Source organism: Nocardioides panacisoli (genome assembly GCF_039537325.1).
GTDB classification, from domain to species: domain Bacteria; phylum Actinomycetota; class Actinomycetes; order Propionibacteriales; family Nocardioidaceae; genus Nocardioides; species Nocardioides panacisoli.
Window position 1 is genome coordinate 114,085 of record NZ_BAABAH010000008.1, and the last position, 54,249, is coordinate 168,333.

Below are 54,249 nucleotides of genomic sequence, written 5' to 3' on the forward strand. Positions count from 1 at the left end.
CGGAAGAACGAGACGGCCGAGACCGACGCGGGGTCGAGCTCCATCCGGAACAGGGCGCCGAGCGGAGCACCGACGGCCTCGGCGACGAGCATCTTGATCGGCGTCACGTGGCTCACGACGATCACCGTGGCGCCGGCGTGCCTGCGCTCGATCTCGTCGAGCGCGGTGAGCACCCGACGCTGCACCGTGCGGAACGACTCGCCGCCGGGTGGAGGGGTGTCGAGGTCGGAGACCCAGGCGTCGAAGGCGGCCTTGTCCTTGGCCATCACCTCCGGGAAGGTCATGCCGTCCCAGGCGCCGAACTCCATCTCGGCGAGCCCGGCGCTCTCCTCGATCGGAAGGTCGAGCAGCTTGCCGAGGATCGCCGCGGACTCCCTGGTACGGCGGACCGGCGAGCACACGATCGTGGTCACCTCGTCGACGTGCGAGCCCAGCCAGGCGCCGGCCGCCTCGACCTGGGCGCGGCCCTCGTCGCTCAGGCCCGGGTTGTCGCCGCCGAGGCCACCGGAGAACCGCCGCGACGCGGTGTGCACGGTCGCGCCGTGACGGACCAGGAGGAGGGTGACCGGGGCGGCAGCCTCGGGACGGGGCTCCTCCACGGCCTCGATCGCCGAGTCGGGCTCGGCGGCGGCATCCGGGGCGGCGGCGACGGTGACGCCGGACCGCTTGCCGTCGAGGGCCTCGTTGGCGAGCCGGTCGGCATGCTTGTTCTGCTCGCGGGGGATCCAGGTGAAGCTGACGTCGCGCATCGGCGGCAGCAGCCGCTTGGCCTCCAGCGCGAGCGGCCGCATGTCGGGGTGCTTGATCTTCCAGCGGCCGCTCATCTGCTCGACCACCAGCTTGGAGTCCATCCGGACCGCGATGTCCGCGTTCGGAGCGTGCTCCGCGGCGAGCTTGAGCCCCGCGATCAGGCCGGAGTACTCGGCGACGTTGTTGGTGGCGACGCCGATCGACGTGCCGTCCTCGGCGATGACCGCGCCGGTCTCGGCGTCCTTGAGCACGGCCCCGTAGGCGGCCGGACCGGGGTTCCCGCGGGAGCCGCCGTCGGCCTCGATGACGACCGAGCGGGGACCGTCAGCGGTGCTCACAGTCCGCTTTCGGCCGTCCGGACCAGGATCCGCTGGCACTCCTGGCACCGCACGACCTCGTCCTCCGGCAGCGCCTTGACCCGCGCGAGCTCGGCAGGGTCGAGGGACAGCATGCAGCCGCCGCACTGGCGGGCGCGGAGCGCGGCGGCACCCACGCCGCCCTTCTGGGCGCGGAGCCGCTCGTAGAGCGCGAGCAGGTCCTCGGGCACCTCGGCTACGAGCGGGTCGCGACGGGTGCCGATCGCGGTCAGCTCGGCGTTGATCTCGCCGGCCTGCTTGTCCCTCGCCGCCGTCACGACCTCGAGCTTGTCGTCGATCTCGACGATCTGCTGCTGGAGGGCGGTCAGCGCCGTCTGGGCCTCCTCGAGCTGCTCCATGACCTCGAGCTCCTCGTCCTCGAGGACCGAGATCCGGCGCTGCAGCGTCTCGAGCTCGTGCTGCATCCGCTCGAGGTCCTTGGGGTTCGCGATCAGCCCGGCGTCCATCCGGTCGCGGTCCCGCTTGTGCCGGGTCTTGACCTGCTCGACGTCGGCGTCGGCCTTCAGCTGGGCGGCCGTGAGGTCGTCGACGACGATCTGCCGGTCGCGAAGCTGCCCGAGCACCCGACCCCGCTCGGCCGTGAGCTCCTTGATCACCGACTCCTCGGCGAGGTGCCCGAGCCGGTGGCGCAGCTGGTCGACCTCCGCATCGACCGCCTGCAGGTCGAGCAGCTTCAGCTGTGCGTTCGGGTCTGCCTTCACCGGGTGCCTCTCATAGGTGCATTGTCCAGGGATCGGTGACGATCGTGCTCACCCGGGTGTCCACGTCTCCGCCGAGCTCCTTCTCGAGCCGTTCGCTGACGACCGGCAGCCAGGTCCACTCGGCCGCCCAGTGCGCGACGTCGACGAGGGCCGGGCCGCCCTTCTCGACGAATTCGGCGGCGGGGTGGTGGCGGAGGTCGCTCGTGACGTAGACGTCCACCTCGCTGCGCGCGACCCGGTCGAGCAGGAAGTCTCCCGCTCCCCCGCACACCGCGACCTTCCGGACGAGCCGGTCCGGGTCGCCCGCGACGCGGACGCCGTGGTGCGTGCCCGGGAGCACGGCGGCGACGTGCTCGGCGAACTCGGCGAGCGTCACCGGCGGCAGGCTGCCGACGCGGCCGGTGCCGCTGCTGGTGATGCCGGGGTCCGCGAGCTCCGCGACGTCGTACGCCGGCTCCTCGTAGGGGTGCGTCGCCAGCAGCGCCTCGACGACCGCGCCGCGCAGGTGCCGGGCGAGCACGACCTCGACCCGCACCTCGCTGACGGTCTCCAGCTCACCGACACTGCCGATCATCGGGTTCGCGCCGTCGAGCGGCCGGAACCGGCCCTCGCCCGGTGCGCTGGTGAAGGACGCGAAGTCGTAGTCGCCGATGCGGCCGGCCCCGGCCTCGGCGAGCGCGGCGCGCACGGGCGGCGCGGCGTCGACGGGGACGAAGGTCGTCAGCTTGTCGACCGGCTCGCCCACCGCGGGCACGATCGGCCGGAGGTCGGTGAGCCCCAGCGTGATGGCCAGTGCCTCGGACACGCCTCCGACGGCCTGGTCGGCGTTGGTGTGCGCGGTCAGCAGTGCGCAGCCGGACCTGGCGAGGGTGCTGAGCGTCCGGCCCTTCGGCGTCGTGGCGGCGAACCCGTTGACCGGCTTGAGGAAGAGCGGGTGGTGCACGACCAGCAGGTCGGCCTTCCAGTCGGCTGCCTCCTCGGCGACCTCCGGCGACGGGTCGACGGCGAAGAGGACCTTGCGGACGTTCTGCTCCGGGTCGCCCCACACCAGCCCGACGGCGTCCCAGTCCTCTGCGGTCGCGGGTGGATACCACCCGTGGACCAGGTCGACGAGCTCCTTCAGCGCAGGCATGCCGAGAGGCTAGCGGGCGCCGGTCAGCCCCCTCGCCAGGCGCCGGACGATCTCCTCCAGCCGCTCCGGGCTGGTCGCGATGTTGAGCCGGACGTGCCCCGCGAGGCCCGGCTGGTAGTCGTGGCCCGGCGACACCTGCACGCGCCCGCGCTCGAGCGCGACGGCGGCGGGGTCGTCGTGGCCGTAGGCGCGCAGGTCGATCCAGGCGAGGTACGTCGCCTCGAGCGGCCGCATCCGCGCGTCCGGGAGGTGCTCCGCCAGCAGCCGGACCAGCAGGTCGCGCTGGCTCGAGAGCCGCGACCGCAGCGCGGTCAACCACTCGTCGCCGTGGGTGTAGGCGGCGATCGCCGCGACCTCGCCGAGCGGCGACCACGAGTCGTTGCGCGCCATCGGTGCGTCGAGGAGTCGCTGCCGGGTGGCGGGGTCGGGCGCGATGACCTGCGCGCACCGCAGTCCCTGGACGTTGAAGGCCTTGGACGCCGCGACCACGGCGACGGCGTGGTCGTGGGTGTCCTCCAGGGACAGGTAGGACAGGTGCGGCGGCGAGCCGTCGAGGACGAGCGGCGCGTGGATCTCGTCGGCGACCACCCGGGCACCGCGTCGCCGTACGACGTCGCGGATGCCTTCCAGCTCGGCGCGGGTGAAGACCCGGCCCCACGGGTTGTGCGGCTGGGTGAGCAGCAGCGTCCGGGCGCCCGCGGCGAGCAGCCGGTCCAGCCCGTCGAGGTCGATCTCGGCGTGCTCGGCGTCGGCGTCGAGCACCAGGTCGACCCGCTCGCGACCGGTGACCTCGGCGATGCCCAGCTGCGGCGGGTAGCCCGGCAGCGGCATCACCATCGGACCCGGCTCGGAGAGCACGTCCAGCGCGAACCGGACGCCCGCGGTCACGTCGACCGACGGGATGACCCACGCGGGATCGATCTCCTGGCCGAACTGCCGCTGCGCGAAGCCGGCGTAGGCCTTGCCGAGCTCGCCGCCCGACTCGAAGGTCGGGTAGCCGGTCAGGCCGGCCCCGACCGCTGCGGTGATCGCCTCGCGGACGGGCGGCGCCCACGCGTAGTCGGTCTCGGCGACCCACGCCGGCAGCACGTCCGGCGGCATGGTCCCCCACTTGAGCGGCAACGCCCTGCGCGCCTCGTCGTCGGTCAGGTCACGGATCACCTTTCCATCCTGCCTTGCTATGGTCGCTGCGCCAGTCGACCTCCCAACGTGGTGGTCAGGGAACCCGGTGAGAGTCCGGGACTGACGCGCAGCGGTGTGGGTGACGGGCGGGGCATTACGTCACTGGGTCTGTGCTTGTCAGGGCCTGGGAAGGCGCCTCGTTCCGGATGATCCCGAGTCCGAAGACCTGCTGGCCCTTGCGGTAGCCGCCGCGAGGTCAACCGCGGGCGACGCGCAGAGCCCGAGACCTTGCGAGGAGCGCGATGAGCGCGACGCTCTCGGGCACGGCCCGTACCCGTCCCGACCGCTGCCCCGGCGTGCTGCGCCCGTGGCCGGCCGACGACGGCGCCCTGGTGCGGGTACGCGTCCCGGGCGGGCGGGTGCCGACGCCCGCACTGGTGGCGCTGACCCGCGTCGCCGAGGCGTACGGCGACCGGCGGGTCCGGGTGACCGCCCGGGCGAACCTGCAGCTCCGCGGCCTGCCGCTCTCGTCCGGGTCCCTGCCGGCCGAGGTGGTCGCGGCGATCGAGGCGACCGGGCTGCTGCCGTCGCGGTCGCACGACCTCGCGCGGAACATCCTGTGCTCGCCTCAGACCGGCCGCGCCGGCGGCCTCGCGGACCTGCGCCCGGTTCTCGCCGCGCTGGACGCGGCGATCTGCGCCTCGCCGCTGCTCGCCGGGCTGCCCGGGCGGTTCCTGTTCACCCTCGACGACGGGCGCGGCGACGTGCTCGGCCGGCACCGCGACCTCGGCCTGGTCGCCCGCGGCGCCGGCACCGCGCGGCTCGTGGTCGGCCGCGGCTGGGGACCCGAGGTGCGGCTCGAGGCGGCGGTCGGCGTACTGGTGGGGCTGGCGGAGGAGTTCCTCGCCGCGCGCGGCACCGGCCCCAACGCCGCCTGGCACGTCGACGAGCTCCCCACCCCGTTGATTCGAGGGTCTGTAGAGGTTGATTCGAAGGTCTCTCGCCGTCCATTCGAGCTTCCGTACGGCGAGGTGCCCGGCGGTGAGCACGTCGCCGTCGGCGAGGACGGCATCTCCCTCGGCCTCGCTCGCGGGTGGGCCGAGCGGACCGCAGAGGTGGTGGTCACGCCGTGGCACGGCGTCCTCCTGTGAGTACGGCGATCGCGCCCCCGCCCCGCCGCTACGACTACCTGGCCGACGGGCCGGCGATCTACGTCGACTCGTTCGCGACGATCCGGCGGGAGACGGACCTGTCCCGCATCCCGGCCGATGCGGAGAAGGTCGCCGTACGGATGATCCACGGCAGCGGCCAGACCGACCTCGTCGACGATCTGGTGATCCATCCCGAGCTCGCGTCGGCCGGCCGCGCGGCTCTCGCCGCGGGCGCACCCGTGCTGTGCGACGCGCGGATGGTCGCGATGGGCATCACCGCAGGTCGGCTGCCCGCCGGCAACGAGGTTCTCTGCTTCCTCACCGATCCGTTGGTGCCCGGCCTCGCGCGGGAGTGGCGGACGACGCGCACGGCGGCGGCGGTGTCGCTGTGGGAGCCGTACCTCGAGGGCGCGGTCGTCGCGATCGGGAACGCTCCCACCGCGTTGTTCCACCTGCTCGAGATGCTGCTCGCGGGCGCGCCGAGGCCGGCCGCGATCGTCGGGTGCCCGGTGGGGTTCATCGGTGCGGCGGAGTCGAAGGAGGCGCTCGTCGGGCTCGCGGGCGAGCACGGGATCGACGTCCCCTACGTGACGGTCCGCGGCCGACGCGGCGGCTCGGCGATGGCGTCGTCGGCCGTCAACGCCCTCGCCCAGGAGGCGGAGTGAACGCGCGACCGGGCGGTCGTCGCGGATCCTTCCGCGTCGTCGGCATCGGGCCCGGCGACCCCGAGCTGATCACCCTCAAGGCGGCACGATTGATCGGCGAGGCCGACGTCGTCGCCTTCCACGCCGGCGTGCGCAAGCAGTCGCACGCTCGCCGGATCGCCGGCGACCTGGTGCCGGCGGGTGTCGTCGAGGAGGAGCTGCGCTACCCCGTGACCACGGGGTCGACCGACCACCCCGGCGGCTACGTGGGCGCGCTCGCCGACTTCTACGACGAGTGCGAGGACCGGGTCGGCGCGCACCTGGCGGCCGGGCGGGACGTCGTACTCCTCGCCGAGGGGGACCCGCTCTTCTACGGCTCGTCGATGTACCTCGTCGACCGGCTCCGCGACCGCTTCGACACCGAGGTGGTGCCCGGGGTCCCGGCGTTCACGGCCGCAACCGCCTTCCTCAGCCAGCCGCTCGTCCGGCAGTCCGACGTCCTCACCGTGCTCGCCGGCACGCTGCCCGGGCCCGAGCTCGCCCGCCGCCTCGCCGACACCGACGGCGCGATCATCATGAAGCTCGGGCGGACCTTCCCCGCCGTGCGCTCCGCCCTCGAGCAGGCCGGCCGCCTGGACGGCGCGCGGTACGTCGAGCGCGCCTCCATGCCCGAGGAGCGCTGGCTCCCGGTCGCCGACGTCGATCCCGCCACCGTCCCCTACTTCTCCCTCGTCGTCGTCCCCGGCGACACCGCCCCCGCCGGCCGCCACGCCACCCGCATGCGCGAATCGTCAGTCGTGCGGGGCCGAATCCTTCCTGATGCCGTTTCCGCGGCGTCATCGCAAAAGATTCGGACCGGAACCACAAAAGATTCGGCGGAGCTGGCGGTCGTGGGGCTGGGGCCGGGGCCCGAGGGGTGGCTGACGGCCGAGGCGCGGGAGGTGCTGGCGGAGGTCGACCACGTGGTGGGGTACGCGCCGTACGTGGCGCGGGTGCCGCAGCGCGCGGGGCTGCAGCGGCACGCGTCCGGCAACACCGTCGAGCTGGACCGGGCGCGGCTCGCCCTGGACCTGGCTCTGCGCGGCGAGCGGGTGGCGGTGGTCTCCGGCGGCGACGCGGGGGTGTTCGGGATGGCGACGGCGGTCTTCGAGGCCCGGGCCGGCGACGAGCGGTACGGCGCCGTGCCGGTGCGGGTGGTGCCGGGCGTGAGCGCGATCCAGGCGGTCGCGGCCCGCGCGGGCGCGCCGATCGGTGGCGACTTCGCCGTGCTCAGCCTGTCCGACCGCCTCAAGCCCTGGCCGGTCGTCGAGCGCCGGCTGCGGGCGATCGCGGAGGCGGACCTGGTGCTGGGGATCTACAACCCGGCATCGCGGTCCAGGCGCGACCAGGTCGTCGCGGCGCAGAAGGTGCTGCTCGAGCACCGCTCCCCCGACACGGTGGTCGTCGTGGGCCGGGACGTCGGCCGCGCGGAGGAGTCGCTCACGGTCACGACGCTCGGCGGCCTCGACGCGGACAGCATCGACATGAAGTGCCTCCTCCTCGTCGGCGCGTCGGCGACGCGGGCCGAGCCCGACGGCGTGGTCTGGACACCGCGGTGGGTCCGATGACCGGCCACGTGACCGTGGTCGGGATCGGCGCCGACGGCTGGGCCGGCCTCGCGGAGCCCGCCCGCGCCCAGGTGCTCGCGGCCGGCGTGCTCCTGGGCGGCGAGCGGCACCTCGTGCTGGTCCCTCCGGTCGACGGCCAGGTACGACGACCCTGGCCGCGGCCGCTGACCGGCGTCGGGGAGCTGGTCGCCGGGCTCGACGGCCGGAAGGTCGTCGCCCTCGCCTCGGGCGACCCGATGGTGTCGGGCATCGGCACGACGCTGGCCGGCCTCGGCGTCGACGTCACCGTCCTGCCCACGATCTCGTCCGTGGCGCTCGCCCGCGCGCGGATGCGCTGGTCGGCGGAATCGAGCGAGGTCCTCACGCTCGTCGGCCGCGACCCCGACGTGCTGCGGCGCGAGCTCACGCCCGGCCGGCGCCTGCTCGTGCTCTCCGCGGACGAGTCGACGCCGGCGACCGTCGCCGCCCTGCTGCGGAACCACGGCTTCGGTGCCACCCGGATGACGGTGCTCGGCGATCTGGGGTCGGACCGCGAGACCCGCCACGACGGGCACGCGGAGGAGGCGTGGGCGCGCGAGGACGTGCCGCGGCTGCACGTGCTCGCGCTCGAGGTCGCGGGTCCGCCGGCGAACAGCTGGGCGGCGGGGCTCCCGGACGAGGCCTACGAGCACGACGGCCAGCTGACCAAGCGCGACGTGCGCGCCTCGGCCCTCGCCCGCCTGCGGCCGCAGCCCGGCGCGCTGCTCTGGGACGTCGGGGCCGGCGCGGGATCGGTCGGCATCGAGTGGCTGCGCTCGCACCGGCTGTGCCGGGCGGTGGCGGTCGAGGGCCGCCCCGAGCGGGCCGCCCGCATCGCGCGCAACGCCGGCGCACTCGGCGTACCTTCCCTCGACGTCGTCCACGGCCGCGCCCCCGACGCGCTCCTCGACCTGCCCGACCCGGACGCCGTCTTCGTCGGCGGCGGGGCCACCACCGCCGTGCTGGACCTGTGCCGCGACCGGCTCCGCCCCGGCGGCCGACTCGTCGCGCACGGCGTCACCCTCGAGACCGAGCGGCTGCTGCTCGACGCCCACGACGAGCACGGTGGCGAGCTGGTGCGGCTGTCGGTGGAGCAGGCCGCGCCGCTCGGCGACCGCTTCCGCGGCTGGTCCCCGGCTCGCGCCGTCACGCAGTGGGCCTGGACCAAGGAGACCCGATGACCGTCCACTTCGTCGGCGCCGGACCGGGTGCGTCCGACCTGCTCACCCTGCGCGCGGCGCGACTTCTCGCCGCCGCCGACGTGGTGCTCTTTCCCGGCACCTACCTGGACGCCGCCGTCCTCGACCACTGCCGGCCCGGCGCCCGGCTGGTCGACACCCAGCGCCTGGACCTGGACCGGATCACCGCGGTGCTCGTCGCGGCGGCCCGAGACGGGCTCGACGTCGTACGGCTCACCTCCGGCGACCCGTCGCTCTACTCCGCCCTGCACGAGCAGGCGCGCCGCCTGGGCGCGGCCGGGGTCGCGTGGGACGTGACACCCGGCGTACCCGCCTACGCCGCCGCGGCCGCACTGGTCGGGACCGAGCTCACCGTCCCCCGCGTCGCGCAGACCGTCGTGCTCACCCGCACCCATGCCCGCTCGACGGCGATGCCCGAGCGCGAGTCGCTGGCGGCGTACGCCGTGACCGGCGCGACGCTCGTGCTGCACCTCGCGATCACCCGCACCCGCGAGCTGATGGCCGAGCTCGCGGAGCACTACGGCACCGGCTGCCCCGTCGTCGTCGTGCACCGCGCCAGCCAGCCGGACGAGCTGGTGCTGCGCGGGACGGTCGGCGGGCCCGACCCGATCGCCGACCGGGTCGAGGCCGCGGGCCTGCGACAGGCGGCGCTGGTCCTGGTCGGCCCGGCGCTGGCCGCGCGCCCCGAGGGCGCGTGCGAGTCCCATCTCTACTCCGCCGAGAGGAACCGATGAGCTACCCCTTCAGCGCCGTTCTCGGCGCGTCCCCCGACCACCCCGACGGGCTCTCCCCGATGGCGCTCGCCCTCGTCCTCACCGCGATCTCCCCCGAGGTCGGCGGCGTGCTGGTGCGCGGCGAGAAGGGCACGGCGAAGTCGACGATCGTCCGCGCGCTCGCGGCCGTGCTGCCGCCGGTCGACGACCGGCCGGCCCGCCTGGTCGAGCTCCCGATCGGCGCCACCGAGGACCGGGTCCTCGGCTCGATCGACCTCGAGCGCGCGCTCGGCGAGGGCCGGGCGGAGTACCAGCCCGGGCTCCTCGTGCAGGCCCACCGCGGGCTCCTGTACGTCGACGAGGTCAACCTCCTGCACGACCACCTGGTCGACGTGCTCCTCGACGCCGCCGCGATGGGCCGGGTCAGGGTCGAGCGCGACGGCGTCTCGGTCGAGCGGGACGCGCGGTTCGTGCTCGTCGGCACGATGAACCCCGAGGAGGGCGAGCTCCGCCCGCAGCTGCTCGACCGGTTCGGGCTCGCCGTCGAGGTGGCGGCGCCGCGGGAGCCGGCGCTGCGCGCCGAGGTCGTACGCCGACGTATCGCCCACGACGCCGACCCTGCGGCGTTCGCCGCCCGCTGGGCCGATGCGGAGGAGACCCTGCGGTCGCGGATCGCCGACGCGCGGAAGCTGGTCGGCGACGTCGTGCTCTCCGACCGCGCCCTGCTCCGGATCGCCGAGGTCTGCGCGGCGTTCGACGTCGACGGGCTGCGGGCCGACATCGTGATGGCCCGTACCGCCGCCGCGCACGCCGCGTGGTGCGGCCGCTCGACGGTGCAGCTGGCCGACGTCGAGGTGGCCGCTCGGCTCGCGCTGCCGCACCGGCGACGACGCGACCCGTTCGACAGTCCCGGGCTGGACGACGACCTGCTGCGGGACGCGCTCGGCCCGGACGACCTCGATCCGGACGGCGGCCCCGACCCCGAGCCCGACCCCGACGGACCCGGCGGCCCGCCGGACACCTCGCCCGGTGACGCAACGTCCTACGAATCGGACGCTCCGGCGAGCGATCCGCAGGACGTTGCGGAGGGCGGCGGCCCCGCGCCGACGTCGGCGGCGACCGCCGGGTCGCCGTACCGCACCCGGCTGTTCACGGTCACCGGCGCCGGCGCCGGTACGGCGGGGCGGCGCAGCCGGGCGCGAACCGACAGCGGGCGCCGCGTGGGCGCCGAGCGACCGGGCGACGGATCGGGTGCCCTGCACCTGGTCGAGACGATCCTGGCGGCAGCACCCCACCAGCACGCACGCGGCCGCACCGGGGGCCGGCTCCTGCTCCGGCCGGCCGACGTCCGGGTCGCCGTCCGCGAGGGACGCGAGTCCAACCTGGTGCTCTTCTGCGTGGACGCGTCCGGCTCGATGGCGGCCCGCCGACGGATGGAGCAGGTGAAGACGGCCGTGCTGAGCCTGCTCCTCGACGCCTACCAGCGGCGGGACAAGGTGGGCATGGTGACCTTCCGGGGCGACCGAGCCGACCTCGCACTGCCGCCGACCGGCTCGGTGGACGTGGCCGCACGCCGGCTCGGCGACCTGCCGACCGGTGGCCGGACGCCGCTGGCCGAGGGCCTGCTCCGGGCCACGGCGGTGCTCGAGGTCGAGCGGATCCGCGACCCCCGGCGGCGCCCGCTGCTGGTCGTCGTCACCGACGGCCGGGCGACCGCCGGCGGCGACGCGGTCGCCCGGAGCCGGGCTGCGGCCGCCGACCTGGCCCGGGCCGGCGTCGCCTCCGTCGTCGTGGACTGCGAGAGCGGCCCGATGCGGATGGGCCTCGCGCGGGTGCTCGCGGAGCACCTCGGCGCCGAGCACGTCCCCGTCGGCGACGTGAGCGCGGACGCGCTGGTGACGGCGGCGCGCGGGAGGGCCGCCTGATGCCGCAGGGACAGCCGGTCGCCGTACCCGACGACGGTCTCACCACGAAGCAGCGCCGCAACCGGCCGCTGGTGATCGTGCACACCGGGGACGGCAAGGGGAAGTCGACCGCGGCCTTCGGCCTCGCGCTCCGCGGGTGGAACCAGGGCTGGGACATCGGGGTGTTCCAGTTCGTGAAGTCGGCCAAGTGGCGGCTCGGCGAGCAGACCGCGTTCGAGCAGCTCCCGCCGGGACCCGGCACCGTCGAGTGGCACAAGATGGGCTCGGGCTGGTCCTGGTCGCGGAAGACGGGCGAGGACGCCTCCCCCGAAGCCCAGGCCGCCGCGGCGGCCGAGGGCTGGGCGGAGATCAAGCGGCGGATCGCCGCGGAGCGGCACGACCTCTACCTGCTCGACGAGCTCACCTACCCGATCAACTGGGGCTGGGTCGACGTCGAGGACGTCGTGCGCACGCTGGCGGACCGGCCCGGTCACCAGCACGTCGTGATCACCGGGCGGCGCGCGGACCCGAGGCTGATCGACGCCGCCGACCTGGTCACCGAGATGACCAAGGTGAAGCACCCGATGGACGCCGGCCAGAAGGGCCAGCGGGGGATCGAGTGGTGAAGCTCCCCCGCATCGTGGTCGCCGCCCCGGCGACCAGCCAGGGCAAGACCACCGTCGCCACCGGCCTGATGGCCGCCCTGCGCCAGGCGGGCCACGTCGTCAGCGGGCACAAGGTCGGACCGGACTACATCGACCCGGGCTACCACGCGCTCGCCTGCGGGCGGCCCGGCCGCAACCTCGACCCGCACCTGGTCGGCGAGGACCTCGTCGCGCCGTTGCTGCTGCACGGCGCGCTGACCCCTGAGCCGGCCGACGTGGCCGTCGTCGAGGGCGTGATGGGGCTCTTCGACGGGCGCGTCGGTTCCCAGGGCTTCTCCTCGACCGCCCACGTCGCCGCGCTGACCCGGACCCCGGTGGTGCTGGTCGTCGACATCTCCCGGTCCTCGCGGTCGATCGGGGCGGTGGTCCACGGGATGGCGACCTGGGACCCGTCCATCGAGGTCGCCGGCGTGATCCTCAACCAGGCGGGCTCCCCCCGGCACGCCGCCGAGGTCACCGAGTCCGTCGGGCTGCCGGTGCTCGGTGTGATCCCCCGCGACCCCGGGCTCGCCACCCCCTCCCGGCACCTGGGCCTGGTCCCGGCCGCCGAGCGGGACGAGGCCGCCACCGTGGTCGCCCGGCTGGCCGAGGTCGTCGCCCGGACCGTCGACCTCGACGCCGTCCTCGCTGTCGCCCGCGCAGCTCCGGACCTCGACTCCGACCCGTGGACGCCGGGGTCGGAGGTTTCGAGGCTCGCTTCGCTCGCGCCTCAACCACCGGCGGCCCAGCCGGAGGTTTCGAGGCTCGCTTCGCTCGCACCTCAACCACCGGCGGTCGCGGTGGCGGGGGGACGGGCGTTCACGTTCCGGTACGCCGAGACGGCGGAGCTCCTCGAGGCGGCGGGGTGCGAGGTGGTCGCGTTCGACCCGGCCACGGACCGCTCGCTGCCGGCGGGCACCCGGGGGCTCTACCTCGGCGGCGGCTTCCCGGAGGTGCACGCCGCGGCCCTCAGCGACAACGCGAGCCTCCGCGACGAGATCCGGACCGCGGTGCTCGACGGGCTGCCGACGGTCGCGGAGTGCGCGGGGCTGCTCTACCTCTGCCGCAGCCTGGACGGCGCGCCGATGGCCGGCGTGATCGACGCCGACGCCCGGATGACCGACGGCCTGACGCTGCGCTACCCCGAGGTGACCGCGCTCGGCGACTCGCTGCTCACCCGCGCAGGCGAGCGGGTGACCGGCCACGAGTTCCACCGGACCGTCGTCGACCCGGGCACCGGGGACCACCCGGCCTGGGAGGTCGACGGCGAGCGGGTCGGCTTCACGTCGGCGAGCCTGCACGCGTCGTACCTGCACACCCACTGGGCCGGCCACCCGCGGCTGGCCCGGCGCTTCGCCGCGGCGGTGCACGCGCATGGATGACCCGCTGCGCCATCACGGCGACGTCGAGGTCGCCGGGATGGAGGACTTCGCCGTGAACGTGTACGGCGGCCCGCGGCCCGCGTGGCTGGACGCAGCCCTGCGCGCCTCGCTCGACGACGTCGGCGCCTACCCGTGCAGCGCTGCCGCGCGGGGGGCCGTGGCCGCGCGGCACGGCCGGCCGGTCGACGACGTGCTCGTCACCGCCGGCGCGGCCGAGGCGTTCACGCTGGTCGCCCGGATGCGCGCGTGGCGGCGGCCGGTGGTCGTGCACCCGCAGTTCACCGAGCCGCACGCGGCGCTCGAGCAGGCCGGGCACGCGGTCACGCCCGTGCTGCTCCCCGAGCCGTTCGCGCTCGACCCGGGCGCCGTCCCGGACGACGCGGATCTCGTCGTGGTCGGCAACCCCACCAACCCGACCGGGCGGCTGCACCCGGCGGCCGCGATCCGGTCGTTGACCCGGCCGGGACGGCTCGTGGTCGTCGACGAGGCGTTCATCGACTGCGTGCCGGGCGAGCGGGAGAGCGTCGTGGCCGTCCGCGACCCCGGGCTGCTGGTGATCCGGTCACTCACCAAGCACTGGGGCATCCCCGGCGTACGTGCGGGCTACCTCCTGGGCGGCGCGGACGTCGTCGCCGGGCTCGCGCACTTCCAGACGCCGTGGTCGGTGGCCACCGCCGCCGCCGCGGCGGTCGAGGCGTGCTGCTCCCCCGCCGCCCTCGCCGAGGCCGCGCACCGTGCCGGGCTGGTCGCGGCCTGGCGCGACCACCTCGAGCGCGGCCTGGCCGAGCTCGGCGTGCGCCACCTTGCGTCGGCCGCGTCGTTCGTCCTCGCCCAAGTGGGTCATGGGGTGCACGGCCGCCTGCGCGACGCCGGGATCGCCGTCCGCCGTGCCGACACGTTCCCCGGCCTCGACGCCTCCTGGGTCCGGATCGCCGTTCGTCCCCCCGACCGCACGGACCGGCTGCTCCGCGCCCTGACGTCGACGGAGACGGAAGACGGCGTCCCGGGCTCTCGCACCGGGACGCCGTAACCCCCCAACAGGGGGGCGCCGGGTGGCGCGCCTACGGAACGTCAGACGTTCACTGGAGCCGGCCGCAGAGGACGGGGTCCGTCGCCTCCGCAGGGAGGCTGGGGTCGAGCTCGCTCTTGCCGGCACCCTTGAAGTCGTACTTGCCGTTGTGGTTGTAGTCGATGCCATGGATCACCAGGACGCCCTTGCCCGCGGCGATCCGTTCGGCGAGCGCGGGCTTCACGTGGATCGTGCGCGAGTAGCTGATCCGGCCCTTCGGCGCGGTCGGGAACCGGTTCACCGCGAGCGTGCTGTCGGGGCTGGTGTCGCCCTTGGTCGTCAGCGAGATGCGGACCGGGCCGTAGGCCGGCGTTCCCTCGGCGGTGTTCAGGCGGTGGTCGCTGTTGCTGTCGTCGCGGACGCTGGGGCACTCGTGGCGGGCCTTCGGGCCGAAGTGGATGTGCTCGGCGTGCGGCATGCCCTTGAGCAGCCGCCGGGCGTTCAGGACGACCTTCAGGTTGCTGCCGCTGATCGTGACCTGCGCGTGGCCGGACGCCGCCGAGTTGTTGAGCGGGTCGAGCTTGGCGTTCGTGGTGACGTCAGCGCCGCGGTGCGCGCTGGGCGCCGCCGAGGAGTTGCTGAGGGAAACGCCGACGGCACCGGCGGCCGTGAGCGTCAGCACGGCGGCGATCGTCGTCTTGCGTGTGCGCGTGAGTCTCATGGAGATTTCTCCGTTCGACACCCCGAGAGGCGCCTTGGATGTGTACGTCATCGGACACGAGGGGTTCGTTGGCACTCGCCGCACGGATGGGATCCACGCCACACTGCGGTCGTTCCAGATCGGCTTGCGCACCGCGCGGACGGCCCGCCACCACGCGTGCGCAACGATGGAGCGCATGACCACCGTCGCACTTCTCGGTACCGGCACCATGGGCTTCGGCATGGCGCGCAACATCGTCACCTCCGGCATCGACCTCCGGGTGTGGAACCGCACCCGCGACAAGGCCGAGCCGCTCGCCGACCTCGCCACCGTCTGCGACACCCCGGCCGAGGCCGTCGAGGGCGCCGACGTGCTGCTCACGATCCTCTACGACGCGGACAGCGTCATCGACGTCGTCGAGGGACTCCGGGGCACGGTCGAGCCGGGCACGGTCTGGCTGCAGCAGAGCACGATCGGTGTCGACGGCACGGCCCGCGCGGCCAAGCTGGCCGACGAGCTCGGTCTCGTCCTCGTCGACGCCCCGGTGCTCGGGACCAAGAAGCCTGCCGAGGACGGCACGCTGGTGGTGCTCGCCTCCGGTCCCGCCGACGCGCGCGACCGGGTGGCGCCGATCCTCGACGCCATCGGCAGCCGGACGATGTGGGTCGGCGACGCGGGCGCCGGCACCCGGCTCAAGCTGGTCGCCAACCACTGGGTGTTCGCGGTGCTCGAGGGTGTCGCGGAGTCGCTCGCCCTCGCGCGCGACCTCGGGATCGACCCGGCGCTCTTCCTCGAGGCGGTCGGTGGCGGCGCGATGGACGCGCCGTACGTCCAGCTCAAGGGCAAGGCGATGCTCGACGGCCGGTTCGACCCGGCGTTCGCGCTCGGCGGTGCTCTCAAGGACGCCGACCTGATCCTGGACGCGGCCCGGGCGGCGGGCGTCGATCCCGGCCTGCTCCCGGTCATCCGCGACCACTTCGCCCAGGCCGTCGAGGCCGGGCACGGCGACAAGGACATGGCGGCGACGTACCTCGCCCACTGAACGGCCCCGCATGCCCTAGGCTGCACCTGCAGGCACGAGGAAGCCGGTGAGAACCCGGCACAGTCGCGCTACTGGGATGCCACCCGAGGGTGGACGAGTCAGACCCGACTGCCTGCGAACTCCCACCCAACGAACAGGGACGCATGAATCCCTGAGGAGGACACATGTCGCAGTCGTCTGCTGCTCCCCTCTCCGGCTCCCCCGCCGTCGAGATCCCGACCGTCCCGCTCGCGCAGCTCGCCCCGTGGGCGCTGTTCGCGGCGCTGATCGGCTCCGTGGTCGTCTACTTCGCCGGCGCCGACGCCGCTCTCCACGAGTGGGTCCACGACGCCCGGCACCTGCTCGGCTACCCCTGCCACTGATGACGCCGCGGGCGTTCCTGCTCCGCGGTCTCCTCGTCGGCCTGGTCGCCGGCGCTCTCGCGTTCGTCGTCGCCTCCCTCGTCGGCGAGCCGTACGTCGAGCGTGCGATCGCGATCGAGGAGTCATCCGCCGCGCACGCGCACATCGGTGACGAGGCCGGTCACGAGCCCGCCCGGCACGAGCACTCCGAGGAGGCGCCGGTCCCGCGCGACGACCAGCGCACCTGGGGCCTCGCGACCGGCACCCTCGCGATCGGCGTGACCTACGGCGGTATCGCCGCGCTCGCCGCCGCCGGCGCGGTCGGCCGGCTGGGCCGGCTCGGCGCCCGGCAGAGCACGGCGCTGGTCGCCCTGCTCGGGTTCGTGTCGACGGTGCTGCTGCCGTTCCTCAAGTACCCCGCGAACCCGCCGTCGGTCGGCAACCCCGACACGATCGGCAGCCGGACGGGCGACTACTTCGCGATGCAGCTGATCTGCGTCGCCGGTGTCGTGCTGGCGGTGCTGCTCGCGGTCCGGCTGGCCCGGCGGCTCGGGGGCTTCGAGGCGACGGTCGCGGCGGGCGCGACCTACCTCGCCGTCATCGTCGGTGCCGCGCTCCTGCTGCCGACCGTGGACGAGGTGGGCGACTTCCCGGCCGACCTGCTGTGGTCGTTCCGGGTGTCGTCGCTGATGACCTCCGCGACACTTTGGGCGACGATCGGGATCGGCCTGGTCGCGCTGGTGGGCCGGCTCCACGACCGCGTGGTCGCGGACAGCGAGCGCCGAGCGCTCGCAGCGGCTTTGTGAGTCGAGCGCTCGGCCTGCTGCTCGGGTACGCCGCGGATCGGCTGCTGGCCGATCCGCGGCGTGGTCACCCGGTGGCCGGCTTCGGGTCGGTCGCCGCGGCGCTCGAGCGGCGCTGGTGGCGGGACACGCGGCCGGCCGGAGTCCGGTACGTCGCCGTGCTGGTGGGTGGCGCCGTCGTGCTCGGCGTGCTGCTGGAGCGCGGCGGGCAGCCGCGGCGGACGCTCACGGTGGCCGCTGCCACGTGGGCCGTGCTCGGCGGGACCTCCCTGGACCGCGAGGGTGCCGTGATCGAGCGGCTGCTCGCCGACGGCCGGCTGCCGGAGGCGCGGGTGCAGCTCACCCACCTCGTCGGCCGGGACACCTCAGGCCTCGGGGAGCCGGCGGTGGTCCGCGCCGCTGTCGAGTCGCTGGCCGAGAACACCTCCGACGCCGTCGTCGCGCCCCTCGTCTGGGGCGCGGTCGCCGGCATCCCTGGCCTCCTCGGCCATCGCGCCGCCAACACGCTGGACGCGATGATCGGCCACCGGTCGGCGCGCCACGAGCGGTTCGGCTGGGCCGCTGCCCGGCTCGACGACCTCCTCAACCTGCCCGGGTCGCGGGTCACCGCGCTCCTCGCCGTCGTCCTCGGCGAGGATCCCCGCGGCGCCTGGCGCACCTGGCGCCGTGACGCCGGAGCCCACCCCAGCCCCAACGCCGGCCCGGTCGAGGCGGCGTTCGCGGGCGCGCTCGGCGTACGGCTGGGCGGGCGGAACGTGTACGGCGACCGTGTGGAGCACCGTGCGCCGATGGGTGACGGCCGCGCGCCGGAGCGCGCCGACCTCGCGCGGGCGCGCCGGCTCGCCCGCCGGGTCGGGCTCGTCTCGGCCGGGATCGCCGCAGCTGTCAGCTGGGCCAGCCCTTCTCGGTGAGGTACCAGCCCGCCGAGGTGAGCACGACTGCGATCAGCAGCGCGAAGAGCAGACCGCCGGCGAGCGGCAAGAACCAGCCCGGCGCCCGCTTCGAGCGGACCGCGACCACCTTCACGACGATCGCGCCGAACACGACGCAGCCGAGGACCCCGTGCACCACGGTGCGCGTCGGCACCTTCTCCCCGTGCCCGTAGGTCCCCGACTCCAGCCCGAGCGACCAGAGGCAGTGGTAGCCGACGAAGACGGCGAGCAGCAGCGCCACCGTCCCGGAGACCCGGTGCGCCGAGCCGAGCCACGACGGTGCCGCGATCCCAAGCTTCCCGTAGAGCCACAGCGCCCCCACGACCTGCCCGACCGCCAGCACGCCGATCACGACCGACAGCACGGTCTTCATCGCGAGCACGGTGCTGAAGCCCAGGGTCGTCGTACCGGACAGCGTCGGGTCGTGCGCCTTCCCGAGCACCCCCAGCAGCACGGCGACCACCGCGCCGACGGCGAACGCGGTCAGCGGGACCGCCATGCTCCGCTGCTGCGGGGCGGAGGTGTGAGCCATGCCGCTCAGGATGCCGTGGCTCGAACCCGTTGCCTATAGCCCCGCGCGGGTACGTACCGGTGGTGAGCACCTCGACGACCGCAGCCCCCGCCCGCCCCGGCCCGACCAGCGCCTCCTGGTGGTTCCGCTCCCCCGACGGCGACCTCGCCATCGCCCAGTTCCCCAACCCACCGCTCTTCGTCTGGTTCGGCGCCTGGGTGCTCGGCCGCTTCGACCTCTCCGAGGCCCACGCCGCCACCGTCAGCGGCGTCCGCGACGGCGCTCTGCTCGTCTGGGCTCTGGACGAGCTCGTCCGCGGCTCGAGCCCGTTCCGGCGGGTGGTCGGCGCCGCCGTGCTGGCAGTCCAGGTGACGGCACTGGTTCGGCGCTGAGCGCCCCTCGCGGCCGCCGCACGCCGCCAAAGCCGTCAGGAACAGCCCGTACGTCACTCCGCCACGTTAGAAGCGGCTGGCGCGCGTGGCCTGCGCCCGATGTCGAGGACGACGGCGCGGCTCCGTCCCAGCAGCAACAGCGACGCACCCCGCGTCCGGACCGGAGGAGTCACCCATGAACGTCACCGAGGAACTCGCCAAGCCGATCTCCCAGGAGCTGCTCAATGGCCCCTGTCCCGCCCGCCTCGCCTACACGGGGCGCGACGGGGGCCCGCGCGTCGTACCGGTGGCGTTCTGGTGGGACGGCGCCAACCTCCAGGTCTTCACCGTCGTGAAGTCCGCCAAGGTCGCGGCCCTCCGCGAGGATCCACGCGTCGCGATCACCATCGACACCCAGGGCCAGTGGCCGCCGCGGGCGCTGCTCGTCCGGGGCGAGGCGACCGTCGAGGTCGTCGACGGCGTGCCGGCCGAGTACGTCGAGGCCGCGCGCAAGGTCACACCGGCCGAGCAGATGGAGGCGTGGGAGGGCGGCGTACGTGCCCTGTACCAGCGGATGGCGCGGATCACGGTCATCCCGATCTGGGCCAAATTGCTCGATTTCGAGACGACGATCCCCAAAGCGGTTGAAGATTTGATCGTGCAACACACTGCCGGCGCCGCCGGGACTGCGGAACCTCGCTAGTCCACTTCGACGATCGGCCGCCCTGCTCAGGTACGCCGACCGGCTGCCGATGCGCAGGGAAAGACCTTCACTCAACGGAGAGTGCAATGACGACCACGACTGTCACCCTGGACGACCTCACGGTCGAGGTGTGCTGCCTCGCCGACCACGAGGCCGGGCGCAGCGACCGCGCTGCTCGCCAGTCCTGGCTGCACGGACGGGTCCACGTCGTCGAGCGCTCGGACGCACCGCCGCTGCTGATCCCCGGCTGCGAGCACCTCAACGAGGCCACGGTCGCCGAGGCGGTCCACCGCTACCGGTTGCACCAGGTCGCCTGAGCGGGCACCGGGGTCTCCTGCGGACCCGGTGCACAGTTGTGTCCCGGGACGTGGTTACGCCACGATCTCGCCCGTGCCTGGGAGACGAGCAGCAATCGCGGCTGCTACCGCCGCCGTCCTGTCGAGCCTGACGGTCGCGGCCGAGCAGCCTGGATCCGCCGCCGCCGCCGCCACGCAGAGTGCGCCGGCATCGGTGGCGACCGCAGTCACCGGACCGACCTGCGGCGGGCAGCGTCCGGCCAAGGCCGGCGGCGGCCGGTACACGTGCACGTTCACGGACGACTTCACCGGCAGCACCCTCGACGCGACCAAGTGGGTCGCGCAGGACACCTCCCGGACCGGCGTCTTCACGAGCACCCAGGGCTGCTACGTCACCGGCCCCGACAACATCTCGGTGTCCGGTGGCCAGGCGCACCTGACGTCACGGGTCGAGGACCAGCCGTTCACCTGTCAGCTGCCGGGCGGTGGTGGGTTCTCCACGACGACGTCGGTCGCCACGATCACGACCCGCGGGCTGTTCGCGCAGGCCTACGGCCGCTTCGAGTTCCGGGCGAGGTTCCCGAACACGTCCGTGGCCGGGTTCCACTCCGCCCTCTGGATGTATCCCCAGCAGCTGACCTACGGACCGTGGCCCAATTCCGGCGAGATCGACGTCGCCGAGCGGCTCACCGCCAAGGCGTCGGCCGTCTACGCCTCGCTGCACTACGCGGGGTCCGACACCGGCGACTCGGGCGTGTGCCAGCGGCCCACCGCCGGCACCGCGTTCCACCGGTACGCCGTGGAGTGGACCCCAAGCCAGATGCGGTTCATCTACGACGGCGTCACCTGCTTCACCGAGGCGTGGGCGCCGGACGCGCCGCTCGTGGCGCCGCAGCCCTTCGACCAGCCGTTCGACCTGATCGTCAGCCAGGCCTTCGGGGCCGGCACCAACGCCAGGACGCCCGCAACACCGACCTCGGGTACCACCGACGTCGATTGGGTGCGAGCCTGGTCCTGATGAACGACGAGAACGAGCAGGTCCTGCAGATGCGGCTGGTCGTCGAGGCCGACGACTACGACGAGGCCGTGCGCTTCTACCGCGACGTCCTGGGCCTCGAGCAGGAGCTCCAGCTCCACGGCGACCAGGGCGAGAACGTCACGATCCTCCAGGCGGGCCGGGCCACCCTGGAGATCTCCAACCCGGCGCAGGTCGACTACATCGACCGGGTCGAGGTGGGTGAGCGGGTGAGCCCACGACTCCGGGTCGCCTTCGAGGTCGTCGACGCGTCCGGCACGACCACCCGCCTGGCCGACGCCGGGGCCGAGGTGGTGGCGCCGCCCACCCGCACACCGTGGGACTCGCTCAACTCCCGCCTCGAGGGTCCCGCCGGGCTGCAGCTCACCCTGTTCGAGGAGCTGGGCGAGGCCTGAAGATCAACCCGACGGGTGCTCCGCGAGCCACCGTTCCCGACGCCGCGCGGACGCCCGCGACAGCCAGGCGTCCTGGACCACCTCGGCGAGCTCTCCGTAGGTGATCTCGCCGAGCCGGCTCGCCCGCACGAGGACCGAGGGGTGGCCCTCGAAGTGCGGCGTGGTGAAGTACGGCGACGCGTCGTCCTGCACCATCGCGAGCTTCTCGCCCTGGTCCGCGACCCAGAGGACGATGACGTCGTCGTACCGCTCCCCCGTGTCGGGGTCGAAGGCATCGGGTCGCGGGTTGCGGAAGAAGACGAGCGACTTGCCGCCGACCTGGTAGACCGGCCGCCCCTTCGTGCCCGGATAGACGGTGACGTGCGGCATCGCGAGCGCCAGCGCGTGCACGTCCTCCACCCGGGCTGCCCGGGACCGCTTGCTCGCCACGGCCCCAGGCTAGGTCGAAACCCGTTAGCGCCCACCGATGACCAGGACCCACACTGGTCGACTGCGTTCGCGGACGACCGTCCGCGGAGGATTTTCGTCGGAGCGACCGGGAAGGGTGGTGGACATGAGCGACATGGAGACGGCTGACCTCCTCATGGAGGCGCCCGACGCTGCCCTGCGCCTGCTCGCGAGCGCGATCGACCGCGAGTTCGAGCGGCGTGAGCCGCGCCCGCCGACGCCCTACGAGTACGCCGCCTCGCGGCTCGGCGTGAACGCCACGGAGCTCGTGGTCCTCACCGAGGACGTCGCGCCCACCGTCGCGCACTCGGTCGGTCGCTGGCTCTACGAGGCCCAGGCCCGGTGGGCCGCCGAGCACGTCGGGGCCCGCCCGAACCAGCCGTCGGCGAGCGAGACCGTCGCCGGGGCGACCGGCGAGGTCCGCGCGTTCCGGTCCGCGACCGTCGTGCTTCCGGCCGGCGCGCTGATCTCCGGGCCGGTCGTCCTCCGGCTCGCACCCGACCACTACGACGTCGGGGTCGAGCTGATCGGGCGCGCCCAGGACGCCGAGGCGCTCCAGCGCGCCTTCGTCGAGTTCCTGCGCGCCCGGCGTACGGCGGACTCGCCGTATCGCTCCGGGGCCTACCGCGTCGGCGCCAGCAACCGGGGCCTCGTCCTCGACCGGTGGGTGCCGCCGGCTGCGACGCGCGACCTGCTCAAGCTGGACCCGGCGATCTGGACGACGGTCGACCGGACCGTGCACCGGGTGCTCGAGCTCTCCGACGACCTGGCGGCCCGAGGGCTCGGCACCAGCACCGGCCTGCTGCTCGTCGGTCCTCCCGGGACCGGAAAGACCCAGCTCGGCACGGTCGTCGCCAACGAGCTGGTCGGCTCGGCGACCGTCCTGGTCCCCGGCACCTACGTGACCGAGCACTACCTGACCGAGCTGTTCGACATCGCCGCAGACCTGTCGCCGTGCCTGATGCTGATGGACGACCTCGACCTGATCGCCGGCGAGCGCGGGCAGACCAACCCCCACCGGCTGCGCGAGTTCCTCAACGTGATGGACGGCGGGCTGGCCGACCGCAGCGGGGTCGTCGTGATCGCCTCGACCAACGACCACCGCAAGGTCGACAAGGCGGCCCGACGCTCGTCCCGGTTCGACACCGTGATCCGGATGGAGGCGCCCAGCCTGGAGGGCCGGCTCGCGATCCTCGAGCGCTACCTCGCGTGGTGCGACGTGCCGCTGGACCTGCCTGCGGTCGCCCGTGCCACCGAGGGCGCGACCGGCGCCGACCTCAAGGAGCTGGTGCGCGCAACCGTGCTCGCGACGAACGACACGGTCACGACCGAGGCGCTGGTCGTCCAGGCGGAGGCGGGCGGCTGGCGGTCGTCGGGCCCGCCGGCCGGCCAGTACCTCTGAGGGAATCCGGAGATCAGGGCAACCCGGGCGCTCGGGTCTGCGTGAATGAGGTGTGCAGCTCGCTTCGCGCCGTGCCGGCGCCGCTCTCGTCCTCGCCGCAGCCCTGGGCCTGACCCTCGCGATCTCCCCCGACGCGTCGGCGGGCCCCGCCGTACCGACCGCGAAGCCGCATGACCCGGCATGGCAGGTGACCGACCTCGGCCACGGCCGCTACCAGGTGTCGTGGACCTCGCCCAAGGTGCTGCCGACGACGTCGGACCGGCCGACGATCACCGGCGACGGCCTGGCGTTCGGCACGCCGACGGTCGGCGCCGACGGTCGCACCGTGTCCGCCGTGGTGACCGCACCGAGCGCGCCGAGCCCGGCCGACCTCGACGTCGTCCTCTCCGGCGACCGGCTCGACGAGCCCGGGTTCGACCCGGACGCCGACGGCTCCTCGACCAAGGCCCCCCACCGGGCGACGACGCCGCTCGCCGCGCCCGACCCGGGCACCCCGGGTTCCTACGACGTCACGACCAGCGACTACACCTGGCCCTCGGTCAAGGTGCCGGGGATGCGCAAGCCGATCGAGATGGTCGGTCACGTCGTCGAGCCCGTCCTGGACGCCCCGACCGGGCCGCGCCCGCTCGTGCTGTTCCTGCACGGGCGGCACGGGGTCTGCTACGACCCGTCCGACCCCGACTCCTTCGGCGGCCGGGGCTGGCCGTGCAAGGCGCCGTACGCCGAGATCCCCAGCCAGCTGGGCTACGACTACATCCAGCGGCTGCTGGCCTCCCAGGGCTACACGACCGTGTCGGTCCGGGTCAACGGGATCAACGCCCAGGACTACCGGCTCGACGACGGCGGCGCGGACGCCCGCGCCACCATCGTCCAGGCGCACCTCGACGGCTGGGTCGACCTCGCGGCCGAGCACCACGTCGACATGGACCAGGTCGTCCTGGTCGGGCACAGCCGCGGGGGCGAGGGCGTCGATCGCGCGTCGATCCAGATCCCGGCGAGCGCGCCGTACCGGATCGCCGGCCAGGTGCTGATCGCGCCGACCGACTTCGCCGCCCACACCGCGCCGTACGTCCCGACGGTGACCCTGCTGCCCTACTGCGACGGCGACGTCTTCGACCTCCAGGGGCAGAAGTTCACCGACGTCGCGCGCGACCTCGTCCCCGGCGACACCTCGCTCAAGAGCTCGGTCATGGTGATGGGCGCCAACCACAACTTCTTCAACACCGAGTGGACCCCGGGGATCTCGGCCGCCCCGTCGTTCGACGACTGGGGCGGCGACCCCGACGCCACCTGCGGCAGCGACAACCCGGGCCGGCTGTCCGCCGACGGGCAGCAGGCGGTCGGCAAGGCCTACGTCGCCGGCGCCGTGCACCTGTTCACCGGTGACGACGACTACCTGCCGATGTTCGACGGCTCCCCGGTCACGGTCCCGTCGATCGGGGACGCCCAGGTACTGACCCACGCGATCGGCGGCGGCCGCGACACCCGCCGTCCGGGGATCGAGGCGCGGCCGACGATCCCCTCCGGCGACGGTGACGCGCGGCTCTGCAACGGCGTCACGTCCTACTCGAGCGGCTCGTTCGCCTACTGCGGCCGGCACGCCGGGGAGTACGTCACGCCCGACTGGTCCGGCCAGGGCGACCGGGTGCCGACCCGGAAGTTCCTGGACTTCTCCTGGGACGCCACCGGTGCGACCGGCGGCCTGCGGTTCGACGAGCCGCTCGACCTCAGCGCCGACCGGCTCGAGCTCCGCACGCTCGTCGACCCGGCGCTCGGCGATCCGGACCTCCGAGTGCGGATCAGTGACTCCGCAGGCGGCTCGGCCGTCCTCGAGCCCGTCCCCGGGACCGAGGCGAAGCCGCTTCCCCTGGTGGACTTCGGCACGAAGATCTGGGCCGAGGCGGTCGTCGTCGACGCCTCCTCCGCCACCGGCGTCGACCTGACCGACGTCACCGCGGTCGACCTGGTCGCCGGCAGCGAGCACGGCCACGTGTGGGTCGCGGACGTCTCCGCGGCCCCGTCGACGCTGCCCGCCGAGCAGGCCGCCCGCGCACCGAAGGTCAGCATCGAGCCGCTCCGGGTCGACGAGGGCACCGGTGGCACCAAGGTCCTGAGGGTGCCCTACACGATCGCCGGCGCGGTGACGCAGCCGTCGAAGTTCGTCGCGTTCACGGCGGGCCAGGTGCGGGGCCAGACCCAGCGCCTCGTCGTCGACGTCGCGCCGGGCCAGACCGGTGGCACCATCCCGATCGAGTACGTCGCCGACGACCTCGACGGACCGGACCAGATCACCTCGATCGCCCTCTGGCCGCTGCGCGGGGTGGCGACCGACGACTACCTCGCAAGCGCCACGGTGGTGGACGACGACGCGGCGCCCGCGGTGCACGTCGAGCCGGTCTCGCCCTCGGTCCGCGAGGGTCACCCGGTCGAGATCCGGGTGAGGATCGACGGCGCGCGGTCGGACACGACCTATGTCGCGGCCCAGGTGGTCCGTGGCCGCGGTGAGCCGTTGCGCGGTGCCGACGTGCCCGCCGGCTGGCTGACGAAGCACGCGACGGGCAGCGAGAGCCGCAAGCCGCTCTACCGCCTCAATGCCTACCTGAGCGGCCGGTTGCGTCCCGGCGCCTCCGAGCTGGTCCTGAGCGTCCCCACCCGCAAGGACGGCGTCCAGGAGGGACGCGAGTACCTCGACCTGCGGGTCCAGGTCGGCGACCGCCGGCCGGTCACTCGCCGGGTCTCGGTGCTCGACGCCCGCTGACCGCGCTCCGGCTCGATCATTTCGGCCGCGGCTGTCGAATCGCGGCACCTTGCTTCGTCGCACTGGTGAGAGAAGGCCCACCGACCTCAGGACGAGCGGACCGGCCGGACGGGACGAACGCCCCTTCGGACCGAGCGCCCCGGGTGATGGGCTGAACCTGGCTCAGGTGAGCCAGGTCACACCAGGACAACCCGGACAGGAGCAAGGCCATGTGGGACACGACCAGGATCGACCAGCAGCACCTCACTCACGACCTCCCCTGCACGGGGTGCGGTCACGCGGTCCACACCTACCTGCCGTGCAGCGACGCCTGCGCGTGCCGGGTCACCGGGCTGCCCGGAGCGGTGCCGCTCGCCGCCTGAGGCCTCAGTTCAGCGAAAGCTGCTCGAGAGGGACCCAGTCGGTCTCCACGCGGCCGCCGATCTCATAGGTCACCAGCGCCTCCGTGCAGTCGTTGCGCCACTTCAGCAGCAGGCCGGGAACACTCCCACCATCGAGCAGGACAAGAACCTGACGGTTCGCGGGCACAACAGACCTCCGGGCCGTCGGGGCCTGAAAGCCCCGGGCACAGCCCGCGCTTTGAGCTGCTCGACCTGCAGTCTAGCGGGCGACGGCGTCGGGGCTCCGCTGCGGGCTACCCCGCGTCGGCCGAGTCGTAGTCCTCGCGGGCCCTCGCCACCAGCTCCTCGGCGAGCACGCGCACCTTGGTGTTGGCCTCCTGCGACAGCCGGACCAGGAATCCGAAAGCCCGGGCGTCGTCGAGGCGGAACCGCTCCATCACGATGCCGACGGCCTGGCCGATGACACCGCGGTTGTTCAACGCCTCGCGGACGTTCTCGATCTCGCGCGCGTAGTCCAGGGCTACGCCCGCCTGGTGCGCGAACAGCTGGCCGAGCACGGCGAGGTCGCCGAACGAGCCGACCTGCTCGGAGTAGAGGTTCAGCGCACCGCTGGTGCCGTTCACCTCGAACAGTCGGATCCCGGCCTGGGCGAGGATCCCCGCCTCGACCGCCACCGGCGCATAGCGCGGGAAGCGGGGGTCCGACGCGAGATCCGGGGAGGTCACGTGCACCTTGTCCGCCGCGGCCTCGTAGCAGGGGCCCTCGCGGAACAGGTACTGCGCCTCGTCGAGCTTGAGGAGCATCGGATCGGTCGGCGCGGCGGTCTCGAGCCGGTCATCGGCATCCCGGATGGTGATGCTCGCGTAGTGCACGTCCGGGAGTACCTCGACGGCCGCGGCGGTGATCTGCCCGAGGGTCGAGTCGAGATCACCAGGGTTCAGCGCCTCTGCCAGGCGGCGCGCCACGTCGATGATGTCCTGCTGGTCCATTCGCACAACTTAAGGCACCTGGCGGCCCCTGTGATCGAGTACCCAGATGCTTACCTGATCCACATCGGTCGCGGTCTCCACCCCGGCCGGCGGCGGAGCGCGTCGTACGACGACCACGGGCAGGCCGAGCTCGGCCGCGGCCTCCATCTTCGGCCAGGTGGAGGACCCGCCCGAGTCCTTGGTCACCAGCACGTCGACCCGGTGCTCGGTCATCAGCTCCAGCTCGCCGGCCAGGGCATAGGGACCGCGCGAGAACAGCAGCGTCCACGGCGCGGGCAGGTCGACGTCCGGCATGTCGACGACGCGCGCGAGCACCTCGCGCTCGGCCAGCGCCGGCACGAAGCGGGCGAGCTCCTGCCGGCCGATCGTCAGGAACGGCCGCGACCCCAGCTCGCCGGCGACGGTCGCCGCCTGCTCGTGGGTGTCCACCCAGATCCACGACGGCGTCGAGCGGTCGGCCCAGCCGGGCCGCTCCAACCGCAGCAGCGGCACGCCCTCGGCCGAGCAGGCCGCGGCGGCGTTCGCGGTGATGCCGGTTGCGAACGGGTGGGTCGCGTCGACGACGACGTCGTACTCCCGCAGCGCGGCGCGCAGGCCGTCGACGCCGCCGAAGCCGCCGGTACGCACCGCACCGACGGGCAACCGCGGGCGCTCGACCCGACCCGCGAGCGAGGTCGTGACGTCGACCCCGGCGTCGACGAGCCGGACCGCGAGCTCGCGCGCCTCGCCGGTGCCGCCCAGCAGCAGGACCCTCACCGCGTCAGCTCCAGCAGCGCATCGACGTCGAGGTGTTCCTCGACCAGGTCGGCGAGCAGCTCCAGGCGCCGCTCACGGGCCTTCGGGAAGGAGACGGAGGAGTCGACGCCCAGCGCCTCGCGGAGGTACGTCGAGCGTGTCCCGTCGTCCTCGAGCGACCCGTGCACCATCGTCCCGACGACCGACCCGGACCTGGACGCTCCGGCTGTCCGGCCGTGGTGGATCTCGTAGCCCGCGGGCTCGTGCACGCGCAGCACCTTCTCCGCGGCGAAGACCGTCTCGAGCTCCAGCAGCCCCAGCCCGGCGGCCTCAGCGCCGGGCGCGCCCTCGACCCCGTGCGGGTCACGGATCACCTGCCCGAGCATCTGGCAGCCGCCGCAGATGCCCAGCACCGGCCGGCCCGCCGCGGCGTGCGCCAGGATCGCGCGGTCGAGGCCGCGCTCGCGGAGCCAGGCGAGGTCGGCCCGCGTCGCGCGCGTTCCCGGCAGGACGACGAGGTCCGCCTCGGCGAGTCGTCGCGGGTCGGACACGAACACGACGTCCAGACCGGGTTCGAGACCGAGGGCATCGACGTCGGTGAAGTTCGAGATGCGCGGCAGCCGCACGACCGCGACGGTGCGGACGTCCGGCCGGTCGGCGGCGCGCCGGCCGTCGAGGTCCAGCGCGTCCTCGGAGTCCAGCCACAGGTCCGGGTGCCACGGCAGCACGCCGTACGTCGGCCGTCCCGTGCGCGCCTCGAGCTCGGCGAGCCCCGGTCGCAGCAGCTCCACGTCGCCGCGGAACTTGTTGACCACGAAGCCCTTGACCAGCGCCCGGTCCTCGTCGTCGAGCAGCATCAGGGTGCCGAGGGCCGAGGCGAACCAGCCGCCGCGGTCGATGTCGCCGACGACGATGGTCGGCACGTCGCCGTGCCGCGCGAGGCCCATGTTCACGTAGTCCGAGGCGCGCAGGTTGATCTCCGCCGGGCTGCCCGCGCCCTCGGCGACGACCAGCTCGAACCGCGACCGCAGGTCGTCGAACGCGGCGAACGCCGTCTCGGCCAGCCGCGCCCGTCCGTCGTGCCAGTTCCGGGAGGACACCTCGCCGTCCGGCAGGCCCATCCGCACCACATGGCTGCGCCGGTCGCTGCCCGGCTTGAGCAGCACCGGGTTCATCGCGACCTCCGGCGTCGCCCGCGCCGCCAGCGCCTGCACCCACTGCGCCCGGCCGATCTCGCCGTACCCGCCGCCGTCGAGCGGCACGACCATCGAGTTGTTCGACATGTTCTGCGCCTTGTAGGGCGCCACCGCGATCCCCCGCCGGGCGAAGGCCCGGCACAGGGCGGTGGTCACCACCGACTTGCCGGCGTCCGAGGTCATCCCGGCGACCAGCAGCGCCGCGCCCGCCGCTGGTTGAGGTGCGAGCGACGCGAGCCTCGAAACCAAGGCGCTCACGTCTTTCGCAGGTGGTAGATGTCCATGACCCAGCCGGCGGCCGCACGCAGCCGCTCGCGCGCGGCCTCGATCTCGGGCAGCACGTCACCGACCGTCCCCGCGACCAGCTCCTCGTGCGGGGTGCCGAGGTTGCCGCCCCACCAGATCGACCAGTCCTCGAGACCGGGCAGGTCGATGACCCGGTTGAGCATGACGACCAGGTTCTCCTGTCCGGCGGCCACGGCGTCCAGCACGCCTCGCGCCGTCGTCACGTGCAGCGGTGCTCCGACACCGTGCAGGACCAACCGGTGGCGCGCGGCGAGCAGCTGGATGGAGGAGATGCCCGGCAGCACCTCGACCTCGACGTCGAGGTGCTCGGCGACCGCGTCGATCACCCGGATCGTGGAGTCGTAGAAGGCTGGGTCCCCCCACACGAGGAAGCCGGCGTCGCCCTCGTGCTCGGCGAGCACGGCGACGTACTTCTCGATCCGCGCCTCGTGCCACGCCGCGACCGCGGCGCGGTAGTCGGCATCCGTCCCGGTGAACTCCTCGCGGCGCTCGCGCGGCGGGTCGTCGACCTTGACCACGACCGCCGCCCGCTCCAGGTGGCGGTCGAGCAGCCGCTCGCGCGCGTGCACGAGCGGATCGGGCATGCCCTTCTTCACCGTCCCCGACTTGTCCGTGACCACGAAGAAGTCGACCGACCGCATCGCGGCGACCGCCTCGAGCGTGACCAGGTCCGGGTCCCCCGGGCCGACGCCGATGATCCGGATCCGTCGTGTCATCGATCCTCCAGCTCGCCCTCGACCTCGAGATAGGCCGCCTGCAGCGCGGTCAGCACCTCGGCGTCCGGCTCGGCCCAGAGCCCGCGGTCGGCCGCCTCGTGCAGTCGCTCCACCATGCCGCGCAGCGCCCACGGGTTGGAGCGCCGCAGGAACTCCTGGTTGGTGTCGTCGAGAACGTACTCCCGCGCCAGAGCCTCGTACATCCAGTCGTGCACCACGCCCGCGGTCGCGTCGAAGCCGAACAGGTAGTCGACCGTCGCCGCCTGCTCGAACGCCCCCTTGTAGCCGTGCCGCTGCATCGCCGCGATCCAGCGCGGGTTCACGACCCGGGCCCGGAACACCCGGTTCGTCTCCTCCTGCAGGGTCCGGGTGCGGATGGCGTCCGGCGAGGTGGAGTCGCCGACGTAGGCCCTGGGGTCGGCGCCGGTGAGGGCGCGGACCGTGGCGACCATGCCGCCGTGGTACTGGAAGTAGTCGTCGCTGTCGGCGATGTCGTGCTCGCGGCTGTCGACGTTCTTGGCCGCGACCTCGATCCGTCGGTAGCTGGCCCGCATGTCGTCGGCGGCGGGTGCACCGTCGAGGCCGCGCCCGTACGCGAAGCCGCCCCAGGCCGTGTACACCTCCGCGAGGTCCTGGTCGTCGCGCCACGACCCGCTCTCGACCGCCTGGAGCAGGCCGGCGCCGTACGCCCCGGGTGCGGAGCCGAAGATCCGCGTCGTCGCCCGGCGCTCGTCCCCGTGCTCGGCGAGGTCCGCCTGCACGTGCGCGCGGACGAAGTTCCGGTCGGCGGGCTCGTCAAGGGCCGCGACCATCCCCACGGCGTCGTCGAGCATCGCGACCACGTGCGGGAACGCGTCGCGGAAGAATCCCGAGATCCGCACGGTGACGTCGATCCGCGGGCGGCCGAGCTCCTCGAGAGGTACGACGACCAACCGGCTCACCCGGCGGGATGCCTCGTCCCACTCCGGCCGTACGCCGAGCAGCGCCAGCACCTCGGCGATGTCGTCGCCCGAGGTCCGCATCGCGCTCGTGCCCCAGACGGACAACCCGACGGACTCCGGGTAGCGGCCCTCGTCGTCCAGGTAGCGCTGCACCAGCGAGTCCGCCATCGCCTGCCCGGTCTGCCAGGCCAGCCGGGACGGCACGGCGCGCGGGTCGACGGTGTAGAAGTTGCGACCGGTCGGGAGGACGTTGACCAGGCCGCGCAGCGGTGACCCCGACGGGCCCGGCCGCACGAAGCCGCCGTCCAGCGCGTGCAGAACGGCGTCCAGCTCGTCGGTCGTCCGGTCCAGACGCGGCACCACCTCGGTCGCCGCGAACTCCAGCACCCGCCGCACCTCGGCGTCGTCGTGCAGCGACGCGGCGACCGCCGGGTCCCAGCCCGCCTTCTCCATCTGCTCGACGAGTCCCCGCGCCTCCGCCTCGACCGCGTCGACCTCAGCGGTGGTCTCGACACGCCGCGTGTCGAGACCCAGCCCCAGCGCCGCCCGCAGCCCGGGGACCGCAGCCTCCTGCCCGCCCCACACCTGGGTCGCCCGCAGGATCGCGAGCACCAGGTTCACGCGGGCCTCGCCCGCCGGCGCCGCACCGAGCACGTGCAGCCCGTCCCGGATCTGGCCGTCCTTGATCTCGCACAGCCAGCCGTCGACGTGCAGCAGGAAGTCGTCGAACTCCTCGTCGCAGGGTCGCTCGTCGAGCCCGAGGTCGCGGTGCATCTCGGCCGCCTTCATCAGCTGCCAGATCTCGCCCCGGATCGCCGGCAGCTTGGCCGGGTCCATCGCGGCGATGTTGCCGTACTCGTCCAGCAGCTGCTCGAGACGGGCGATGTCGCCGTACGACTCCGCCCGCGCCATCGGCGGCACCAGGTGGTCGACGATCGTCGCGTGCGCCCGGCGCTTGGCCTGCGCGCCCTCGCCCGGGTCGTTGACGAGGAACGGGTACACCAGCGGCAGGTCCGTGATGGCGGCGTCGGGGCCGCAGGAGGCCGACAGCGCTGCGTTCTTGCCCGGGAGCCACTCCATCGACCCGTGCTTGCCCAGGTGCACGACGGCGTGCGCGCCGAAGCCGTGCCGCAGCCACCGGTAGGCGGCGAGGTAGTGGTGGCTCGGCGGCAGGTCCGGGTCGTGGTAGATCGCGACCGGGTTCTCGCCGAAGCCCCGTGGCGGCTGGATCATGAGCACGACGTTCCCCGCGCGGAGCGTCGCGAGGACGACCTCCTCGCGGTCGTTCACGAACAGCCCTCCGGGCGCCGCGCCCCAGTTCCCGGTCATCGCCTCCCGGAGGTCGTCGGGCAGGTCGCTCGTCCAGGCCCGGTAGTCCGCCGCGCTCACGCGGACGTGGGCGTCGGTGAGCTGCCCTGCGGTCAGCCACTCCTCGTCCTGCCCGCCGGCGGCGATCAGGGCGTGGATCAGCGCGTCGCCGGCGGCGCTGTCGTCGTCCATGTCGAGGATGTCCGCCACGGTGGTTGAGCCTGTCGAAACCCCGACGTCGTACCCCGCGTCCCTGAGGCGCCGCAGCATCCGCACCGCGGAGACCGGGGTGTCGAGCCCGACGGCGTTGCCGATCCGTGCGTGCCTGGTGGGGTACGCCGACAGCATGAGCGCGATCCGCTTCTCGCTGTTCGGCACCCGGCGCAGCCGCGCGTGGTTGACCGCCAGGCTCGCGACCCGGGCGCACCGCTCGGGGTCGGCGACGTACCGCGGCAGCGCGTCGGGGTCGTCCGGATCGACCTCCTTGAACGAGAACGGGACGGTGATGATGCGGCCGTCGAACTCGGGGATCGCCACCTGGCTGGCCGAGTCGAGCGGACTGACGCCGTCGTCGGACGCCTCCCACTCCGCACGGCTGCTCGTGAGGCAGAGGCCCTGCAGCACGGGGATGTCGAGCGCGGCGACCCGCTCGACGTCCCAGGTCTCCTCGTCACCGCCCGCACTCGCGTCGGCCGGGACGGTGCCGCCGGCGGCGAGCACCGTGACGACCAGCGCGTCCAGGGTGCCGAGCGCCTCGAACAGCTCGTCCGGCGCGGACCGCAGCGACCCGGCGAACACCGGTACGGCGACCGCCTCGCCCGTCGCGTCGACCGCGTCCGCGAGGGCGTGGACGAAGTCGGTGTTCCCGCTCACCTCGTGCGCCCGGTAGTAGAGGATCCCTACGCGCACCGGTGGTTGAGGTGCGAGCGGAGCGAGCCTCGAAACCTCCGGGGCCCTCCGCTCGGCCATCCCCCACACCGGCACCACAGCAGGCGGCTCGAACCCCTCGCCCGTCAGCAGCACGGTGTCGGACAGGAACGCGTGCAGCTGCCGCAGGTTCCCCGGTCCACCCTCGACGAGGTAGCGGTGCGCCTCGGCCGCGATCCCGACGGGCACCGTGGAGGTCGCCATCAGCGCAGCGTCGGGGGTCTGCTCACCGCCGAGCACGACGACCGGCCGCCCGGCAGCAGCGACCGCGGCCAGCTCGCCGGCGTACTCCTTGGGCGAGCCGAGCAGCCGGATGACGGTCAGGTCGGCACCGGCGGAGAGCCGGCCGAGGTCGACGACGTCGCACCGCGCGGGGTTGGCGAGGAGGTAGTCGCCGCCGCTGCTGCGGGCGGAGAGGAGATCGGTGTCGGACGTCGACAGCAGCGCGATGCGCACCATGCCAGCAGAGCCTCCTCGGGGTTCGCGCCCCTCGACGGTCGGATGCCCCGTGGCCAGTGTCTGGCTTGTCCGGTGGTCGAGGAGGTCGCGCAGCGACCGTCTCGAGACCGGGTCACAGTGGCGGAACCGCCCCGGACTCGCACCGGGTTCCTGCTCCACGGGACCTGTGGGAGTGACCCTACGGTGGTGCCCGTGCCACCCGACGACCAGCCCACGGATCGGCCCCCCGTGGTCCTGGTCGACGGTCTCAGCCGCGAGCAGGTCCTCGAGGCGGTCGGCGACGCCCGCGCAACGTCCGACGCGCCGCTGGACCTCGAGGGCCACGGGAGCTCGGGCGTCGCGGTGCTCTCCCTCGCCCTGCACCAGCGCCGTCTCGGCCTCGAGATCGCGCACGTCGCCTGCCTCGACGCGCGCGGCGAGGACGACCCGGTCAGCGGGCGGCCTCTTGCTCCGCCGACCGCCCCGAGGGTCGCCACGGCACTGACCTTCGTCCCGGGCAAGGACGACGCCTCCCGCGCCTGGACGGCCCGCACCGTCGACGCCTTCCGCGCCGTCGGCTGGACCGTCGAGCTCCTCACCTAGGACCTCCGCCTCTGGAGGCTCCGGGTGGGCCTTGGTGGACTGGCGTCGTGTACACGTCGAGCGCCACGCGGTCGCGCGGGGTCCATCGGAAGCCGTTCTCGAGCAATCGCCGCCTGGTCGTCGCCGCCACCCGGGTCGGTCGCCGGAAGACCCCCATCTACGGCCTGCTCGACGTCGACGTCACCGAGGCCAGAAGAAGGCTCGCGGCATGCGACCGGTCCGGGTCGATGACCGCGTTCGTCGTCGCGAGCGTCGCCCGCGCCGCGGCTGCTCACCCGGAGGTCCACGCCTACCGCGACTGGCGGGGTCACCTGGTGACGCACGACCACGTCGACGTCAGCACCATGGTCGAGGTCCCGACCACGCACGGCCTGTTCGCCGTACCGCACTCGCTCCACGACGCCGACGTACGAGACGTGGACGACCTCACCGCCGAGCTACGCCGCGTGAAGGCGGACCCACCGTCGAGCGCGTCCGCCCGCTGGGCCGACCATCCGGCCGCGTGGGCGATGCGGATTCCCGGGTCCGCGCGCCGGCTCTTCGAGGTGATGTCGCGCTCGGTCGCCGTCCATCAGCGCATCGGCACCGTCGGAGTGACCTCGGTCGGGATGTTCGCCGACGGCTCCGGCTACGGGCTGACGCCGCTCACCTTGATGTCGCTGGAGGTGGTCGTCGGCGGGATCGCCCGCCTGCCCCGCCTCGTCGACGGGCAGGTCGAGGCGCGCGACATCCTGAACCTCACCGTGGTGGTCGACCACGACGTCGTCGACGGCGCGCCGGCCACCCGCTTCGCCGCCGACCTGCGCCGCGCGCTGGAGACCGCCGGTCCCCTCAGTTGACCTGCCGGTCGCGACCCTCCCAGTACGGCGAGCGCAGCTTGAACTTCTGCAGCTTCCCGGTGGCGGTGCGGGCGAGCTCGTCGCGGAACTCCACCGACGTGGGTGCCTTGTAGCCCGCGAGCCGCTGCTTGCACCACTGGATCAGCTCGGCCTCCGTCTCCGGGCCGCCCTCGGCGTCCGGCGTCAGCACGACGAGGGCCTTGATCGTCTCGCCCCACTTGTCGCTCGGTACGCCGATCACCGCGACCTCGGCGACCTTGGGGTGCGAGAACAGCGCGTCCTCGACCTCGATCGAGGAGACGTTCTCGCCGCCGGTGATGATCACGTCCTTCTTGCGGTCGGCGATGGTGAGGTAGCCGTCGTCGGTGAGGTAGCCACCGTCCCCGGTGTGGAACCAGCCGCCGGCCAGGCACCGCTCGGACTCCTCGGGCTGCTCCCAGTAACCCTCGAGCACGACGTTGGAGCGGGCCAGCACCTCGCCCTGGGTCTCCTCGTCCTGGCCGATCGACAGCCGTACGCCGAGCGCGGGCGCGCCGGCCCGGGTGAGCCTCGCGGCACGGTCCTCCGGGTCGAGGTCGTCCCACTCCGCCCGGGAGCGGTTGATGGTGAGCAGCGGCGAGGTCTCGGTGAGCCCGTAGATCTGGATGAACTCCCAGCCGAGCTCCTCCTGCACCCGCAGGATCGTCTTCGTCGGCGGCGGGGCGCCGGCCATGATGATGCGCACGCGGTCGCGGCCGGGGACCTCGCCCTCCCAGTCGGGCAGCGCATCGAGCACGGCGGCGGCCACCGCGGGCGCGGCACACATGACCGTGACGCCGTGGTCGCGCACGCGCCGCAGGATCTCGGCGCCGTCGATCTTGCGCAGGACGACCTGCTTGACGCCCATCCCGGTCATCGTGAACGGCATGCCCCAGCCGTTGGCGTGGAACTGGGGCAGCGTGTGCAGGTAGACGTCGCGGTCGGTGACCGCCGTGTGCAGCCCGAACGTCACGGCGTTGACCCAGATGTTGCGGTGGGTGATCTGCACGCCCTTGGGCCGGGCGGTGGTCCCCGAGGTGTAGTTGATCGTCGCGGTCGCGGCCTCGTCGGGCTCCCACGGCTGGGGCTCGGCACCCTCGGCGGCGTAGAGGTCCTCGTCGGTGCCGAGCACGAACTTGTGCTCGCACTCGACGTCCTTGAGCGACTCCTCGAGCTCCGGGTCGACGTACAGCACCCGGGCACCGGAGTGCTCGACGATGTAGCGCACCTCGTCGGGCACGAGCCGGAAGTTCACCGGGACCAGCACCCGGCCCCAGCCGCACACGCCGAAGAACGAGGTCAGCAGCCGGCTGCTGTTCTGGCTGACGACGGCGACCCGGTCGCCGACGCCGATGCCGAGCTGGTCGAGCTTCGCCGCCTGCCGGCGGGCCAGGTGCCCGATCTCGCGATAGGTGAGCTCGCCCTGCGACGCGGCCGGCTGCACCGGCTCGTCGACCACCCCGACCCGGTCGCCGTACACCTGCACGGCGCGGTCGAGGAAGTCGTTGACGCTGAACGGCACGAACATGGGAGCCTCCCGGATCCGCAACGATGTGATCGGGGCCACTCTAGGCAAGCAGGGTTGCGGACGGGTTGCCCGCCGCTAACGTTCGGCCATGTACCTCGAGGTGGTCACCGATCAGCACCGTGCGCGGCTGCGCCGCGTCGCCCTGAGCTGGCTGCTGGCCATGGGCACGCTCGGCTACCTGTTCCCGTACGCCGTCGCGACCACCCGCGGCAAGGCGAACGCGGGCGCCATCGGCGTCCTCAACCTCGCGCTCGGGTGGACGGTCGTCGGCTGGGTCGTCGCGCTGGCGATGGCCTGCGGCCGCCACCGGATCGCCGGCCTGCGCGTCAGCTGAGGGAGCAACGAGCTGGTGGGCGCAACAGGGATCGAACCTGTGACATCTTGCTTGTAAGGCAAGCGCTCTACCGCTGAGCTATGCGCCCCTGACCAGCGCGAAACCCTACCGTCGACCCGGCGCCGCGATGAAACCGCGGCTTGCGCCAAAAAAGGTCGAACCGCTGGCGTCTCGGGTCACCAGCGGTTCAACGAGTGGAACAGTAGCGCCCTCTGACAGGCCCTCCAAGCACTCTTGCGGAATTGGACCGAAAATGACTAGACCGGGGCAGGTTGGCTGGTCAGTTGTGACCAGCGACCTGCTGGGCGGAGTCCTTCAGCCGAGCCAGGTGCTCGTCCAGGTCCCGACCGTCGGGGTTCGCGTTGTGCACGGCCCACGCGAGGTTGCCCGCGCGGTCGACGACGTACGACGACCGCCGCGCGGCACCGGTGCGGTCGTCGAGGACGCCGTAGGAGGCCGCGACCGCGCCGTGCGGCCAGAAGTCGCTCAGCAGCGGGAAGTTCAGCCCGTCCGCGTCGGCCCAGGCCCGCAGGGCGTAGACGGGGTCGCAGGAGATCGCCAGCACCTCGCTGTCGAAGGTGATGAACTCGTCGAGCCGCGCCTTGATCGACGCCATCTCGCCGGTGCACACGCCGCTGAACGCGAAGGGGTAGAACATCAGCAGCACGGCCTTCTGGCCGCGGAAGGCGGACAGCGTGACGTCCTGACCGAACTGGTCACGCAGCGTGAAGTCCGGGGCCGGTCCCCCCAGCTCGAGGCCCGTCACTCGTGGTCCGCCAGCTCCCGCTTGAGCACCTTGCCGGTGGCGTTGCGCGGCAGCTCCTCGAGGAACACGATGTCGCGCGGCACCTTGTAGCGGGCCAGGTTCTCCTTGACCCAGTTCTTGAGGTCCGACTCGCTGAGGCTCTCGCTCTCCCGTACGACGAACGCGCGCAGCCGCTTGCCGTAGTCATCGTCGTCCACGCCGATGCACGCGACCTCGACGACGCCCTCGTGGGACGCGAGGCAGTCCTCGACCTCCTTGGGAAAGACGTTCTCGCCGCCGGAGACGATCATCTCGTCGTCGCGGCCCTCGACGTAGAGGCGGCCGTCCTCGTCGAACCGGCCGACGTCGCCGGAGGACATCAGGCCGTCGATCATCTCCTTGCCGCCGCCACCGGTGTAGCCCTCGATCTGCAGGTCGTTGCCGACGAAGATCCGGCCGGACTTGCCGACGGGGAGCTCCTTGCCCTCCTCGTCGAAGATCTTGACGATCGTCGCGAGCGGAAGCTTGCCGGCCGAGCCGGGCGCCTCGCGCAGGTCGGTCGGGTCGGCGATGGACGCCCACGCGATCTCGGTGGACCCGTAGATCGAGTAGAGGTTGTCGCCGAAGCGGTCCATCCACCGGGTCGGCAGGTCGCCCGGCAGCGCGGAGCCGGAGGAGGCGACGACCTTCAGCTTCGGGAGCGGGTACTTGTCGAGGGTCTCCTCGGGCAGGGCCATGATCCGCTGGAGCATCACCGGGATGACCACGAACGACTCGCAGTCGTGCTCCTGCAGCAGCTTCAGCGCGTTCTCCGGGTCGAACTTCCGGGTCAGCACGAGCGTCGAGCCCAGCAGCATCGCGAACTGGTAGTGCGCAAAGCCCCAGGTGTGGAACAGCGGCGCGGCGACGTGACATGTCCACCCGCTGCGCAGCGGCATGCGCGACAGCAGCGAGACCGCGGCGGGAAGCCCGCCCTGCGGACGCGGCGCACCCTTCGGCGTACCGGTCGTGCCGGAGGTGAGGATGATCGTCCGGCCGGACTTCTTCGGCGGGTCGAGGTCGGACTCGGAGTCGGCGGCCTCGATCAGGCCCTCGATGGTGTCCTCGCCGGGCTCGCCGTCGGTCCACCCGATCACGCGGTTCTCGATGTCGACCTTGGAGAGCAGCTCCGCGAACTCCTCGTCGTAGACGACGACCTGCGGGTCCTCCCGCTCGATGACGTCGGCGAGCTGCGGGCCGGCGAACGCGGTGTTGAGGTAGAGCACGTCCGCGCCGAGCTTGCTGATCGCGATCGAGGCCTCGATGAAGCCGCGGTGGTTGCGGCACATCACCGCGACGCCCTCGCCCTCCTTGACGCCGCGGGCCCGCAGCGCGCGGGCCAGCCGGTTGGTCCGGGTGTGGAGCTCGCGGAAGGTCAAGCTGCCCAGCTCGTCGATGATCGCCACGCCATCGGGATTGCGCAGCGCCATCGTCTTGAACCCGCCCGCGGGCGAGGTGCCCCACGTGACGAGCGCCTTGGCCAGCCCGGCCAGGGTCACGGGACCGTAGAACCGGACGATGCCGGACTCGGTGAGGATCTTCAGGCTGGTCGCCGCCTCGCGCACCTTCGCGCTGATCGTTGCCATGCCAGCGAAACTATCGCGTCCGCGAGGGGGTCGCCTCAGGAGACCGTTTTGGGTGCCACCAGACGGGTGGCAGTCCAGTCCCGGCTGACGGTGGCGCTGGTCGTCTGGGACAACCCGGCGATGGGCGCCGCCTCGGCGATGTCGGCGGGGTCGACGGACCCCGGCCGGCCGATCTTGGGCGTCAGCAACCAGATGGCACCGCCGCCGACGAGATCGGTAAGCGCGTCCACGAGGCCGTCCACCAGGTCGCCGTCGTCGGCCCGCCACCAGAGCAGCACGGCGTCGACGACGTTGCCGTAGTCGCCATCGACCATGTCGCCGTCGAGGGTGTCCTCGATCGCCTCGCGCAGCTCGTCGTCGGTGTCCTGGTCCCAGCCCAGTTCCTGGACGACCATGCCGGATTTGAAGCCCAGTCGATCGACGGGGCTGGTCGGTGCGGTACCGCCACCGGCGGTCGAGCTCACGGGATTCCTCCAGACAGGTACGGCGAACAGGTGGGGAGTAGTCCATCGGAGACCGGGCCGCAACGCAACCCTGCGCCGTTTCGACCCCGGGCCGGGCTAGATACTCGTCGGTAGATTTTGCGGTGAGGTGTTCGGTGGAACGATGGGTCCGTGACCCAGAACACCCCGGCTGTCATCCACGAGGGCCTGCCCACCCAGCTGCCCGACATCGATCCCGCTGAGACCCAGGAATGGATCGACTCCTTCGACGCGATGCTTGAGGAGCGTGGCCGCGATCGTGCGCGCTACGTGATGCTCCGGTTGCTCGAGCGCGCCCGCGAGACCCAGGTCGGCGTACCGGCGCTGCGGAGCACCGACTACATCAACACGATCCCGCCCGAGCGGGAGCCGTGGTTCCCCGGCGACGAGGACGTCGAGCGCCGGATCCGCGCGTTCATCCGGTGGAACGCCGCCGTGATGGTCTCCGCCGCCAACCGCAAGGGCCTGGAGGTCGGCGGCCACATCGCGACCTACCAGTCCTCCGCCTCCCTCTACGAGGTCGGCTTCAACCACTTCTTCCGCGGGCACGACCACGAGGGCGGCGGCGACCAGATCTTCATCCAGGGTCACGCCTCCCCCGGCATCTACGCCCGGGCCTTCCTCGAGGGCCGGCTCACCGAGGAGCAGCTGTTCCGGTTCCGCCAGGAGGTCCAGCACGGCCCCGGCGCCGGGCTGTCGTCCTACCCCCACCCGCGGCTGATGCCGGACTTCTGGGAGTTCCCGACGGTCTCGATGGGGTTGACCGCGCTCAACTCGATCTACCAGGCGCGGTTCAACCGCTACCTGCACAACCGCGGGATCAAGGACACCAGCCAGCAGCACGTCTGGGCGTTCCTCGGCGACGGCGAGATGGGCGAGCCCGAGTCGCTCGGCGCGATCTCCCTCGCCGCGCGCGAGGAGCTCGACAACCTGACCTTCGTCGTGAATTGCAACCTGCAGCAGCTCGACGGGCCGGTGCGCGGCAACGGCAAGATCATCCAGGAGCTGGAGTCGGTCTTCCGCGGCGCCGGCTGGAACGTGATCAAGGTGATCTGGGGTCGCGAGTGGGACGAGCTGCTCGCCCGCGACGTCGACGGCGTGCTCGTCAACAAGATGAACTCCACCCCCGACGGGGCGTTCCAGACGTTCTCCGTCGAGGACGGTGCCTACAACCGGGAGCACTTCTTCGGACCAGACCCGCGACTGCGCAAGATGGTCGAGCACATGAGCGACCGGCAGATCGAGAAGCTCCCGCGCGGTGGGCACGACTACCGCAAGGTCTACGCCGCCTTCGACTCCGCGACCAAGCACGCCGGACAGCCGACGGTGATCCTGGCGCACACCATCAAGGGCTGGACGATCGATGCCCTCGAGGGCAAGAACGCCACCCACCAGATGAAGAAGCTGACGATGGCGGACCTGAAGAAGTTCCGCGACCGGCTCTACCTCCCGATCTCCGACCACGACCTCGAGACGGCCTACGACGAGACCGGCACCGCGCCGTTCTTCCACCCGGGCGCGGACTCCACCGAGATCGAGTACATGATGGAGCGCCGCCGCTCGCTCGGCGGCCCGCTCCCCCGCCGGCAGGACCGGTCCAAGCCGCTGACCCTGCCCGGCGACAAGATGTACGCCGAGCTCAAGCAGGGCTCGGGCAACCACAAGGTCGCCACCACGATGGCCATGGTCCGCCAGCTCCGGGACTGGATGAAGGACCCCGGCATCGGCCAGCGCCTCGTGCCGATCGCGCCGGACGAGTACCGGACCTTCGGCATGGACTCGATGTTCCCGTCCGCCAAGGTCTACGACCCCGCCGGTCAGCAGTACGAGTCGGTCGACCGCAAGCTGCTGCTCGCCTACAAGATGTCGCCGCAGGGCCAGCTGCTCCACGAGGGCATCTCGGAGGCCGGTGCGATGGCCTCGGCGACGGCCGCCGGGTCCTCCTACAGCACCCACGGCGAGCAGATGATCCCGTTCTACATCTTCTACTCGATGTTCGGGTTCCAGCGGACCGGCGACTCGATCTGGGCGATGGCCGACCAGCTGGCCCGCGGGTTCCTGATCGGCGCGACCGCCGGCCGCACCACGCTGACCGGCGAGGGGCTGCAGCACGCCGACGGCCACTCGCCGCTGCTCGCCGCGACCAACCCGGCCGTCGTGCACTACGACCCGACCTACGCCTACGAGGTCGGTCACATCATGCGCTCCGGCCTGGAGCGGATGTACGGCGCCGAGGCCGAGAACGTCATCTTCTACATCACCGTCTACAACGAGCCGATCACCCAGCCGGCCGAGCCGGAGAACCTCGACGTCGAGGGCCTGCTGCGCGGCCTGTACTGGACGTCCGGGCCGGACAGCGCCGAGGCCGACGGCCCCAAGGTGCGCCTGCTCGCGTCGGGCGTGGCCGGGCCCTGGATCCACGACGCGAAGCGGATCCTCGCCGAGGACTGGGGCGTCCAGGCCGAGACCTGGTCTGTGACGTCGTGGAACGAGCTGGCCCGCGACGCGATCGCCGCCGAGGACTGGAACCTGATGCACCCCGGCGAGGCGCCGCGGACGGCGTACGTCACCGAGAAGCTGAGCGGTGGGAGCGAGCCGGTCATCGCGGTCTCCGACTACATGCGCGCGGTGCCGCTCCAGATCGCCCGCTGGGTGCCCGGCGACTACCGGGTCCTCGGCGCCGACGGGTTCGGCTTCGCCGACACGCGCCCGGCCGCGCGGCGGTTCTTCCACATCGACGCGCAGTCGGTGGTCGTGCAGGCGCTGCAGGCGCTCGCGGACGCCGGCCAGATGGACCCGGCACGGGTCAAGGAGGCGTTCGAGCGCTACGCGATCGACGACCCGACGGCGGTCGCGGACGTGCGGCAGGAGGGCGGCGACGCCTGAGCCGAGCGCCTAGGCGGGCGTGGCGACGGCCGGACCGGCGCGTCGCCGGCCTCGGCCTGCCGGACCGGCGCCAGCGCGCCGCGCTTGAGGAGGCGGCGGAACCGCGCACGGCTGTAGGAGGCGGGTTCGGTCGTCGCGACGAACTCGCGCACGAGCTGCACGAACCGCTCCGGATGGTCCTTGTGCGGGAAGTGGCCGGAGCGGTCGAAGACCTCGACCCGGGCCTCGGGCGCGAGCACGCGCACGTTGTCGGCGTGCTTCGCGGGGATCACCAGGTCGTCGCGACCCCAGACCACGGCCAGCGGCATCGCCTCGGTGAGGTAGGCCCGGTCGCTCATCGTCACGATCTGGCCACGCCAGTCGATCACGGCCCGCACCAGGTGACGGATCGCGAAGCGCGTGCGGCGGTCCCGCCACGACTCGAGGATCTCCGCGACCTCGTCGAGGTCGCGGGTCACCTTGGTCTCCACCCGCGAGAGCATCCGCAGCGTCGTGGTGCCGACGTGGCGGACGCCCGGCTGGGTCAGCAGGGCCATCGTCGCCTCCCACCCGGGCGCCTGGACCAGCTTGATCAGCGGGGTGACGTCGGGGCCCAGGCCACCCGGGGACACCAGCACCATGCGCTCGGTCCGCTCGGGGAACTGGTAGGCGAACTGCATCGCGATGCCGCCGCCGAAGCTGTGCCCCACCACGGTCACCTTGTCGACCCCGAGGACCGTCAGCAGGTCCCGCATGCCGTTGGCGTAGCCGCCGAGCGTGTAGTCGGCGCGCGGCTTGTCGGACGAGCCGTGCCCGAGCAGGTCCGGCGCGATGACGGTGAAGTCCTCCGCGAGCTCGTCGATGACGCTCGTCCACGTCGTGTGGTCGCAGGCGAGGCCGTGCAGGAGCAGCAGGACGGGGCCGGATCCCCGCCTGACGTAAGCGCGCCGGTGGCCGTGCACCGTCACGTACTGCACCTCGTCCACGCCGCGCCCCTTCCCCCGGAGAGTGATCCACGATTCAAGCACGGCCGGATCCGGCGCCGCCACACGGTCGGGTCAACTGTCCTGTTACGGATCGGTCACGGCGACTAGCCTTGTCGGGTGCCTACTAAGGACGCGTCTCCCCGCGCCGCGGCCACGCGCCAGCTGCGCCGTGCCGCGGGCTCGGTCAGCACGGGCGCGATCGCCCGGATGGACGCCGAGCTGCCGTGGTTCGGCGACCTCACCGCGGAGGCCCGCTCCTACGTCGGCCTGATCGTCCAGGCCGGCGTGAAGAGCTTCATCGACTGGTACGCCGACGGCGGCACGACGCCGCCGGCCGACCAGCTCGCCACCGCCGTCTTCGGTGCCGCGCCCCAGGACATGGCCGGTGTCGTCACGCTGCAGCAGACGGTCGAGCTGGTGCGGCTCTCGTTCACCGTCGTCGAGCACGACCTCGACAACATGCTGGACGCCGCGGCGGTCCCCGACGTCCACGCGGCGCTGCTGCGCTACGGCCGGGAGCTGGCGTTCGCGACCGCCGAGGTCTACGCGCGCGCGGCCGAGGTCCGCGGGGCCTGGGACGCGCGGCTCGAGGCACTCGTCGTCGACGCCGTGCTCCGCGACGAGCACGACGACACGGTCCTCTCCCGCGCGAGCGCGGTGGGCTGGTCCGCCCGCGGCGACGTCGCGGTGATCCTGGGCACCGCACCCGAGGGACGCAGCGAGGCCGGCGTGTTCGACGCCGTACGCCGGTCCGCGCGCGAGGTCGGCATGGACGCCCTCTGCGCCGTCCAGGGCCACCTGCTCGTCGTGATCCTCGGAGGCGTCGGCGAGCCGGAGAAGGCCGCCAAGGCCGTCGTCGACCGCTTCGACGCAGGACCGGTGGTGGTCGGTCCGGTCGTCCCCGACCTCGGGCACGCCCACCGGAGCGCCGCGGCCGCGTCCGCCGCACTGCGCGCCGCATCCGGCTGGCCGGAGGCACCCCGGCCCGTCTGCAGCGACGACCTGCTGCCGGAGCGGATCCTGGCCGGCGACGAGGCCGCGCGCCAGCACGCCGTCGAGGAGATCTACGCTCCGCTCGACATGGCCCGGGGGACCCTGGTCGAGACGCTGGCGGCGTACTTCGGCAACGGTGGCGGCGTCGAGGCGACCGGACGCGCGCTGTTCGTCCACGCCAACACGGTCCGCTACCGGCTCGGCCAGGTCGCCGACCTGACCGGGCTGGCTCCCAACGATCCGCGGGACGGTCTCACCCTCCAGCTCGCGCTGATCCTCGGCCGACAGGCCGGCGACGCGCCCCTGTTGTAGGAACCCCACAAAAGTCTGCCCTCCACTTTCGTGCTCGACTCGCACGAGATCTGGACAAGGGCGGGGCAGGCTGGACCCGTGCTCGTCATCGTCGCACCCGGACAGGGCGCTCAGACTCCCGGATTCCTCACCCCGTGGCTCGCGGACCCCGTCTTCAGGTCCCGGCTGGAGTGGCTCTCGACGGTCGCCGGTGTCGACCTCGCCCACTACGGCACCGAGGCCGACGCCGAGACCATCCGTGACACCAGGTACGCGCAGCCGCTGCTGGTCGGATCCGCCCTGGTGACCGCGCTCGAGCTGTTCCCCCACCCCGGCGACGCGTTCGCCAAGATCGGTGCGGTCGCCGGCCACAGCGTCGGCGAGCTGGCCGCGGCCACCGGCGCCCGCGTGGTCACCGCCGAGCAGGCCATGGTCCTGGTCCGGGAGCGCGGTCTCGCGATGGCTGAGGCCGCGGCCGCCACCCCCACCGGCATGACCGCGATCCTCGGTGGGGATCGTGACGAGGTGCTCGCCGCGCTCGAGCGGCACGGCCTCACGCCCGCCAACGACAACGGGCCGGGCCAGATCGTCGCCGCCGGCACCACCGAGCAGCTCGCAGCCCTGGCGGACGACGCGCCGGCCGGCGCACGCCTCCGGCCGCTCGCGGTTGCGGGTGCGTTCCACTCCTCCCACATGGCTCCGGCCGTCGCCCGGGTCAAGTCGCTGGCGCGGGCCGTCTCGGTCCACGACCCGCGTGCGTCCTACATCTCCAACCTGGACGGCCGGGTGATCCACGACGGCCGCGAGGTGCTGCGGCGGATCGTCGGTCAGATCGCCAGCCCGGTGCGCTGGGACCTCTGCATGGAGACGATGGCCGACCTCGGCGTGACCGGCATCCTCGAGGTGCCCCCCGCCGGCACCCTCACCGGCATCGCGAAGCGCTACTTCCGTGGCGTGGGCATGACGGTCGAGACGTTCTCGCTCAACGACCCCGACCAGCTCGACGACGCCCGGGCGTTCTGCGACAAGCACGGCGAGGGCTCGCTGCTCGACACCTCGCCGACCTGGCGGATGGTCGTCTCCCCCGCCAAGGGCGTGTTCCACCGCGACGCGAAGGCCGCCGACAGCGACCTGCTCGAGGCGGGCGCCACGATCGGCGACGTCGCCAGCCTGCGCGACCGGATCACCGTCACCGCGGCGCACGGCGGGCAGGTGGTCGAGTGGCTCGTCGAGGACGGCGACCCGGTGGCACCCGGTCAGCCGTTGCTCCGCGTCTACCCCGCGGGTGCTGCCTGAGATGGGCGCAGCGATTCTCGGCATCGGGGCCTACCGGCCCGCCCGCATCGTGCCGAACGAGGAGATCGTCGACGCCATCGACTCCAGCGACGAGTGGATCCAGCAGCGCTCCGGGATCCGCACCCGCCGGATCGCCGGCCCCGACGAGACCGTGGTGTCGATGTCGGTCGCCGCGGCCCGTGAGGCGCTCGCGACCGCCGGCGTCGAGCCGCGGCAGGTCGACTGCGTGATCGTCGCGACGGTGAGCCACCTCTACCAGACGCCGTCCGCCGCGACGCTGATCGCGCACGAGCTCGGCACCGACCAGCCGGCCGCCTTCGACATCTCCGCCGCCTGCGCCGGGTTCTGCCACGGGATCGCCCTGGCCGCCGACCTGGTCCGCGGTGGCAGCGCCGGCCACGTGCTGGTGATCGGCGTCGAGCGCCTCTCCGAGATCACCGACCCCACCGACCGCGGGACCGCGTTCATCTTCGCCGACGGGGCCGGCGCGGCCGTCGTCGGCCGCTCCGAGAGCGACGGCATCAGCCCGGTCGTGTGGGGCTCCGACGGCGAGCAGTGGGACCTGATCCGCTCCGTCGGGCCGCTGCAGCCGATCCTGACCATGCAGGGCAGCGCCGTGTTCCGCTGGGCGTCCTACTCGATGGCGAAGATCGCGCTGCAGACCCTCGACCGTGCCGGGCTGACCGTCGACGACCTCGACTGCTTCGTCCCGCACCAGGCGAACAACCGCATCACCGACGCCATGGCACGGGCCATGGGTCTGCCCGACCGCGTGAAGGTCGCCCGCGACATCGTCGACGCCGGCAACACCTCGGCGGCCTCGATCCCGCTCGCCCTCGACCGGATGATCCGGGACGGCGACGCCCGATCCGGCGACCGGGCGCTGCTCATCGCGTTCGGCGCCGGCCTCTCCTACGCCGCGCAGGTCGTCACCCTGCCGTGAGCACCCCCGAAGACTCCCCCACCACCCCAACCCGAGGAGACAGCATGACCACCGAAGAGATCCGCGCCGAGCTCGCCGACATCGTCAACGAGGTCGCCGGCGTGCCGGCCGACGACGTTGCCCTCGACAAGTCGTTCGTGGACGACCTGGACGTCGACTCGCTGTCGATGGTCGAAGTCGTCGTCGAGGCCGAGGAGCGGTTCGGCGTCAAGATCCCCGACGACGAGGTCAAGAACCTCAAGACCGTCGGCGACGCGGTCGCGTACATCGAGCGCGCCCGCGCAGCAGCGTGACGCGCACACGCGTTGTCGTCACCGGGCTGGGCACCACCAGCCCGCTCGGCGGCGACGTCGCGACGACCTGGGAGGGCATGCTCGCGGGCCGCTCCGGCGTACGCCGGATCGAGGACCCGCGGTTCGACGACCTTCCGGTGCACATCGCCGCCGCCGTGGCGGTGGAACCGGCGGACGTGCTCGAGCGGGTGCGTGCCCGCCGGCTGGACCGCACCTCGCAATTCGCGCTGATCGCGGCGATGGAGGCCTGGCACGACGCGGGCCTCGACGGCCCGCAGGCTGCCGGCGAGCTCGACGGCGACCGCGTCGGCGTCGCGATGGCGTCCGGCATCGGCGGGGTGCACACGCTGCTGTCCAACTACGACGCGATGCTCGAGAAGGGCCCCCGTCGGGTCTCCCCGCTCGCGGTCCCGATGCTGATGCCGAACGCCCCCGCAGCGACCATCAGCCTCGAGATCGGTGCCCGCGCCGCGGTGAACACCCCGGTCTCCGCCTGTGCGTCGGGCAACGAGGCGATCGCACTCGCGGCCGACCAGATCCGGCTCGGCCGGGCCGACGTCGTCCTCGCCGGCGGCACCGAGGCCGCGATCCATCCGCTGCCCGTGGCCGCGTTCGCGAACATGATGGCGCTGTCCAAGAACGAGGGCGACCCGACGACCGTCTCCCGGCCGTGGGACACCGCCCGCGACGGCTTCGTGCTCGGCGAGGGTGCCGGTGCGCTGGTCCTGGAGTCCGAGGAGCACGCCCGTGCCCGCGGTGCCCGGATCTACGCCGAGGTGCTCGGCGCCGGCATCACGGCCGACGCGCACGACATCGCGCAGCCCGACCCCGCCGGCCGGGGCGGCGCCCGCGCCATCCTGCGCGCGCTCGCCGACGGCGACGTGGCGGCCTCCGACATCGCGCACGTCAACGCGCACGCGACCTCGACCCCGCAGGGTGACGTCGCCGAGGGCCTGATGCTGCACGCCACGCTGGGCGCGCACGCCACCGACGTCGTCGTCACGAGCACCAAGTCGATGACCGGGCACCTGCTCGGCGGCGCCGGCGCCCTGGAGGCGATCGCGACGGTGCTCGCGATCCATCACCGGGTCTCACCACCGACGATCAACCTCGACGAGCAGGATCCCGCCGTCGAGCTGGACATCGCGGTGAAGCCGCGCGACCTGCCGGTCGGCCAGTTCGCCGCCCTGAACAACTCCTTCGGGTTCGGCGGGGCCAACGTCGCGGTCGCGTTCGGGACCGTCTCGTGACCGCCACGGCAGCCGCACCGGCCCCCGCCCGCGCGGCGAAGCCGCCGCGGCACGAGGACCCGCGCTACCCGTTGACCCGGCTGGAGGCGCTGTTCGACGAGAACAGCGTCGAGATCATCTCGCCCGGTGGCGCGGACTCCGACTCCGGGATGGTCGCCGCGATCGGCACCATCGCGGGGTCGCACGTCGTCGCCTTCTGCTCCGACGCCACCGTCATGGGCGGCGCGATGGGGGACGAGGGTTGCCGGGTCGTCGTCGACGCCTACCACCGGGCGCTGACCGACCGCGTCCCGATCATCGGCCTGTGGCACTCCGGCGGCGCCCGACTGGCCGAGGGCGTGCTCTCGCTGCACGCCGTGGGCCGGATCTTCCAGGTCATGACCCAGGCCTCCGGCCGGATCCCGCAGATCTCGGTCGTGCTCGGGCCCGCCGCGGGCGGGGCGGCGTACGGACCGGCCCTGACCGACGTCGTCATCCTCGGCCCCGAGGGCCGGATCTTCGTGACCGGTCCCGACGTCGTCCGGTCGGTGACCGGCGAGGCGGTCGACATGCTCCGACTGGGCGGCCCCGAGCCGCACGGCCGACGCTCCGGGGTCGTGCACGTGGTCGCCGAGACCGAGCGCGAGGCGCTCGACGAGGCCCGCCAGGTCGCGGCGCTCCTCGGGCAGCAGGGCAGCCTGGTGCTCGACGACGTCGAGGACCGCGACCTCAGCAGCCACCTCCCCGAGTCCGTGAAGCGCGCCTACGACGTGCACCCGCTCGTGGAGGACCTCCTCGACGAAGGCTCGGTGCTCGAGCTGCACGCCCGCTGGGCGCCGAACGTCGTCACCGCGCTCGGCCGGCTGGGCGGACGAACGGTCGGCGTCGTGGCGAACAACCCGCTGCGCCTCGGCGGCTGCCTCGACGCGCAGTCCGCGGAGAAGGCGGCCCGGTTCGTGCGCATGTGCGACGCGTTCGGGGTGCCGCTGGTCGTCGTGGTCGACGTCCCCGGCTACCTGCCGGGCGTGGGCCAGGAGTGGGACGGCGTCGTCCGGCGTGGCGCGAAGCTCCTGCACGCGTTCGGCGAGTGCGTCGTCCCGCGGATCACCCTCGTGACGCGCAAGGCCTACGGCGGCGCGTACATCGCCATGAACGCCCGTTCGCTCGGCGCCACCCGGGTGCTCGCGTGGCCGGGCGCCGAGGTCGCCGTGATGGGTGCGCTCGCCGCGGTCCGGATCCTGCACCGGCGCCGGCTGGCGGAGGTGCCACCGGACTCGCTCGCCAAGGTCGAGGCGGAGCTCGCCGCCGAGCACGAGCACATCGCGGGTGGTGCGGACCGCGCCGTCGAGATCGGCGTCATCGACGAGGTCGTCGCACCGGCTGCCACGCGGTCCGCGATCGCGCGAGCGATCGCGGACGAGGTCCAGTCCAACGGCGTACGACGCGGAGCGCACGGCAACATCCCGCTCTGACGCGCCCGCGACCGCGGTCGGATACATAACCCCGCGCGTCGCAGGTACGTTGAAGCGTTGTGAGCACCGTCACCCGTGCCCTGGTCGCCCTCCTGATCGCCCTCGGGCTGGTTCCGGGCCTGCTGCCCGGCCCCGGGTTGGCGCCTGCCGCGAACGCGGCGGACTACAAGCCGTGGGGGCGGGCCGCCGCGCCCGACCAGCGGCTGCGCGCGGGCTGCCACGCCTACCGCTACCACTACCGGATCAAGGTGCCGAGCAACGAGTGGAGCGCCGAGGTCTTCCTGGTCAACCGGAAGCACGTGGCCCTCGGCACCCAGAACCTCGAGACCCCCGACGACGAGAAGACCGGGCACGGGACGTTCCGGGTCTGCCGCGCCAGCACCGTCCCGGGTCGCCACAAGCTCAAGATGCGCGTCTCGTGGTACGAGAACGACCCCGAGCGGACCGTGCACCGCGGCTGGGTGCACCCGACCTACTTCCGCCTCTACCGCTGAGCGGCGGTCACACCGTCGACTCAGACGACCTGGTGAAGCCAGCGGACCGGCGCGCCCTCACCGGCGTGCCGGAACGTCTCCAGCTCGTCGTCCCAGGGCTTGCCGAGCAGCTTGTCGATCTCGACCTCGAGCGTGGTCTCCCCCAGCGCCGCCCGCACGACCGCGGCCTTGAGCCGGTCCTCGGGGATCATGATGTCGCCGTGGATCCCGGTCACCGCGTGGAAGACGCCCAGGTCGGGGGTGGAGGAGTAGCGCGCGCCCTCGGTGGAGGGCGTCGGCTCCTCGGTCACCTCGAACCGGAGGTGGTTCCAGCCGCGCAGGGCTGAGGCGATCGCCGCCGCGGAGCCGGTCCGGCCGGTCCAGGAGAACTCGCACCGGAAGCTGCCGGGCTGGGCCGGCTGCGGGGTCCAGTGCGGGTTCACGGCAACGCCGAGTACACCGCCCACGGCCCACTCGATGTGGGGGCACAACGCGGACGGTGCGGAGTGGACGTAGAACACGCCCCTGGTTGCACTGTTAGTTGCGGTCACCACGACAGCTCCTCGGATCTCCTACCTCCGGCGCGAGATGCGCCTTCCCCAGCGGTCTCGCGGAGGTCGTCCTCGGGCGTGTTCAGTGACGCATGTGTAGTTGTGACATCCATTGTGGCCCATGAGGCGCGTTCACGCCAGTGAACCGAGCTCTTCGAGCACCGCGCGGGCGATCCCCAGGCCCCCGAGGTGGCTCTCGCCGTCGATGACGGTCAGAGTAGCGTCCGGCAGCCGCGACACCACGTGCTCGCCGTGCCGGAGCGGCACGATGTGGTCGTCGTCCCCGTGCCACCAGCGCACCGGCACTCTGACGTCGGCCAGCTCGAAGCCCCAGTGCCGCGTGAACAGCACCAGGTCGGCGAGCGGCGCGGACGTCTGGAACCGGCTGCCGTTGAGAAGGTCGTCGAGGAACATCGCCTTGAACTCCGGGCGCGACAGCAGGTTCTTGTCGCCGGGCGGCTGCACGGCGGCATAGAGGTCGAGCGCCGGCCCGGCCAGCGGCTTCACGGTGCGGATGGCACCGGTCAGCACCACCCCGAGCGGCACGCGGGCGTAGGAGAGCAGCGGAGCCAACCGGACCGCGAGCTGGATCGGCCCACCGGCGACCGCGTCCGGGCCGACGGTGGGGGCGACGCCGCCGAGCACCCCGACCCCCGTCACGCGGCCGGACAGACCGGCGCCGGCGGCGAGTGCGTAGGGGCCGCCGCCGGAGAGCCCGATGATCTGGAACGTGTCGAGAGCGAGCGCGTCGGCGAGGAGCTCGAGGTCCTCGGCCCAGTCGATCAGGTGGGGATACTGGTACGGCGTCGAGGAGCCGATGCCCGGCCGGTCGACGCCGATGATCCGGATCCCCTGGTCCTCGGCGTAGGCACGGGCATCGAGCGGGATCTGCCGACGCGCGCCCGGGGTGCCATGCATCCAGACCAGCGCCGGGCCGCGTGGCGACCCGTACTCGGCGAAGCTGAGCCGACGGCCCGCGCGCACGCCCACACTGCCCTCGAGGGTCGGCCGCCGCGGCGAGCGGGCACCGTTGCCGCTGAAGATCATGGATGGAGTGTTCCATGTGCGCGGCGCCGCCGATCCCGCGCACTACGCTGCGGACATGGCCCGCGACACCGCCCTCGAGCCGCCGACCCTGCCGCACCCCACGACGCGGCCGCGGACGCTGCGCTGGCTGGTGCTCGTCGCGGTGGTGCTGGTCCTCGGCGCCTGGCTCGCCTGGTTCCTGCGCTCCCCCGGTGCGCTGCCGACCGAGGACCGGAGCGTGACCGCGTCCGGCGTCGTCGGGACTCCGCTCTACGTCCGCGCGTTCTCGGCCCCGTCCGACTTCGGACGCACCCTGCACGTCTCAGGCGTCAAGGTGCACACCGAGGCCTCGGCGGACGTCACCGTCACCCCGCTTCTCTGCACCGGCGGATCGATCAACGACGTGACCACCGCGCCCGAGCAGTTCTGCGACGACCTGGCGAACCCCGAGGGCAAGGACCTGGCGGCCGGCGACTCGATCCTGCTCGAGATCCAGGCCGACCAGCCGGTCGAGGCGCACATCGACCGGCTCAGCATCGGGTTCCGTCAGGACATCCGGTCGGCGACCGAGCCCGCGGGCGTCGCCGGCGTCGACGTCACCCTCGCCGCGTCAGGAAAGTCGTGACTCCAGCTGAGCGGCTCGCTCGGCGGCGTCGGTGATCTCCTCGCTGTCGATCGCGTTGGTCCGGTGGAACCACGTGAGGGCGTCCTGCTCCCGCCCCGACTGCTCCAGGGTGTCGGCATAGGCGTAGCGCAGGCGCACCACCCACGACTCGCGGCTCTTGCTGTTGAGCGGCGCCAGCTCCAGGGTCCGCAGCGCGGCGTCGAACTGCCCGAGGTCGCGGCGGGCGCCGGCTTCGACGATCGTCATCTCGGCCTTCGCTGCCGTGGGGAACTTGGCGACGGACGGGCTCTTCGCGAGCTCGAGTGCACGCTTGGCGTTGCCGAGCGCCCGGTGGCAGTCCGCCATGATCGGCAGGTACGCCGTCGCGCCGTTCATCCGCTTGGCCGCCCGCAGCTCGGAGAGCGCCTCGGCGTAGTGCCCCGCGGCGTACGCCGCCTCGCCGGCCGCCTCACGGACCACGGCGAGCCGGCTCGCGCGGGCGCGCGCCGCCAGCGTGTGCTGGTAGGCGGTCTCCGGGTCGTCGTCGATCATCTCGCCGGCCGCCGCGAGGTGGCGGGCGACACGAGTGGCGAGCTTCTCCGGCAGGCTGCGCAGCTGGGCGCGCACGTCCGGCGCCAGCTCCTTGCCCGTGATCGAGTCAGGGAGCGGCGGACCGTCGTAGACCTCCTGGTCCCGGGTCCGCGGCCCCTGCTCGCGACGCGGCGCTCGCTCGTCACGTCGGGGTCCGCCCGACCTGCGGTCGGTGGACGGCTTGCGCCCGCTCGACGGCTTGCCGCTGGACGGCTTCCGGCCGGAGGTGGGCTTGCCGCGGGAGGCGCTGCCCTCACGGCGACGCTGCTCTGCCACGATCACTCTCTTCTGTTGGGATCAGGACCTGCCAAATAGCGTAGAGGCCACCCGGAGGTGGCCTCTACGTAGAAGTATGTCCGGCGGCGTCCTACTCTCCCACAGCCTCTCGGTTGCAGTACCATCGGCGCTGGCAGGCTTAACTTCCGGGTTCGGTATGGGTCCGGGTGTTTCCCTGTCGCTATGGCCGCCGTAACTC

Annotated in this window: 52 protein-coding genes, 1 tRNA gene, 1 rRNA gene, 1 pseudogene and 2 riboswitches (1 of these 57 only partly in view); of the genes and pseudogenes, 32 read left to right on the forward strand and 23 right to left on the reverse strand. The window is 72.9% G+C overall.

The window, feature by feature from the left end:
* The 4 genes in view from ABD709_RS12730 to ABD709_RS12745 are tightly spaced (at most 10 nt apart) and all read right to left on the reverse strand, a layout consistent with a single transcriptional unit that may run on beyond the window.
* Window positions 1-1,088: the 5' portion of a bifunctional RNase H/acid phosphatase gene (locus ABD709_RS12730; protein ID WP_344775932.1), read on the reverse strand. 58 nt of this gene lie to the left of the window's left edge; 1,088 of the gene's 1,146 nt are visible here — the first part of the coding sequence; its start codon is at window positions 1,086-1,088; the stop codon falls past the left edge of the window.
* Entirely contained in the window at window positions 1,085-1,828 is a 744-nt protein-coding gene (locus tag ABD709_RS12735) for a zinc ribbon domain-containing protein (RefSeq protein WP_344775934.1), read from the reverse strand. The genes ABD709_RS12730 and ABD709_RS12735 overlap by 4 nt, the downstream gene beginning before the upstream one ends.
* A 10-nt stretch (window positions 1,829-1,838) precedes the next feature.
* Entirely contained in the window at window positions 1,839-2,960 is a 1,122-nt protein-coding gene (locus ABD709_RS12740) for a Nif3-like dinuclear metal center hexameric protein (RefSeq protein WP_344775936.1), read from the reverse strand.
* Window positions 2,961-2,969: 9 nt separating this feature from the next.
* A complete protein-coding gene (locus ABD709_RS12745; protein ID WP_344775938.1) occupies window positions 2,970-4,121 on the reverse strand; it encodes a MalY/PatB family protein in 1,152 nt (383 codons plus the stop codon).
* Between the two features lie 15 nt (window positions 4,122-4,136).
* A riboswitch (cobalamin riboswitch) is annotated at window positions 4,137-4,331 on the forward strand.
* A 53-nt stretch (window positions 4,332-4,384) separates the two neighbouring features.
* Here ABD709_RS12745 and ABD709_RS12750 point away from each other — a divergent pair.
* The 8 genes and pseudogenes from ABD709_RS12750 to cobBC all read left to right on the forward strand — a co-directional run bounded on the left by ABD709_RS12750 (window position 4,385) and on the right by cobBC (window position 14,374).
* Entirely contained in the window at window positions 4,385-5,233 is an 849-nt protein-coding gene (locus ABD709_RS12750) for a nitrite reductase (RefSeq protein WP_344775940.1), read from the forward strand.
* The gene (locus ABD709_RS12755) at window positions 5,230-5,898 is read left to right on the forward strand and encodes a precorrin-8X methylmutase (protein WP_344775942.1); all 669 of its coding nucleotides are present in this window, start codon (window positions 5,230-5,232) and stop codon (window positions 5,896-5,898) included. Before ABD709_RS12750 ends, ABD709_RS12755 begins: the two co-directional genes overlap by 4 nt.
* Complete coding sequence (gene cobJ, locus ABD709_RS12760) at window positions 5,895-7,484, forward strand: precorrin-3B C(17)-methyltransferase (RefSeq protein ID WP_344775944.1); 1,590 nt, start codon at window positions 5,895-5,897, stop codon at window positions 7,482-7,484. The genes ABD709_RS12755 and cobJ overlap by 4 nt, the downstream gene beginning before the upstream one ends.
* The gene (gene cbiE / locus ABD709_RS12765; protein ID WP_344775945.1) at window positions 7,481-8,683 is read left to right on the forward strand and encodes a precorrin-6y C5,15-methyltransferase (decarboxylating) subunit CbiE; all 1,203 of its coding nucleotides are present in this window, start codon (window positions 7,481-7,483) and stop codon (window positions 8,681-8,683) included. The genes cobJ and cbiE overlap by 4 nt, the downstream gene beginning before the upstream one ends.
* A complete protein-coding gene (locus tag ABD709_RS12770; protein ID WP_344775947.1) occupies window positions 8,680-9,435 on the forward strand; it encodes a cobalt-precorrin-4/precorrin-4 C(11)-methyltransferase in 756 nt (251 codons plus the stop codon). The genes cbiE and ABD709_RS12770 overlap by 4 nt, the downstream gene beginning before the upstream one ends.
* Complete coding sequence (locus tag ABD709_RS12775; protein ID WP_344775949.1) at window positions 9,432-11,339, forward strand: VWA domain-containing protein; 1,908 nt, start codon at window positions 9,432-9,434, stop codon at window positions 11,337-11,339. Before ABD709_RS12770 ends, ABD709_RS12775 begins: the two co-directional genes overlap by 4 nt.
* Window positions 11,339-11,944, forward strand: a complete 606-nt coding sequence (gene cobO / locus ABD709_RS12780) for a cob(I)yrinic acid a,c-diamide adenosyltransferase (protein ID WP_344775951.1) — start codon at window positions 11,339-11,341, stop codon at window positions 11,942-11,944. Before ABD709_RS12775 ends, cobO begins: the two co-directional genes overlap by 1 nt.
* Window positions 11,941-14,374: pseudogene (gene cobBC, locus ABD709_RS21450) on the forward strand (bifunctional hydrogenobyrinic acid a,c-diamide synthase/histidinol phosphate aminotransferase CobBC). Before cobO ends, cobBC begins: the two are co-directional and overlap by 4 nt.
* 49 nt (window positions 14,375-14,423) lie before the next feature.
* Here the strand turns inward: cobBC and ABD709_RS12795 are convergent.
* Window positions 14,424-15,074, reverse strand: coding sequence for a hypothetical protein (locus ABD709_RS12795; protein ID WP_344775956.1), 651 nt, complete (start codon window positions 15,072-15,074; stop codon window positions 14,424-14,426).
* A 175-nt stretch (window positions 15,075-15,249) separates the two neighbouring features.
* Here ABD709_RS12795 and ABD709_RS12800 point away from each other — a divergent pair, with 175 nt between their 5' ends.
* From ABD709_RS12800 to ABD709_RS12815, 4 genes are all read left to right on the forward strand, one after another.
* The gene (locus ABD709_RS12800) at window positions 15,250-16,095 is read left to right on the forward strand and encodes an NAD(P)-dependent oxidoreductase (RefSeq protein ID WP_344775958.1); all 846 of its coding nucleotides are present in this window, start codon (window positions 15,250-15,252) and stop codon (window positions 16,093-16,095) included.
* 164 nt (window positions 16,096-16,259) lie between these two features.
* Entirely contained in the window at window positions 16,260-16,457 is a 198-nt protein-coding gene (locus ABD709_RS12805) for a CbtB domain-containing protein (protein ID WP_344775960.1), read from the forward strand.
* Window positions 16,457-17,242 (forward strand): CbtA family protein, encoded by a 786-nt coding sequence (locus ABD709_RS12810; RefSeq protein ID WP_344775962.1) that lies wholly within the window; start codon window positions 16,457-16,459, stop codon window positions 17,240-17,242. The genes ABD709_RS12805 and ABD709_RS12810 overlap by 1 nt, the downstream gene beginning before the upstream one ends.
* Window positions 17,239-18,150 (forward strand): cobalamin biosynthesis protein, encoded by a 912-nt coding sequence (locus tag ABD709_RS12815; RefSeq protein WP_344775964.1) that lies wholly within the window; start codon window positions 17,239-17,241, stop codon window positions 18,148-18,150. Before ABD709_RS12810 ends, ABD709_RS12815 begins: the two co-directional genes overlap by 4 nt.
* On the opposite strand, the gene ABD709_RS12820 is transcribed toward ABD709_RS12815, so the two are convergent.
* On the reverse strand, window positions 18,125-18,703 hold the full coding sequence (locus ABD709_RS12820; RefSeq protein WP_344775966.1) for a DUF6529 family protein: 579 nt from the start codon (window positions 18,701-18,703) through the stop codon (window positions 18,125-18,127). The two genes, ABD709_RS12815 and ABD709_RS12820, sit on opposite strands and share 26 nt — an antisense overlap.
* A gap of 62 nt (window positions 18,704-18,765) precedes the next feature.
* On the opposite strand from ABD709_RS12820, the gene ABD709_RS12825 reads away from it, so the two are divergent.
* The 5 genes from ABD709_RS12825 (at window position 18,766) to ABD709_RS12845 (ending at window position 21,483) form a co-directional block, all read left to right on the forward strand.
* Window positions 18,766-19,074, forward strand: a complete 309-nt coding sequence (locus tag ABD709_RS12825) for a hypothetical protein (protein ID WP_344775968.1) — start codon at window positions 18,766-18,768, stop codon at window positions 19,072-19,074.
* 175 nt (window positions 19,075-19,249) lie between these two features.
* Complete coding sequence (locus ABD709_RS12830; RefSeq protein WP_344775970.1) at window positions 19,250-19,756, forward strand: pyridoxamine 5'-phosphate oxidase family protein; 507 nt, start codon at window positions 19,250-19,252, stop codon at window positions 19,754-19,756.
* Window positions 19,757-19,842: 86 nt separating this feature from the next.
* Window positions 19,843-20,073, forward strand: coding sequence for a hypothetical protein (locus ABD709_RS12835; RefSeq protein ID WP_344775972.1), 231 nt, complete (start codon window positions 19,843-19,845; stop codon window positions 20,071-20,073).
* Between the two features lie 193 nt (window positions 20,074-20,266).
* Complete coding sequence (locus ABD709_RS12840) at window positions 20,267-21,070, forward strand: glycoside hydrolase family 16 protein (protein WP_344775974.1); 804 nt, start codon at window positions 20,267-20,269, stop codon at window positions 21,068-21,070.
* Complete coding sequence (locus ABD709_RS12845; RefSeq protein ID WP_344775976.1) at window positions 21,070-21,483, forward strand: VOC family protein; 414 nt, start codon at window positions 21,070-21,072, stop codon at window positions 21,481-21,483. The genes ABD709_RS12840 and ABD709_RS12845 overlap by 1 nt, the downstream gene beginning before the upstream one ends.
* Before the next feature lie 3 nt (window positions 21,484-21,486).
* Here the strand turns inward: ABD709_RS12845 and ABD709_RS12850 are convergent, their stop codons facing one another.
* Complete coding sequence (locus ABD709_RS12850) at window positions 21,487-21,912, reverse strand: MmcQ/YjbR family DNA-binding protein (RefSeq protein WP_344775978.1); 426 nt, start codon at window positions 21,910-21,912, stop codon at window positions 21,487-21,489.
* A gap of 124 nt (window positions 21,913-22,036) precedes the next feature.
* Here ABD709_RS12850 and ABD709_RS12855 point away from each other — a divergent pair, with 124 nt between their 5' ends.
* The 3 genes from ABD709_RS12855 to ABD709_RS12865 all read left to right on the forward strand — a co-directional run bounded on the left by ABD709_RS12855 (window position 22,037) and on the right by ABD709_RS12865 (window position 26,452).
* Complete coding sequence (locus ABD709_RS12855) at window positions 22,037-23,332, forward strand: AAA family ATPase (protein ID WP_344775980.1); 1,296 nt, start codon at window positions 22,037-22,039, stop codon at window positions 23,330-23,332.
* Window positions 23,333-23,384: 52 nt separating this feature from the next.
* The gene (locus ABD709_RS12860) at window positions 23,385-26,090 is read left to right on the forward strand and encodes an alpha/beta hydrolase (RefSeq protein WP_344775982.1); all 2,706 of its coding nucleotides are present in this window, start codon (window positions 23,385-23,387) and stop codon (window positions 26,088-26,090) included.
* Window positions 26,091-26,299: 209 nt separating this feature from the next.
* Entirely contained in the window at window positions 26,300-26,452 is a 153-nt protein-coding gene (locus tag ABD709_RS12865) for a hypothetical protein (protein WP_344775984.1), read from the forward strand.
* Between the two features lie 4 nt (window positions 26,453-26,456).
* On the opposite strand, the gene ABD709_RS12870 is transcribed toward ABD709_RS12865, so the two are convergent.
* The 6 genes from ABD709_RS12870 to cobN all read right to left on the reverse strand — a co-directional run bounded on the left by ABD709_RS12870 (window position 26,457) and on the right by cobN (window position 34,008).
* Window positions 26,457-26,618 carry a hypothetical protein gene (locus ABD709_RS12870; RefSeq protein WP_344775986.1) on the reverse strand — a complete coding sequence of 54 codons (162 nt, stop codon included), beginning with the start codon at window positions 26,616-26,618 and terminating at the stop codon, window positions 26,457-26,459.
* A 106-nt stretch (window positions 26,619-26,724) separates the two neighbouring features.
* Window positions 26,725-27,420, reverse strand: a complete 696-nt coding sequence (locus tag ABD709_RS12875; RefSeq protein ID WP_344775988.1) for a GAF and ANTAR domain-containing protein — start codon at window positions 27,418-27,420, stop codon at window positions 26,725-26,727.
* 9 nt (window positions 27,421-27,429) lie between these two features.
* Entirely contained in the window at window positions 27,430-28,176 is a 747-nt protein-coding gene (locus tag ABD709_RS12880) for a cobalt-precorrin-6A reductase (protein ID WP_344775990.1), read from the reverse strand.
* Complete coding sequence (locus tag ABD709_RS12885) at window positions 28,173-29,600, reverse strand: cobyric acid synthase (RefSeq protein ID WP_344775992.1); 1,428 nt, start codon at window positions 29,598-29,600, stop codon at window positions 28,173-28,175. Before ABD709_RS12885 ends, ABD709_RS12880 begins: the two co-directional genes overlap by 4 nt.
* A 5-nt stretch (window positions 29,601-29,605) precedes the next feature.
* On the reverse strand, window positions 29,606-30,373 hold the full coding sequence (cobF, locus tag ABD709_RS12890; RefSeq protein WP_344775995.1) for a precorrin-6A synthase (deacetylating): 768 nt from the start codon (window positions 30,371-30,373) through the stop codon (window positions 29,606-29,608).
* The gene (cobN, locus tag ABD709_RS12895; protein WP_344775997.1) at window positions 30,370-34,008 is read right to left on the reverse strand and encodes a cobaltochelatase subunit CobN; all 3,639 of its coding nucleotides are present in this window, start codon (window positions 34,006-34,008) and stop codon (window positions 30,370-30,372) included. Before cobN ends, cobF begins: the two co-directional genes overlap by 4 nt.
* A 34-nt stretch (window positions 34,009-34,042) precedes the next feature.
* Window positions 34,043-34,191: riboswitch (cobalamin riboswitch) on the reverse strand.
* A 3-nt stretch (window positions 34,192-34,194) separates the two neighbouring features.
* On the opposite strand from cobN, the gene ABD709_RS12900 reads away from it, so the two are divergent.
* Both ABD709_RS12900 and ABD709_RS12905 read left to right on the forward strand, forming a co-directional pair.
* Entirely contained in the window at window positions 34,195-34,590 is a 396-nt protein-coding gene (locus ABD709_RS12900) for a hypothetical protein (protein ID WP_344775999.1), read from the forward strand.
* A gap of 47 nt (window positions 34,591-34,637) precedes the next feature.
* Complete coding sequence (locus ABD709_RS12905; protein WP_344776001.1) at window positions 34,638-35,429, forward strand: 2-oxo acid dehydrogenase subunit E2; 792 nt, start codon at window positions 34,638-34,640, stop codon at window positions 35,427-35,429.
* Here ABD709_RS12905 and ABD709_RS12910 read toward each other — a convergent pair.
* A complete protein-coding gene (locus tag ABD709_RS12910; protein ID WP_344776003.1) occupies window positions 35,422-36,975 on the reverse strand; it encodes an AMP-binding protein in 1,554 nt (517 codons plus the stop codon). The genes ABD709_RS12905 and ABD709_RS12910 overlap by 8 nt on opposite strands.
* 88 nt (window positions 36,976-37,063) lie before the next feature.
* Here ABD709_RS12910 and ABD709_RS12915 point away from each other — a divergent pair, with 88 nt between their 5' ends.
* Window positions 37,064-37,309 carry a superinfection immunity protein gene (locus tag ABD709_RS12915; RefSeq protein ID WP_344776005.1) on the forward strand — a complete coding sequence of 82 codons (246 nt, stop codon included), beginning with the start codon at window positions 37,064-37,066 and terminating at the stop codon, window positions 37,307-37,309.
* 13 nt (window positions 37,310-37,322) lie between these two features.
* Here ABD709_RS12915 and ABD709_RS12920 read toward each other — a convergent pair.
* The 4 genes from ABD709_RS12920 to ABD709_RS12935 all read right to left on the reverse strand — a co-directional run bounded on the left by ABD709_RS12920 (window position 37,323) and on the right by ABD709_RS12935 (window position 40,143).
* Window positions 37,323-37,397, reverse strand: a tRNA-Val gene (locus ABD709_RS12920).
* A 192-nt stretch (window positions 37,398-37,589) separates the two neighbouring features.
* The gene (locus ABD709_RS12925; RefSeq protein WP_344776007.1) at window positions 37,590-38,075 is read right to left on the reverse strand and encodes a peroxiredoxin; all 486 of its coding nucleotides are present in this window, start codon (window positions 38,073-38,075) and stop codon (window positions 37,590-37,592) included.
* Window positions 38,072-39,679 (reverse strand): AMP-binding protein, encoded by a 1,608-nt coding sequence (locus ABD709_RS12930; protein ID WP_344776009.1) that lies wholly within the window; start codon window positions 39,677-39,679, stop codon window positions 38,072-38,074. Before ABD709_RS12930 ends, ABD709_RS12925 begins: the two co-directional genes overlap by 4 nt.
* Before the next feature lie 35 nt (window positions 39,680-39,714).
* A complete protein-coding gene (locus ABD709_RS12935; RefSeq protein WP_344776011.1) occupies window positions 39,715-40,143 on the reverse strand; it encodes a DUF3052 domain-containing protein in 429 nt (142 codons plus the stop codon).
* A gap of 150 nt (window positions 40,144-40,293) precedes the next feature.
* Between ABD709_RS12935 and aceE the strand changes: the two genes are divergently transcribed.
* Complete coding sequence (aceE, locus tag ABD709_RS12940; RefSeq protein ID WP_344776013.1) at window positions 40,294-43,047, forward strand: pyruvate dehydrogenase (acetyl-transferring), homodimeric type; 2,754 nt, start codon at window positions 40,294-40,296, stop codon at window positions 43,045-43,047.
* Here aceE and ABD709_RS12945 read toward each other — a convergent pair.
* The gene (locus ABD709_RS12945) at window positions 42,987-44,012 is read right to left on the reverse strand and encodes an alpha/beta fold hydrolase (RefSeq protein WP_344776015.1); all 1,026 of its coding nucleotides are present in this window, start codon (window positions 44,010-44,012) and stop codon (window positions 42,987-42,989) included. The genes aceE and ABD709_RS12945 overlap by 61 nt on opposite strands.
* Before the next feature lie 117 nt (window positions 44,013-44,129).
* Between ABD709_RS12945 and ABD709_RS12950 the strand changes: the two genes are divergently transcribed.
* From ABD709_RS12950 to ABD709_RS12980, 7 genes are all read left to right on the forward strand, one after another.
* Window positions 44,130-45,317: a PucR family transcriptional regulator gene (locus tag ABD709_RS12950; protein WP_344776017.1), complete on the forward strand. Its 1,188-nt coding sequence runs from the start codon at window positions 44,130-44,132 to the stop codon at window positions 45,315-45,317.
* 78 nt (window positions 45,318-45,395) lie between these two features.
* Window positions 45,396-46,592: an acyltransferase domain-containing protein gene (locus ABD709_RS12955; RefSeq protein WP_344776019.1), complete on the forward strand. Its 1,197-nt coding sequence runs from the start codon at window positions 45,396-45,398 to the stop codon at window positions 46,590-46,592.
* Window position 46,593: 1 nt separating this feature from the next.
* A complete protein-coding gene (locus ABD709_RS12960; protein ID WP_344776021.1) occupies window positions 46,594-47,535 on the forward strand; it encodes a beta-ketoacyl-ACP synthase III in 942 nt (313 codons plus the stop codon).
* A gap of 44 nt (window positions 47,536-47,579) precedes the next feature.
* The gene (locus ABD709_RS12965) at window positions 47,580-47,828 is read left to right on the forward strand and encodes an acyl carrier protein (RefSeq protein ID WP_344776023.1); all 249 of its coding nucleotides are present in this window, start codon (window positions 47,580-47,582) and stop codon (window positions 47,826-47,828) included.
* Window positions 47,825-49,078 (forward strand): beta-ketoacyl-[acyl-carrier-protein] synthase family protein, encoded by a 1,254-nt coding sequence (locus ABD709_RS12970; protein ID WP_344776025.1) that lies wholly within the window; start codon window positions 47,825-47,827, stop codon window positions 49,076-49,078. The genes ABD709_RS12965 and ABD709_RS12970 overlap by 4 nt, the downstream gene beginning before the upstream one ends.
* Window positions 49,075-50,529: an acyl-CoA carboxylase subunit beta gene (locus ABD709_RS12975; protein ID WP_344776027.1), complete on the forward strand. Its 1,455-nt coding sequence runs from the start codon at window positions 49,075-49,077 to the stop codon at window positions 50,527-50,529. Before ABD709_RS12970 ends, ABD709_RS12975 begins: the two co-directional genes overlap by 4 nt.
* A gap of 59 nt (window positions 50,530-50,588) precedes the next feature.
* Entirely contained in the window at window positions 50,589-51,023 is a 435-nt protein-coding gene (locus tag ABD709_RS12980; RefSeq protein WP_344776029.1) for a hypothetical protein, read from the forward strand.
* 20 nt (window positions 51,024-51,043) lie between these two features.
* Here the strand turns inward: ABD709_RS12980 and ABD709_RS12985 are convergent, their stop codons facing one another.
* Window positions 51,044-51,556: a DUF3145 domain-containing protein gene (locus tag ABD709_RS12985; protein WP_425575127.1), complete on the reverse strand. Its 513-nt coding sequence runs from the start codon at window positions 51,554-51,556 to the stop codon at window positions 51,044-51,046.
* 129 nt (window positions 51,557-51,685) lie between these two features.
* Entirely contained in the window at window positions 51,686-52,600 is a 915-nt protein-coding gene (locus ABD709_RS12990; RefSeq protein ID WP_344776031.1) for an alpha/beta fold hydrolase, read from the reverse strand.
* Window positions 52,601-52,655: 55 nt separating this feature from the next.
* Between ABD709_RS12990 and ABD709_RS12995 the strand changes: the two genes are divergently transcribed.
* Window positions 52,656-53,204 carry a hypothetical protein gene (locus tag ABD709_RS12995; protein ID WP_344776033.1) on the forward strand — a complete coding sequence of 183 codons (549 nt, stop codon included), beginning with the start codon at window positions 52,656-52,658 and terminating at the stop codon, window positions 53,202-53,204.
* Here ABD709_RS12995 and ABD709_RS13000 read toward each other — a convergent pair.
* Both ABD709_RS13000 and rrf read right to left on the reverse strand, forming a co-directional pair.
* Window positions 53,190-54,050, reverse strand: coding sequence for a tetratricopeptide repeat protein (locus tag ABD709_RS13000; protein ID WP_344776035.1), 861 nt, complete (start codon window positions 54,048-54,050; stop codon window positions 53,190-53,192). The genes ABD709_RS12995 and ABD709_RS13000 overlap by 15 nt on opposite strands.
* A 78-nt stretch (window positions 54,051-54,128) precedes the next feature.
* A 5S ribosomal RNA gene (gene rrf, locus ABD709_RS13005) occupies window positions 54,129-54,245 on the reverse strand.
* Between the last annotated feature and the right edge of the window lie 4 nt (window positions 54,246-54,249).

Coding starts and splice junctions, on each gene's coding strand:
- ABD709_RS12960 (WP_344776021.1), top strand. CDS start 46,594: ATGGGCGCAGCGATTCTCGGCATCGGGGCCTACCGGCCCGCCCGCATC.
- ABD709_RS12810 (WP_344775962.1), top strand. CDS start 16,457: ATGACGCCGCGGGCGTTCCTGCTCCGCGGTCTCCTCGTCGGCCTGGTC.
- ABD709_RS12770 (WP_344775947.1), top strand. CDS start 8,680: ATGACCGTCCACTTCGTCGGCGCCGGACCGGGTGCGTCCGACCTGCTC.
- cobN (WP_344775997.1), bottom strand. CDS start 34,008: ATGGTGCGCATCGCGCTGCTGTCGACGTCCGACACCGATCTCCTCTCC.
- cbiE (WP_344775945.1), top strand. CDS start 7,481: ATGACCGGCCACGTGACCGTGGTCGGGATCGGCGCCGACGGCTGGGCC.
- ABD709_RS12930 (WP_344776009.1), bottom strand. CDS start 39,679: ATGGCAACGATCAGCGCGAAGGTGCGCGAGGCGGCGACCAGCCTGAAG.
- ABD709_RS12820 (WP_344775966.1), bottom strand. CDS start 18,703: ATGGCTCACACCTCCGCCCCGCAGCAGCGGAGCATGGCGGTCCCGCTG.
- ABD709_RS12875 (WP_344775988.1), bottom strand. CDS start 27,420: ATGGACCAGCAGGACATCATCGACGTGGCGCGCCGCCTGGCAGAGGCG.
- ABD709_RS12775 (WP_344775949.1), top strand. CDS start 9,432: ATGAGCTACCCCTTCAGCGCCGTTCTCGGCGCGTCCCCCGACCACCCC.
- cobF (WP_344775995.1), bottom strand. CDS start 30,373: ATGACACGACGGATCCGGATCATCGGCGTCGGCCCGGGGGACCCGGAC.
- ABD709_RS12830 (WP_344775970.1), top strand. CDS start 19,250: ATGAACGTCACCGAGGAACTCGCCAAGCCGATCTCCCAGGAGCTGCTC.
- ABD709_RS12740 (WP_344775936.1), bottom strand. CDS start 2,960: ATGCCTGCGCTGAAGGAGCTCGTCGACCTGGTCCACGGGTGGTATCCA.
- ABD709_RS12865 (WP_344775984.1), top strand. CDS start 26,300: ATGTGGGACACGACCAGGATCGACCAGCAGCACCTCACTCACGACCTC.
- cobO (WP_344775951.1), top strand. CDS start 11,339: ATGCCGCAGGGACAGCCGGTCGCCGTACCCGACGACGGTCTCACCACG.
- ABD709_RS12795 (WP_344775956.1), bottom strand. CDS start 15,074: ATGAGACTCACGCGCACACGCAAGACGACGATCGCCGCCGTGCTGACG.
- ABD709_RS12855 (WP_344775980.1), top strand. CDS start 22,037: ATGAGCGACATGGAGACGGCTGACCTCCTCATGGAGGCGCCCGACGCT.
- ABD709_RS12800 (WP_344775958.1), top strand. CDS start 15,250: ATGACCACCGTCGCACTTCTCGGTACCGGCACCATGGGCTTCGGCATG.
- ABD709_RS12990 (WP_344776031.1), bottom strand. CDS start 52,600: ATGATCTTCAGCGGCAACGGTGCCCGCTCGCCGCGGCGGCCGACCCTC.
- ABD709_RS12995 (WP_344776033.1), top strand. CDS start 52,656: ATGGCCCGCGACACCGCCCTCGAGCCGCCGACCCTGCCGCACCCCACG.
- ABD709_RS12750 (WP_344775940.1), top strand. CDS start 4,385: ATGAGCGCGACGCTCTCGGGCACGGCCCGTACCCGTCCCGACCGCTGC.
- ABD709_RS12915 (WP_344776005.1), top strand. CDS start 37,064: ATGTACCTCGAGGTGGTCACCGATCAGCACCGTGCGCGGCTGCGCCGC.
- ABD709_RS12910 (WP_344776003.1), bottom strand. CDS start 36,975: ATGTTCGTGCCGTTCAGCGTCAACGACTTCCTCGACCGCGCCGTGCAG.
- ABD709_RS12805 (WP_344775960.1), top strand. CDS start 16,260: ATGTCGCAGTCGTCTGCTGCTCCCCTCTCCGGCTCCCCCGCCGTCGAG.
- ABD709_RS12835 (WP_344775972.1), top strand. CDS start 19,843: ATGACGACCACGACTGTCACCCTGGACGACCTCACGGTCGAGGTGTGC.
- ABD709_RS12965 (WP_344776023.1), top strand. CDS start 47,580: ATGACCACCGAAGAGATCCGCGCCGAGCTCGCCGACATCGTCAACGAG.
- ABD709_RS12845 (WP_344775976.1), top strand. CDS start 21,070: ATGAACGACGAGAACGAGCAGGTCCTGCAGATGCGGCTGGTCGTCGAG.